The sequence below is a fragment of the Escherichia sp. B1147 genome (assembly GCF_001660175.1).
Lineage (GTDB): Bacteria > Pseudomonadota > Gammaproteobacteria > Enterobacterales > Enterobacteriaceae > Escherichia > Escherichia whittamii.
Genome location: NZ_LFHY01000015.1, coordinates 230,687 through 288,357, shown reverse-complemented (window position 1 = coordinate 288,357; position 57,671 = coordinate 230,687). Strand labels below are relative to the sequence as shown.

The 57,671-nt window shown below is 51.1% G+C and carries 56 protein-coding genes and 1 pseudogene (2 of these 57 running past the window's edge); 18 read left to right on the top strand and 39 right to left on the bottom strand.

Annotated features, from left to right (window positions below):
* The 6 genes in view from lptF to A9180_RS16350 are tightly spaced (at most 46 nt apart) and all read right to left on the bottom strand, a layout consistent with a single transcriptional unit that may run on beyond the window.
* Positions 1-1,040 carry the 5' portion of an LPS export ABC transporter permease LptF gene (gene lptF, locus A9180_RS16375; protein WP_064529669.1) on the bottom strand. The gene continues 31 nt to the left of window position 1, outside the view, so only the first 1,040 of its 1,071 coding nucleotides appear in the window; the start codon lies at positions 1,038-1,040; its stop codon lies beyond the left edge, outside the window.
* A gap of 30 nt (positions 1,041-1,070) precedes the next feature.
* Positions 1,071-1,628 carry a YtfJ family protein gene (locus tag A9180_RS16370; protein ID WP_064529668.1) on the bottom strand — a complete coding sequence of 186 codons (558 nt, stop codon included), beginning with the start codon at positions 1,626-1,628 and terminating at the stop codon, positions 1,071-1,073.
* An 11-nt stretch (positions 1,629-1,639) separates the two neighbouring features.
* Positions 1,640-2,464 carry a hypothetical protein gene (locus A9180_RS16365; protein WP_064529667.1) on the bottom strand — a complete coding sequence of 275 codons (825 nt, stop codon included), beginning with the start codon at positions 2,462-2,464 and terminating at the stop codon, positions 1,640-1,642.
* Entirely contained in the window at positions 2,461-3,813 is a 1,353-nt protein-coding gene (locus A9180_RS16360) for a lipopolysaccharide biosynthesis protein (RefSeq protein WP_064529666.1), read from the bottom strand. Before A9180_RS16360 ends, A9180_RS16365 begins: the two co-directional genes overlap by 4 nt.
* Before the next feature lie 46 nt (positions 3,814-3,859).
* On the bottom strand, positions 3,860-4,618 hold the full coding sequence (locus A9180_RS16355) for a hypothetical protein (RefSeq protein ID WP_064529665.1): 759 nt from the start codon (positions 4,616-4,618) through the stop codon (positions 3,860-3,862).
* 31 nt (positions 4,619-4,649) lie between these two features.
* Positions 4,650-5,363 (bottom strand): dTMP kinase, encoded by a 714-nt coding sequence (locus A9180_RS16350; protein WP_074399600.1) that lies wholly within the window; start codon positions 5,361-5,363, stop codon positions 4,650-4,652.
* Between the two features lie 173 nt (positions 5,364-5,536).
* On the opposite strand from A9180_RS16350, the gene A9180_RS16345 reads away from it, so the two are divergent.
* A complete protein-coding gene (locus tag A9180_RS16345) occupies positions 5,537-6,229 on the top strand; it encodes a dTMP kinase (RefSeq protein WP_064529664.1) in 693 nt (230 codons plus the stop codon).
* Positions 6,230-6,276: 47 nt separating this feature from the next.
* Here A9180_RS16345 and pitB read toward each other — a convergent pair whose 3' ends face one another.
* Positions 6,277-7,776 carry an inorganic phosphate transporter PitB gene (gene pitB, locus A9180_RS16340; RefSeq protein ID WP_064529663.1) on the bottom strand — a complete coding sequence of 500 codons (1,500 nt, stop codon included), beginning with the start codon at positions 7,774-7,776 and terminating at the stop codon, positions 6,277-6,279.
* Positions 7,777-8,078: 302 nt separating this feature from the next.
* Positions 8,079-9,938, bottom strand: coding sequence for a bifunctional glutathionylspermidine amidase/synthase (gss, locus tag A9180_RS16335; RefSeq protein ID WP_064529662.1), 1,860 nt, complete (start codon positions 9,936-9,938; stop codon positions 8,079-8,081).
* 204 nt (positions 9,939-10,142) lie between these two features.
* Here gss and yghU point away from each other — a divergent pair, with 204 nt between their 5' ends.
* A complete protein-coding gene (gene yghU / locus A9180_RS16330; protein ID WP_064529661.1) occupies positions 10,143-11,009 on the top strand; it encodes a glutathione-dependent disulfide-bond oxidoreductase in 867 nt (288 codons plus the stop codon).
* Between the two features lie 122 nt (positions 11,010-11,131).
* Here the strand turns inward: yghU and hybG are convergent, their stop codons facing one another.
* The 10 genes from hybG to yghX all read right to left on the bottom strand — a co-directional run bounded on the left by hybG (position 11,132) and on the right by yghX (position 19,159).
* Positions 11,132-11,380, bottom strand: coding sequence for a hydrogenase maturation factor HybG (hybG, locus tag A9180_RS16325; protein ID WP_000334896.1), 249 nt, complete (start codon positions 11,378-11,380; stop codon positions 11,132-11,134).
* Positions 11,381-11,392: 12 nt separating this feature from the next.
* Positions 11,393-11,734 (bottom strand): hydrogenase maturation nickel metallochaperone HypA, encoded by a 342-nt coding sequence (gene hypA / locus A9180_RS16320; RefSeq protein ID WP_064529660.1) that lies wholly within the window; start codon positions 11,732-11,734, stop codon positions 11,393-11,395.
* Positions 11,727-12,215 (bottom strand): hydrogenase-2 assembly chaperone, encoded by a 489-nt coding sequence (gene hybE, locus A9180_RS16315; protein WP_000134014.1) that lies wholly within the window; start codon positions 12,213-12,215, stop codon positions 11,727-11,729. Before hybE ends, hypA begins: the two co-directional genes overlap by 8 nt.
* Entirely contained in the window at positions 12,208-12,702 is a 495-nt protein-coding gene (locus tag A9180_RS16310; protein ID WP_025238351.1) for a HyaD/HybD family hydrogenase maturation endopeptidase, read from the bottom strand. Before A9180_RS16310 ends, hybE begins: the two co-directional genes overlap by 8 nt.
* Positions 12,702-14,405 (bottom strand): hydrogenase 2 large subunit, encoded by a 1,704-nt coding sequence (hybC, locus tag A9180_RS16305; RefSeq protein ID WP_000083065.1) that lies wholly within the window; start codon positions 14,403-14,405, stop codon positions 12,702-12,704. The genes A9180_RS16310 and hybC overlap by 1 nt, the downstream gene beginning before the upstream one ends.
* Positions 14,402-15,580, bottom strand: a complete 1,179-nt coding sequence (hybB, locus tag A9180_RS16300; RefSeq protein WP_000017694.1) for a Ni/Fe-hydrogenase cytochrome b subunit — start codon at positions 15,578-15,580, stop codon at positions 14,402-14,404. The genes hybC and hybB overlap by 4 nt, the downstream gene beginning before the upstream one ends.
* Positions 15,570-16,556, bottom strand: coding sequence for a hydrogenase 2 operon protein HybA (gene hybA, locus A9180_RS16295; RefSeq protein ID WP_001081870.1), 987 nt, complete (start codon positions 16,554-16,556; stop codon positions 15,570-15,572). The genes hybB and hybA overlap by 11 nt, the downstream gene beginning before the upstream one ends.
* 2 nt (positions 16,557-16,558) lie before the next feature.
* Positions 16,559-17,677 (bottom strand): hydrogenase 2 small subunit, encoded by a 1,119-nt coding sequence (hybO, locus tag A9180_RS16290; RefSeq protein ID WP_000145410.1) that lies wholly within the window; start codon positions 17,675-17,677, stop codon positions 16,559-16,561.
* A gap of 188 nt (positions 17,678-17,865) precedes the next feature.
* Positions 17,866-18,153 (bottom strand): DUF2623 family protein YghW, encoded by a 288-nt coding sequence (gene yghW, locus A9180_RS16280; RefSeq protein WP_064529658.1) that lies wholly within the window; start codon positions 18,151-18,153, stop codon positions 17,866-17,868.
* Positions 18,154-18,271: 118 nt separating this feature from the next.
* Positions 18,272-19,159 carry a YghX family hydrolase gene (gene yghX / locus A9180_RS16275; RefSeq protein WP_064529657.1) on the bottom strand — a complete coding sequence of 296 codons (888 nt, stop codon included), beginning with the start codon at positions 19,157-19,159 and terminating at the stop codon, positions 18,272-18,274.
* A gap of 156 nt (positions 19,160-19,315) precedes the next feature.
* Between yghX and gpr the strand changes: the two genes are divergently transcribed.
* A complete protein-coding gene (gene gpr / locus A9180_RS16270; RefSeq protein WP_064529656.1) occupies positions 19,316-20,356 on the top strand; it encodes an L-glyceraldehyde 3-phosphate reductase in 1,041 nt (346 codons plus the stop codon).
* 39 nt (positions 20,357-20,395) lie between these two features.
* Here the strand turns inward: gpr and A9180_RS16265 are convergent, their stop codons facing one another.
* Positions 20,396-20,890: a TIGR00645 family protein gene (locus A9180_RS16265; protein ID WP_000439331.1), complete on the bottom strand. Its 495-nt coding sequence runs from the start codon at positions 20,888-20,890 to the stop codon at positions 20,396-20,398.
* 190 nt (positions 20,891-21,080) lie between these two features.
* Here A9180_RS16265 and yghA point away from each other — a divergent pair, with 190 nt between their 5' ends.
* Positions 21,081-21,965, top strand: a complete 885-nt coding sequence (gene yghA, locus A9180_RS16260) for an NADP(+)-dependent aldehyde reductase (RefSeq protein WP_064529655.1) — start codon at positions 21,081-21,083, stop codon at positions 21,963-21,965.
* Positions 21,966-22,124: 159 nt separating this feature from the next.
* On the opposite strand, the gene exbD is transcribed toward yghA, so the two are convergent.
* Together exbD and exbB are read right to left on the bottom strand one after the other, a co-directional pair.
* Positions 22,125-22,550 (bottom strand): TonB system transport protein ExbD, encoded by a 426-nt coding sequence (exbD, locus tag A9180_RS16250; RefSeq protein ID WP_064529654.1) that lies wholly within the window; start codon positions 22,548-22,550, stop codon positions 22,125-22,127.
* Positions 22,551-22,556: 6 nt separating this feature from the next.
* Positions 22,557-23,291 (bottom strand): tol-pal system-associated acyl-CoA thioesterase, encoded by a 735-nt coding sequence (gene exbB, locus A9180_RS16245; RefSeq protein ID WP_064529653.1) that lies wholly within the window; start codon positions 23,289-23,291, stop codon positions 22,557-22,559.
* Between the two features lie 251 nt (positions 23,292-23,542).
* Between exbB and metC the strand changes: the two genes are divergently transcribed.
* Entirely contained in the window at positions 23,543-24,730 is a 1,188-nt protein-coding gene (metC, locus tag A9180_RS16235) for a cystathionine beta-lyase (RefSeq protein ID WP_064529652.1), read from the top strand.
* 138 nt (positions 24,731-24,868) lie between these two features.
* The gene (gene yghB, locus A9180_RS16230) at positions 24,869-25,528 is read left to right on the top strand and encodes a DedA family general envelope maintenance protein YghB (protein ID WP_064529651.1); all 660 of its coding nucleotides are present in this window, start codon (positions 24,869-24,871) and stop codon (positions 25,526-25,528) included.
* Positions 25,529-25,567: 39 nt separating this feature from the next.
* Here the strand turns inward: yghB and yqhC are convergent, their stop codons facing one another.
* Positions 25,568-26,467 (bottom strand): DNA-binding transcriptional regulator YqhC, encoded by a 900-nt coding sequence (yqhC, locus tag A9180_RS16225; protein WP_064529650.1) that lies wholly within the window; start codon positions 26,465-26,467, stop codon positions 25,568-25,570.
* 193 nt (positions 26,468-26,660) lie between these two features.
* Between yqhC and yqhD the strand changes: the two genes are divergently transcribed.
* The 5 genes from yqhD to yqhH all read left to right on the top strand — a co-directional run bounded on the left by yqhD (position 26,661) and on the right by yqhH (position 30,475).
* Entirely contained in the window at positions 26,661-27,824 is a 1,164-nt protein-coding gene (yqhD, locus tag A9180_RS16215; protein WP_016159784.1) for an alcohol dehydrogenase, read from the top strand.
* A 103-nt stretch (positions 27,825-27,927) separates the two neighbouring features.
* On the top strand, positions 27,928-28,755 hold the full coding sequence (gene dkgA / locus A9180_RS16210; protein WP_064529648.1) for a 2,5-didehydrogluconate reductase DkgA: 828 nt from the start codon (positions 27,928-27,930) through the stop codon (positions 28,753-28,755).
* 199 nt (positions 28,756-28,954) lie between these two features.
* Positions 28,955-29,881, top strand: coding sequence for a YbjP/YqhG family protein (locus A9180_RS16205; protein ID WP_064529647.1), 927 nt, complete (start codon positions 28,955-28,957; stop codon positions 29,879-29,881).
* A 26-nt stretch (positions 29,882-29,907) separates the two neighbouring features.
* Entirely contained in the window at positions 29,908-30,135 is a 228-nt protein-coding gene (locus A9180_RS16200; protein WP_064529646.1) for an LPP leucine zipper domain-containing protein, read from the top strand.
* A gap of 82 nt (positions 30,136-30,217) precedes the next feature.
* Positions 30,218-30,475, top strand: a complete 258-nt coding sequence (gene yqhH, locus A9180_RS16195) for a lipoprotein YqhH (RefSeq protein ID WP_064529645.1) — start codon at positions 30,218-30,220, stop codon at positions 30,473-30,475.
* 41 nt (positions 30,476-30,516) lie between these two features.
* Here the strand turns inward: yqhH and A9180_RS16190 are convergent, their stop codons facing one another.
* From A9180_RS16190 to ygiW, 7 genes and pseudogenes are all read right to left on the bottom strand, one after another.
* The gene (locus A9180_RS16190) at positions 30,517-32,736 is read right to left on the bottom strand and encodes a YgiQ family radical SAM protein (RefSeq protein WP_064529644.1); all 2,220 of its coding nucleotides are present in this window, start codon (positions 32,734-32,736) and stop codon (positions 30,517-30,519) included.
* 541 nt (positions 32,737-33,277) lie between these two features.
* Positions 33,278-34,690 carry a cell division protein FtsP gene (gene ftsP / locus A9180_RS16180; RefSeq protein WP_064529642.1) on the bottom strand — a complete coding sequence of 471 codons (1,413 nt, stop codon included), beginning with the start codon at positions 34,688-34,690 and terminating at the stop codon, positions 33,278-33,280.
* A gap of 73 nt (positions 34,691-34,763) precedes the next feature.
* Positions 34,764-35,501 (bottom strand): 1-acylglycerol-3-phosphate O-acyltransferase, encoded by a 738-nt coding sequence (gene plsC, locus A9180_RS16175; RefSeq protein WP_000965725.1) that lies wholly within the window; start codon positions 35,499-35,501, stop codon positions 34,764-34,766.
* A 233-nt stretch (positions 35,502-35,734) separates the two neighbouring features.
* Entirely contained in the window at positions 35,735-37,984 is a 2,250-nt protein-coding gene (parC, locus tag A9180_RS16170; protein ID WP_064529641.1) for a DNA topoisomerase IV subunit A, read from the bottom strand.
* Between the two features lie 137 nt (positions 37,985-38,121).
* Positions 38,122-39,729, bottom strand: a pseudogene (locus A9180_RS16165) (ABC transporter substrate-binding protein).
* Between the two features lie 107 nt (positions 39,730-39,836).
* Positions 39,837-40,319, bottom strand: a complete 483-nt coding sequence (locus A9180_RS16160; RefSeq protein ID WP_064529640.1) for a GyrI-like domain-containing protein — start codon at positions 40,317-40,319, stop codon at positions 39,837-39,839.
* 51 nt (positions 40,320-40,370) lie between these two features.
* Positions 40,371-40,763, bottom strand: a complete 393-nt coding sequence (gene ygiW / locus A9180_RS16155; protein ID WP_064529639.1) for an OB fold stress tolerance protein YgiW — start codon at positions 40,761-40,763, stop codon at positions 40,371-40,373.
* A gap of 151 nt (positions 40,764-40,914) precedes the next feature.
* Between ygiW and qseB the strand changes: the two genes are divergently transcribed.
* The 4 genes from qseB (at position 40,915) to A9180_RS16135 (ending at position 43,956) form a co-directional block, all read left to right on the top strand.
* Positions 40,915-41,574, top strand: a complete 660-nt coding sequence (qseB, locus tag A9180_RS16150) for a quorum sensing response regulator transcription factor QseB (protein ID WP_064529638.1) — start codon at positions 40,915-40,917, stop codon at positions 41,572-41,574.
* On the top strand, positions 41,571-42,920 hold the full coding sequence (qseC, locus tag A9180_RS16145) for a quorum sensing histidine kinase QseC (RefSeq protein ID WP_064529637.1): 1,350 nt from the start codon (positions 41,571-41,573) through the stop codon (positions 42,918-42,920). Before qseB ends, qseC begins: the two co-directional genes overlap by 4 nt.
* Positions 42,921-43,029: 109 nt before the next feature.
* Positions 43,030-43,611, top strand: coding sequence for an NADPH:quinone oxidoreductase MdaB (gene mdaB / locus A9180_RS16140; RefSeq protein WP_000065430.1), 582 nt, complete (start codon positions 43,030-43,032; stop codon positions 43,609-43,611).
* Between the two features lie 30 nt (positions 43,612-43,641).
* Positions 43,642-43,956: a putative quinol monooxygenase gene (locus A9180_RS16135; protein WP_064529636.1), complete on the top strand. Its 315-nt coding sequence runs from the start codon at positions 43,642-43,644 to the stop codon at positions 43,954-43,956.
* Between the two features lie 44 nt (positions 43,957-44,000).
* Here the strand turns inward: A9180_RS16135 and A9180_RS16130 are convergent, their stop codons facing one another.
* Genes A9180_RS16130 through A9180_RS16110 form a run of 5 tightly spaced genes read right to left on the bottom strand, consistent with a single transcriptional unit; the run spans position 44,001 to position 48,678 of the window.
* A complete protein-coding gene (locus A9180_RS16130; protein ID WP_064529635.1) occupies positions 44,001-44,888 on the bottom strand; it encodes a MurR/RpiR family transcriptional regulator in 888 nt (295 codons plus the stop codon).
* Positions 44,885-45,832, bottom strand: coding sequence for an iron-siderophore ABC transporter substrate-binding protein (locus A9180_RS16125; protein ID WP_064529634.1), 948 nt, complete (start codon positions 45,830-45,832; stop codon positions 44,885-44,887). Before A9180_RS16125 ends, A9180_RS16130 begins: the two co-directional genes overlap by 4 nt.
* Before the next feature lie 10 nt (positions 45,833-45,842).
* The gene (locus A9180_RS16120; RefSeq protein ID WP_064529865.1) at positions 45,843-46,880 is read right to left on the bottom strand and encodes a FecCD family ABC transporter permease; all 1,038 of its coding nucleotides are present in this window, start codon (positions 46,878-46,880) and stop codon (positions 45,843-45,845) included.
* Positions 46,881-46,888: 8 nt separating this feature from the next.
* Positions 46,889-47,872 carry a FecCD family ABC transporter permease gene (locus A9180_RS16115; protein ID WP_064529633.1) on the bottom strand — a complete coding sequence of 328 codons (984 nt, stop codon included), beginning with the start codon at positions 47,870-47,872 and terminating at the stop codon, positions 46,889-46,891.
* A complete protein-coding gene (locus A9180_RS16110; protein WP_064529632.1) occupies positions 47,869-48,678 on the bottom strand; it encodes an ABC transporter ATP-binding protein in 810 nt (269 codons plus the stop codon). The genes A9180_RS16115 and A9180_RS16110 overlap by 4 nt, the downstream gene beginning before the upstream one ends.
* 373 nt (positions 48,679-49,051) lie before the next feature.
* Between A9180_RS16110 and A9180_RS16105 the strand changes: the two genes are divergently transcribed.
* Positions 49,052-51,193, top strand: a complete 2,142-nt coding sequence (locus A9180_RS16105; protein ID WP_064529631.1) for a TonB-dependent siderophore receptor — start codon at positions 49,052-49,054, stop codon at positions 51,191-51,193.
* Between the two features lie 63 nt (positions 51,194-51,256).
* On the opposite strand, the gene parE is transcribed toward A9180_RS16105, so the two are convergent.
* From parE to nudF, 5 genes are read right to left on the bottom strand one after another with little or no spacing between them, the layout of a single operon-like run.
* Positions 51,257-53,149, bottom strand: coding sequence for a DNA topoisomerase IV subunit B (gene parE / locus A9180_RS16100; RefSeq protein ID WP_064529630.1), 1,893 nt, complete (start codon positions 53,147-53,149; stop codon positions 51,257-51,259).
* Between the two features lie 28 nt (positions 53,150-53,177).
* Positions 53,178-53,759, bottom strand: coding sequence for an esterase YqiA (gene yqiA / locus A9180_RS16095; RefSeq protein ID WP_000105733.1), 582 nt, complete (start codon positions 53,757-53,759; stop codon positions 53,178-53,180).
* A complete protein-coding gene (gene cpdA, locus A9180_RS16090) occupies positions 53,759-54,586 on the bottom strand; it encodes a 3',5'-cyclic-AMP phosphodiesterase (protein WP_064529629.1) in 828 nt (275 codons plus the stop codon). Before cpdA ends, yqiA begins: the two co-directional genes overlap by 1 nt.
* Positions 54,587-54,610: 24 nt before the next feature.
* Positions 54,611-55,033: a DUF1249 family protein gene (locus A9180_RS16085; RefSeq protein ID WP_000833390.1), complete on the bottom strand. Its 423-nt coding sequence runs from the start codon at positions 55,031-55,033 to the stop codon at positions 54,611-54,613.
* Positions 55,034-55,663 (bottom strand): ADP-ribose diphosphatase, encoded by a 630-nt coding sequence (nudF, locus tag A9180_RS16080; RefSeq protein ID WP_064529628.1) that lies wholly within the window; start codon positions 55,661-55,663, stop codon positions 55,034-55,036.
* A gap of 204 nt (positions 55,664-55,867) precedes the next feature.
* Between nudF and tolC the strand changes: the two genes are divergently transcribed.
* Positions 55,868-57,349, top strand: coding sequence for an outer membrane channel protein TolC (gene tolC / locus A9180_RS16075; RefSeq protein ID WP_064529627.1), 1,482 nt, complete (start codon positions 55,868-55,870; stop codon positions 57,347-57,349).
* A gap of 147 nt (positions 57,350-57,496) precedes the next feature.
* On the top strand, positions 57,497-57,671 hold the beginning of the coding sequence (locus tag A9180_RS16065; RefSeq protein ID WP_000831534.1) for a DUF1190 family protein. 497 nt of this gene lie beyond the right edge of the window; only the first 175 of its 672 coding nucleotides appear in the window; its start codon is at positions 57,497-57,499; its stop codon lies off the right edge, out of view.

Sequence of the window (57,671 nt, the reverse complement as noted above, 5' to 3'; positions counted from 1 at the left end):
TCGCGGGCGATGAGCAGCAGCAAGCCGATCAACATCACGCCGGGTATCAACCACAATCCTGGAATAAGAGGGATCGCGCCGTTAGCCACCAGCGTACGGCAAACATCGCCGCCATAAAAAATAGCAATAAACAGCAACGTCAGTGGCAGTAACGTAGAAAATCGCCCCTGGCGCGGTTTTACCCGACTTAAAGAGATGGCTAACAGAGCCATCAATAACGCAGTCAGTCCACGGCTTTGTCGCCATTGCAGTTCGGCATGATCGGCAGGAAAGACTGAGCGCGCCAGTTCCGCGACCGATTTCGCTTTGCGTTTGACGTTGGGGCTTTGATCCAGCGGATTCAGATGTAATTGCAGATTACGGTAGATCTGTTCGTTGTCGTCACGGCCCTGATGATCGAGAAGATAAGCGGTCCCGTTATGCAACATAACGGTAGGTTTCTCGGGTGATGAGTCAACCACATCAACCGAACGGGCGCGGAAAATGCGGGTTCGATTGGCGGTAGAGGTGTAAATCAGCGCGTCAGTCAGGCGATTATTGTCTTGATCCACCGTCTGCGAAAGGATCATTCGCCCGTTATCGTTAGTATTAAATTTCTTTGCCCGCAATTGGCGAACATCCAGCTCCGACTGCGACTGTTGCTCCAGTTGATAAATCTGCGCATAAGCCCAGGGACGGCCATACATCGACAGAAGGGTGACAAAAATACTTAACGGTATCGCCAGATAAAGAACGGCTTTGTACAAACGTGTCGGACTGGCGCCCGCCGCAGAGATAGCGGTAATTTCCGAGTCGGTATACATCTGCCCAAGCGTCACGCCAACCGACACATACAGGCCAACAGGTAACAACATCTCCAGTGCAATCAGCACCTTGTAGAAAACGATATCCAGCACAACATCAAGAGCTAACGTCCCATTTGCCGCTTCAGTCAGATAACGCTGTGCGGAGTAGCTGGCGAAAATAAAGATCAGAAAACCGACGATAATCAGCACCAGACGGCGCGTACCACGCATGATGTAGTGTTCAACCAGCTTCATCTCACTAACGCCTTCAATCCTTTGAGTTTTTTATTCATTGATCAGCTTCTGCGCCAGCGCAATAACATGATCAACCTCTTCTGGCGTCAGGCTGCCATCCTTCGTCCACTGAATTTGCCCGTATTTATTCAGCACCAGAATGGTTGAACTCTGTTCCGGCAGTTGCCAGGCAGCGCGCCCCAGACCGCTGCCGTCGATTACGAATTGCGCCCACGGATAGCGACGTTTATTTTTTTCAATTTTACCAGTCACAAAATAGCCGGCGCCGAAGATGGCATCATCGGTGTTCACAATGGTGGTGGGCTGAAAACGCTCCTGAGGAAAGTTTGCTGCTTCTACTGCTTTGATTAACAGTGAGTTCTTCTTCTTCGCTGACTTTCGCCCGGCGATATACTGAATAATGCGGACTTTTCCCTTCAGTTGCGTGCTGTTCCACTTTTGATAGTAAACCTCGTCATTTTTGAGCAGTAATTCGCCACCATCCTGAATATAAACAGGTGTAACCGGTTTTCCGATGACGAAATTGTGCGCAGTAGCACCGAACGGGAAGAGTAAAAATATCAGCGCAGTAAGCAGACGAGAGGGCATCATTACTCCGGTTATAGCGGAAAACGCGAAATCAGCAGTTCTAAGCGCTGACGAATATCGCTGTCGAGTGCCACCGGCGCATCATACGATTGGCGATTTTCCAAATCATCCGCCACCATGTCGTCGTGCTTATCCCCCATCAGGCCATTAATGGCCGCCAGGAAGCGGGAAATCTGTAACGCCTCTGTATTTTCGGGATCAATCGATCTTAGAGTGTCGTAATAAGAAACCTGCTGACTGATGATTTTTCGCACATCATGAAATTCCCTGCCGGTCAGTTGCGGTTTAGCAATAATCGCTTTCAGGATGTGCATTTGCTTCTGGCGATAAGCGATAAAACCGTTAACGCTTTCTAACTGGCTATGGCGTAATGAATAGTTCACTAATGACCAGACCGGCGAGCTTAAATAAATCCGTAACAGGTTGCCGTAATACGACACAATATTTTTCTTACCGTTGCGGAATCCGTCCTGAAAACGCCCCAGAAAAACGGTCGTTTTGCCAAATAAAAAACCAGCCTGATGCTTCTTTAAATACAGCCGTTGCGCAAAACGCAAATGCTTATAGCGAGCACGCATGTATTTATACTGTTTGCGTTCTTCGTCGGTAAGAGAGTCACCTTTAGCTTGCTTCAGGGTCAGGTTGAGTAACGCCTTGCGATTGACTCCGTCCAACCAGAATCTCAGGCATAATGCATAATTATCATGAATAATTTCCGATGAACAACGTAGTGCGATCGTTGGCGGTAAGCTAACTTGAACGTCAACAACATCATCTTCTTCGACCGCGACAAATAAACGCTCACTGACCTCAAGTGGAAAATATTTTTTCATCATTGGGATTTTTCTCCCACTACGTTATAGGCCAATAAATGGCGTTGAAAGAACGCCTTTAATGTCGGAATTAACGAGAGCACCACATCCAGACATTGCCCACCGAAGTAAGCAAATGCTGCCCCCAGCACGCCAAACATATGGCAGAACATAAACAGCAACACGATATAGCCGATAGAGGCGATGGTTTGCGCCACAAGAAAGGCACGCTGTTTCCCCGCCATTAGTAATAATGACTCCTGCGGGAAGCCCAGCATCGAAATAACAATCGCGCCAAGCATCACCTGGATCAGGTCATACGCTTCGAGATACTTAACACCAAACACCAGTGAAATAAGTGGCTTGCCAACGATTAATACGACCAGCGCCACCAGAATGCCAATCCCGCCAGCCAGCAATCCAGACTTCACGCCAAGAAGCCACGGTCTGGTGGTTCGTGGATCTAAGCGCATGACTTCAGGGTAAAAACTCTTACCCAACAAACTGGCAGGCGTCCCGGCGGCATCGAAGAATGTCATGGCGATTTTAAATAACCCGGCAGCAGCTGGCCCTAATACGATCCCCACCAGCACCGTGCTACATGAATTACGTGCCGACCAAATGGAATGGGCAATGTTGGTTGACCAGACAAAACTCCACGCGCCTTTGATGTGCCGGGCAGACTCAAACAGATTCAATTTGAAGGCGTTATGGATATTTCTGCGGTGTAATTCGCGCGCAGCAAACCACCAGTACATGGTGCCGCCAACCAGATTCGATGCGTACCAGGCGATAACAAATCCGGCAAAGCCAAGGTTAAAATACCAGGCGATTACGCTGCCCGCTGCACGCAGAAAAGGTTTCGTCGCCTGCTGTACAGCAATTAAGTCGAAGCGATCAACCGCACGCAAAATGCCGGTCGGCGTGGAGGAAGCCATTGAAGGAATGAGCGTGCAATAGAGCGCCGCCAGCCAAAAGCTTTGGTCATCCAGACCTAATGAATGGGAAAGGAATGGCAGTAAGGCAATGCCGCCGACAATCGCCACCGCGCCGCTGACGATATCCAGTGAGAAGGAAAATGAGACGACATTGCGGAATTGCTGGGGATTATTGTTGGTTAATGCAGGCGTTCCATATTGCACCACCAACTGCCATGTCTGAAACTTAATAAAATCACTAATCGACTTGGCATAAGACTGTATGACGACAAGCACGCCAAACATCGCTGGCGTCATCCCTTTACCGGCGCACGAAAGCGCCAGTAAGCCCAGCAAGGCGCTCACGACATTGCTGGAACCTAACCAGGCACTGTTACGAATAATGGTGCGAAAGGCTCCATCTGCAAACCAATGTTTGATGTTAAAACCTGCCAATTCAGCCTGACCTTATCGTTGAAAAATTAAAAATATCCCGTCAGCCTTAAGTCAAGCTTCGGCGATCAGAAACGATGGCAACCAGAGAAACCGCTTTCTGTGCCTGTTCCAGCACTTCGCTGTAGGGCGCTCTGGAATCAATCTCTAAAATTTTTGTGCCGTTATAGCCAATCTTCGACATGACGCCGATTTTGTCCTGCAACTCGGCATAGTCATGGTCAGGCTTGCGGGAGATGGCAGTATCAATATCAATCCCCAAACGAATGATTAATTCAGGGCGATACTGCGCCATTTGTTGGTATAACTGTCGCTCGCGCTGCGCCAGAAATTGGTTGATTTTCCCGGTTGCACGTTCGACGCCAATCCCCGGTCCGTCATAATAAAAGCCGGAAATTTCCGCCTGCGGAAAGCGATCGCTGACCACCAGAACACCGCTTTGCGCCAGTCGCTGGACCTTACGCAGATTCGCCATTCGCCGCAGTGAAAAGCAGTACATAATCACCGCCGCCCAGAGCGCCGGAGAGCGAGTTTTCATGCTTTGGGTTTTCGAGGATTTTGCCGCCAGTCGCCGCTCCAGCCAGACACCAACCAACGGCAATCGTTTGATTTTGTCGCCGTCTTCGCCGGAGAGCAGCCCCAGATATCGCCGCTCGGTTTGCCAGTGCTGTTGTAATGATTTCACCAGATCGGTGGTTAGCGTGGATTTACCGGTGCCATCACACCCGACCACAGCAATTAGCCCCGGAATGTAGCTGGGCTGCGGTGCAGTGGTGCTGTTAACAGCTTGCGTTTGTAGTGCATCCATTCTTTAAATCATCCCCTATCCATTTTGGTGATCAGGAAAGTGCGGCGTGAATTGCGCGTAGTGACGCTTGCAGGATTTCATCGGCTGGTTGCCGACCATCCAGTTCAAGGATCCTGGCGCCGTTGAACGTCAGTTGCGGCGTAACGGCGATTTTTTCCTGTAACGCCACCAGTTGATGGTCAGGTTTACGTGAAAACGCGGTTTGTTCATCAATGCCAAGACGAATCAACAATACGGGCAAATAAGACGCCATCCATTGGTACAGCTTCATCTCGCGCTGCCTTAACATTTTTACCCAACCATTACCGCCTTTAGTTTTAGCCAGTTGCGGGCCATCAAAACGAAAGCCAGGGACTTCAACCTGTGGGTAGCGGTCGGTAATCAACAATAAACCGTGCTGGCTTTTTCTCAGCATTTTGTGAAACTTGTACGCCCGCCAGCAGGAAAGCAAATAGATAACCAGCGCGGTAATATTGCCGGGCGGCGTTGAGGGCTTTTCATGCACATGAGCTGCCTTACCCCGCAGATAACGCCCAAAAGGGGCGCCAATTATAGGGAGCTGTGAAATCCATTCGCCAATTCGCCCGGAAGATTGCCCAAGATAAATTTGTTCTGTTGGCATTATTGCTGCCAGTTCATTCACCAGGCTTGCCGTGAGGGTCGATTTACCTGAACCATCACATCCCACAATGGCAATAACACGCACTGGTATGGAATTAATTATTGACATATTACGTTGATTCACGAAAAACCCGGCAGCAAATAATGTATTGAATATTACGTGGTCCGTGCTCAGAATATCCGTTCAACCTTATTGTGACAATGGTTAATTGTGGTATTGACCTGAATTACGCTTTCATAAAAACATATTAACCAGATAAATATTTTGGATGGATATTTAAATTTAAGGATATATTCATGCAGTCAATAACACCTCCATTAATAGCCGTTATTGGTAGTGATGGTTCAGGCAAGTCAACGGTGTGTGAACATCTCATTACCGTTGTCGAAAAATATGGTGCCGCAGAAAGAGTTCATCTCGGAAAACAAGCCGGAAATGTCGGTCGTGCAGTGGTAAAACTGCCCTTAATGGGAAAATCGCTTAATAAAACTATTGAACGCAATAAAGTAAAAACAGCGAAAAAATTACCGGGGCCAGTTCCGGCGTTGGTGATTACAGCGTTCGTCGCCCGTCGCTTGCTACGCTTTCGTCATATGCTTGCCTGTCGTCGTCGCGGGTTAATTGTTTTAACCGACCGTTATCCGCAGGACCAAATTCCTGGCGCTTATGATGGCACGGTGTTCCCGCCTAACGTTGAAGGTGGTCGTTTTGTCTCATGGCTGGCAAGTCAGGAACGTAAAGCATTTCACTGGATGGCGAGCCATAAGCCTGATCTGGTCATCAAACTCAATGTCTCTCTGGACGTGGCCTGCGCGCGTAAGCCTGACCACAAAAGGGAATCGCTGGAAAGGAAGATTGCCATAACGCCACAGTTAACCTTTGGCGGTGCGCAACTGGTTGATATCGATGCCAATCAGCCACTGGAACAAGTGCTGGTTGATGCAGAAAAAGCGATTACGGATTTTATGACGGCGCGAGGTTATCGCTAGTCAGAAGTGATAATGCCCGATCGCAGGACCGGGCATTATCAGGAAGGTTAAATAAGCTGCAATGCAATCCAGTACAGACTACCAGACAGAAAAATCGCCGCCGGTAAGGTAAACACCCACGCCATCAGGATACTGGTTACCGTTTTACGCTGTAACCCACCGCCATCCACCACCATCGTCCCCGCCACCGCAGAAGAGAGTACGTGAGTTGTGGAAACAGGCATACCGATGTAGCTGGCAAGACCAATTGATACCGCCGCCGTCATCTGCGCCGCCATCCCTTGCGCATAAGTCATGCCGCGCTTACCAATTTTCTCACCGATGGTCATCGCTACACGACGCCAGCCAATCATGGTGCCAATACCGAGCGCTAAAGCCACCGCCATGATTATCCACACTGGAGCATATTCAATGGTGCTTAACATATCGCTGCGCAGTTTTTTCAGCAGGTTCTGGTCCTCTTTGCTGACGCCAGGCAGTTTCGCCAGCTTCGCAGAGGTATCAGAGATACAAAGCATAATCCGGCGTAGCTGACTGCGTTGACTCACGTTTAACGGTTCGTAGCTTTCCATATTGCCCGGCAGCATCGTTTTAACACGCGCAATCGCATCAAAGGTATTTGCCGGATGACAATGGAACTCCGTCACTTGCGTACCATCAATCGATGCCGCAGGCAATGGAGGTTCCATCGCAATCAACTTTTGCGGCAGTTCAGGATGCTGTAGCAGATAGTGTTCGAAGTTGGTGACAGCATCGCGGGTACGTGTAATTTCATAGCCAGACGCGTTCATATTGACGACGAAACCAGCAGGGGCAATCCCCACCAGTACCAGCATCACCAGGCCGATCCCTTTCTGTCCGTCGTTCGCACCATGTGAAAACGCCACACCCGCCGCGGAAACAATCAGCGCAATACGCGTCCAGAATGGCGGCTTACGTTTGCCTTTTTTCTTTTTGCGATCTTCAGGAATACGGTGAATACGGTCACGCTTTTTCGTCCCGCTCCAGAAACGGCGCAGCAGGAAAATCAGCCCTCCTGCAATGACAAGACCAACGATAGGGGAGACAATCAGCGAGGAGAAAATCTTGGTCACTTCACGCAGGTTTAACGCATCCATCACCGATGAACCGGTTAACAGCGCATTGGTTAAACCGATGCCGATAATCGCGCCAATCAAAGTGTGCGAACTGGAGGCTGGTAAACCAAAGAACCACGTTCCCAGGTTCCAGATAATCGCCGCCAGCAGCATGGAAAAGACCATCGCCAGACCGTGAGTTGACCCCATATTCAGCAACAAATCGGTTGGCAACATATGGACGATGGCATAAGCGACACTGAGTCCGCCTAATAACACGCCAAAAAAGTTAAAAAATGCCGCCATCACTACGGCAAGCTGTGGCTGCATGGCACGAGTATAAATAACGGTTGCTACCGCATTCGCCGTGTCATGAAAACCATTGATTGCTTCATAGAACAACACAAATGCCAGAGCAAGTAATAACAAAAGCCCCGTGTATACATCAAGGCCAACAAATAAATTTAGCATATATTAGATTACGCCATTTTGAATTTACGAACGGACGCATTATCAGTGACTTTAACAGCGTGGGCAAAGTGAAATATCATCTTTTAGCGATAAAAAGAGTGATATTGCTTTAGTATCAGATAATAAGTTGTCATTCAAAATTTTAAGAAATAATTAATGGCGAATCATTTCAATCATTAATACATTCACATTGTGAATTTATTAACTTTATGTATTACAATATTCAATATTTCGAGTGTTCTATGAACGATTTTCCGTGCTGATTATTTTTGATAATCAGCACGGGTTCGCGAAAAAGTCTATTACTCTTTCAGCACAATTAAAGGTTCAATATCACTCTCTTTTTTGATGACCAGTGATTCATCGCCGCGCAAACAAGTTCCACCGTAGTTGCCGCCCACGGTGAAGGTACATACCTGAATGTATTTACCGTCCACTTTTGGCAGACACCACAGTTGCTGGTAGATATTTTTCTGCTCGGCAAATTTACCACTGGTTTGGTCGAGCACCTCTTCATGATGGCTGACCAGGTCGATATTGCTACCACAGCGCCCGGCAATCGGTTTCACTGCGTAACCGGTTTTCACCAGTTCATCATTAACAGTGAAATCGGTATCCAGCAGATAACGATGATGCGGGAACAGCGACCAGAGAATTGGCAGAATCGCTTTGTTGCCAGGGATCACCGTCCAAAGCGGTTCAAAGACCAGCACTTCCGGGCGTAGCAGAACGTCGATCAGGCGCACTTCATTTTGCGGGTGACCAGTGCGAATCGGGACCGCAGCAAATTCACGGTCACTGACTTCACGAATCTGATCAAACGCCGTTTCCCACGCCCAGGTCTTCCACACGCAGTTAACCAGTCGCCCTTCCCCATCAATCAGTTGCCCGGCAGCATCCCAGCCCAGTTCATCTAACCCGCGCAAGATATGCGTTTCAAAACCTGCCTGTTGCAGCGCCTGCTCCATAAACTGAGCGTGATAGTTCTCCTCAATATCTTTGTCCTGCATGATATGGACAAACGGACGAGCACGACTGTGTTTCCACGCGCCAGCCAGTTCGTTAATCAGCCCTTCCGCCGGATTGAAGCCGTTACCTTTATAGCCCTGCTCCGCCCAACGTTCGAGGATTAAGCCTGCTTCAGTATGACAGGAGGCGGAATCGGCGTTGTATTCGTAGACCTTCAGGCCACGTTCATCCATACAGAAATCCATACGACCGGTGATCATATGGTGGCGACGGCGCTGCCAGGAGAGGCGCAAACGCGGCCAGAGAATTTTCGGAATGTCGAACAGCGCCAGCAGGTTGTCATCTTTCAGCACTTTATCGGTGGCGTGGAGATACATCAGGTGCAGCTCGTTGGTGGCTTTAACCAGTTCCTGTTCAGCGCTCTCCGTAATGGTGTAGTAATGATACGGATCCTGATTGATCACCTGACCGTTCGCCTGCACGTAGGCGTTTTGCAGCGGATCTTTTTCATCCAGCCATTTACCGTCAAACTGGCCTTTGTTTTCCAGTCGTGCTCCGCTGATCTTCAACAAATCGCCTGCAATTTCCGGCTGTGGCAAGCTGTATTCGGTATCTTCCGTCTGGATCATCCAGCCCAGAATGGTGGTGTCATCGAAAGTGTCTTTGAGGGTATAGCAGCCGTTTTCTACCACCATTTCCAGCTCGCGCGTCCACTGTTGCCCTTGTGGCAACGGGGAATGAATCACGTTCTGTTCCGCAATACGGACTTTGTTGCCGTGCAATTGCGTAATGATAGCGACATGGCCGGTGTCTTTAAATTCACCACCTTTATCCCAGATAAGAAGCGCACCCGCAACCGGTGCACGCGGCGAGCCGTTAGGAAATGCCTGCAATGGCAGAATATTGTCATTAACCACTTCACGCAGGAAGCGCAGCGAGAAAATCTCCCACGCCATGCCCACGTCAGTGAAGACCACGCCGTAGTTCAGAAAGAGAAAACGGCGAGCAAATTCAACGCATTGCCATTTGTGGCCCATATATTCGTCGTCGATATAGCTACGAAATACGGCATCATCTCCGTATTCCTGCGGATCGAGAGAACTGTAATCTGAAGAGTAGATTGCTACCCCACCGGGGGCGTAGCCCAATAACGTCCCGAACGGGGCATCCTGGCTGGTCGTTCCTTTGCTCATCACTTTACCTTTAACAATACAACCTAAGCAGTTGGCGTAATTGTTGTGCTCTGATTACCTGCTCAGGGACATTAACCGGACAGAGGTTAGACTTATCATACACCTCAACGCAGCGGCTGGCGCAAAGGGTTAAAAAATTCACATTCTGTATAGCAAGTGACCTGCTACACTGCTTCAACACTACCACTCAGAAGGCAACTCACTATGACAGACAATACTTATCAGCCCGCGAAAGTCTGGACGTGGGATAAATCCGCTGGCGGCGCGTTCGCCAATATCAATCGCCCGGTTTCTGGTCCGACGCATGAGAAAACGCTGCCCGTTGGCAAGCACCCGTTGCAACTTTATTCACTAGGAACGCCGAACGGTCAGAAAGTCACGATTATGCTTGAGGAGCTGCTGGCGCTGGGCGTTACCGGTGCAGAGTACGACGCCTGGCTAATTCGTATTGGCGATGGCGATCAATTCTCCAGCGGTTTTGTGGAAGTGAACCCGAACTCGAAAATTCCAGCTCTGCGCGATCATACACATAACCCGCCGATCCGCGTTTTTGAGTCAGGATCGATTCTGCTTTATCTGGCCGAAAAATTTGGCTATTTCCTGCCGCAGGATCTGGCGAAGCGAACTGAAACGCTGAACTGGTTGTTCTGGTTACAGGGCGCGGCGCCATTCCTCGGCGGTGGTTTTGGTCACTTTTACCATTACGCGCCAGTGAAAATTGAGTACGTCATTAACCGCTTTACCATGGAAGCCAAGCGTCTGCTCGACGTGCTGGATAAGCAACTGGCGCAGCATAAGTTTGTTGCGGGCGATGAGTACACCATTGCTGATATGGCAATCTGGCCGTGGTTTGGCAACGTGGTGTTAGGCAGCGTGTATGATGCCGCAGAGTTTCTTGATGCGGGTAGTTATAAGCACGTGCAACGCTGGGCGAAAGAAGTGGGCGAACGTCCGGCAGTGAAGCGTGGGCGTATTGTTAACCGCACCAACGGGCCGCTGAACGAGCAGTTGCATGAGCGCCATGACGCCAGTGATTTCGAGACAAATACGGAAGATAAGCGTCAGGGGTAAGGGTTGGTGCATATCGCAGCAAGCCATCCAGGCTGGATAAGGCGTTCACGCCGCATCCGGTAATCAAGCACAATGCCTGATGCGACGCTGCCGCGTCTTATCAGGCCTACGAAAGCTACCCATCACGCGCTGGTAATGTCGTAATCCATTTGGCGCAGTGCGTCTAATGTGGCTTTGGCTTCATCTTCGTCGATGATGCTCATGGCAAATCCGACGTGCACCAGCACCCATTGGCCCAGCAGATCGGCAGGGTTACCTTCGCAAATCAGCGCGATATTCACGTCGCGCTTGATACCACATACTTCAACCTGCGCAAGTTGGTGAATATCTTCACCGACAGCCAGCACCTGGCCTGGAACGCCAATACACATTGTTAACTCCGGTTATTCAACTTCAATACTTTTGACGATCAGCGAATCGCCGGTATCGATACGCAGCCGCTCGCTGTGACAGAGCGGGCATTGCGTATCGTGCTGATGAATCTCCACCACCTGGCTACAATCCCAGCACCAGGCCTGGGCGGGTTTATAGACGATATGTAAATCGCACCCTTGCGCCACCGTTCCCTGGCAGACGATTTCAAAACTAAAACGGACGGCGCTCTCCTCAACGCAGGAGAGCGCGCCAATTTCCAGCCACACGGCGGTGACTCGCTTAACATCGTGCTGCTCCGCCTGCTGTTGGATAATTTCAACGGCGCTCTGGCAAAGCGACAACTCATGCATTTTCGCCACTCCTGCGGCCAAACAGCAGGGCGCGACGCCCTGCATGTGGCACATCCGGATTGGTGACCGGCAGCGAAAGGATCATTCGCGCGCAGTCATCCGTCAGGCGTTGGCCCTCTTCAATCGACATGCTGTGCGAAAGCGGTGACATCAGCGAGCAGGAGAGGTATTGCGAAACACCGTCCAGTTCGCCAACGGTAAAGGTCATGGTGCCGTACGGCAGTTGCAGACCGATTTTTTCACTCACTTTGCGCAGCGGCCAGAGTTGATCCGGGCCGGGGAAGATAACTGCACTCAGCATCCACGGGGTGATTACACACCCCGTCCACTGACCTTCGAACAGCGTAAAGTCGGAAACATACACCGGCATTGAAGGATGCAGAAAAGAGAGATCGTGCATCGAACGCCGGGCAATTTCTTCAAACGCTGCCTGTACTTGCGCCTTCGGGGAGGTCTGGAAACCTGCTATCTCCTCAGTCATGAGCTACCTCCCGTGGGATGGCTTCCACGCCTGATTCGCGCAGCGCAGCCAGAACCTGCTCAAGCGCAGGTTCAATCATTGCTTCAACCGTCGGCGTTAAGCCGATGTGAGGCTCCAGCGATTCCGGGATCACGCCGACCAGAGTCAGCTTTTTCGGAAACTCACCGGTGAAGCGCAGGGCCGACAAGACGTCGGCCAGGCCAAGCTGATGCGGAGAGATTTTGTTGGTAAACAACGCCGGAACTTCTTCATCCCGTAGGATCATCATCGTTCCCGGCGCGTTCTTTTTCGACACAATGGCATCGGCGATAATCAGATGATCGCGATTTGCCATGTCGCCAAGCAGCTCCATTCCCGCCGTGCCGCCATCAAGGATTTCAACATAATCCGGCAGAATGTATCGTTGCTCTAACGCTTCGACAATCCGCACACCGATGGCTTCATCGGTCAGCAAAATATTGCCGACCCCTAAGACTAAAATACGCATTACAGAACCTTCACTGAAACCACTTCGTTGCCGTCAGCATCCACTACGTGTACCGCACAGGCCATGCACGGGTCGAAGGAGTGAATGGTACGCACCACTTCCAGCGGTTTATTCGGATCGGCAACCGGCGTGCCCACCAGCGACTGCTCGTAAGGACCGACGTCATCATTGAAGTTACGCGGGCCGGAGTTCCAGGTTGACGGAACGACCGCCTGGTAGTTGCTGATAATACCATCTTTAATAACCATCCAGTGGGAGAGCATACCGCGCGGCGCTTCGAGGAAGCCAACGCCTTTGAACTCGCCCGTTGCTGGAATGTTCGGCTTCACAAAGGTGGTATGATCGCCTTTGCCGATATTGGTGATCAGTGCACTGTATTGATTTTGCAGGATATCCTGCAATTCGCAGCAGTGAACGGTACGACCAATAATACGGCCCAGCGTGGAGTGAAGTTGTGCCACTTCCAGCGTGTTGCCAGTCAGTTTCTGATAAATCGCAACGATTTCATTCAGTTTGTTCTGAGTAGATTCGCGACCAGCAGCCAGTTTCACCAACATATTAGCCAGCGGCCCCACTTCTACCGTTTTACCGTAGAAAGTCGGCGATTTCACCCAGGAGTATTTACCGTCGTCAGACCAACCGTCGTAAGCCGGAATGGTCGTACCTTCCCACGGTGCCTGCGGCGCTTCGTCTTTATACCAGGAGTGCTTCGCGCTTTCCTGAATCCCTTTGATCAGGTATTCATCGGAATGGGAAGTGATTGGACGATATGAGGACAGATCCGCATTCTCAATGTAGCCGCCCGGGAACAGGAAGCTGCCGTTTTTGCTGTCGGTCGGGAATTCCGGCACGCTCAGGTAGTTCACTGCACCTTTGCCGCGAGTCAGCCATTCCGGGTAGAACGCGGCGATAACCGCAGTATCAACCTTGTAAACCTGCTCAACAAAGTCGCTCAGTTTGTCGATGAAGGACTTGATGTACATCAGGCGTTCGAGGTTCAGTACGCCCAGACCGTCAAGGTTGATCGGGTTCGCAACGCCGCCTACCGCCAGGTTCTGAATGTGCGGCGTTTTACCGCCCAGCAGCGCCACGACGCGGTTAGCGTCACGCTGGCACTCCAGCGCCTGCAGGTAGTGCGCAACCGCAATCAGGTTCACTTCCGGCGGCAGTTTCATCGCCGGGTGACCCCAGTAGCCATTGGCAAAAATACCCAACTGACCGCTGGCAACCAGATCTTTGATCTTATTCTGAACTTTGGTGAACTCTTCCGGACTGTTCAGGTGCCAGGTCGAAACGCCTTTCAGCATTTCGGAGGCTTTGGTTGGATCCGCTTGCAGTGCAGAAGTGATATCCACCCAGTCCAGCGCCGAAAGCTGATAGAAATGAACGATATGGTCATGCGTGGTGTGCGCAGCCAGAATAATGTTACGAATGTACTGGGCGTTTACCGGAACGTCGATATTCAGCGCGCTCTCTGCCGCACGGACGGAAGACAGCGCGTGAGTGGTGGTACATACACCACAGATACGTTGCACAATCATCCATGCATCGCGCGGATCGCGGTTTTTCACGATCTCTTCCATGCCGCGCCACATGGTACCGGAAGCCCATGCTTTCGAAACGACGCCATTTTCGATTTCGCAATCGATGCGTAAATGCCCTTCAATTCGGGTTACCGGATCAATAGTAATTCTCTGGCTCATGCTTTGCTCGCCTCATGACGATTATGATCGTTTTGTTTTAAAGGAGGAAGTATCGGCAGTAGACGAATGAGTACGATGTAAGCGCAAATCTCAATAGCCACAAAACCAATAGAAATCAACAGTTCTTCCCAGGTCGGGAAGTAGGCGTAACCGCCGCCCGGGTTGAATGCCACCAGCGAATAGGTCAGACGCCAGGTTGCACAACCTAACAGTGCGCTCAGTGCTGACAGGAACAGCATGCGGGAATCATTACGCAGTTTCGCCACACGCAGAACAACCAGCGGGAAGAGCATCAGCAGGACTTCAATCCAGAACATGACGGAGTAGAAGTCACCGGCAAACGCTAACGACAGCTTGTCGCGATAGATAAGTTCGCCAAAGCGCAGCACGATGAAAATCGCCAGCAGCACGCTGATGGTATTCGTCAGCTTGACGAACAGGCTCTTTTCATCCGGACCATTGCCACGTAGACCCGCCTGCACCAGCGAACCTTCAAAGATGACAATCGAGAAGCCCATGATGAACGCCGTCAACAACGAGAACAGCGGCAACATTTCATAGCTCTGCCACAGCGGATGCACTTTGTAGCCCGCTGAGATCATCAGCGACCCCATTGAAGACTGGTGCATGGTCGGCAACAGCGCGCCGAGGGCGATGATGAAGAACATCACCTTGTTCAGACGTTTGAGCGAAACCTTCCAGCCCAGGCGTTCAAACAGTGCCGGAGCAAACTCCAGTGCCATCACGCCGATGTAGATGGTCATACAGACCGCCGTCTCGAACAGTACCGAGTTCACGTTGAAGTGACCCGGAATGTAGAAGTACGGCAGGTTCCAGTAACGACCAACGTCGATGGTGATCGACAACCCCCCCAGTGAGTAACCGAACAGACTCGCCAACAGCGCCGGACGCACCAGCGGATGGTATTGCCCACGGTTAAAGACGTACACCGCCCACGCCAGCGCCCAGCCGCCACAGGCGAAGCCGGTGCCGATCAACAGGTCAAACGCGATCCACACGCCCCACGGGAAACCGCCGTTCAGGTCGGAGACAGAACCCAGACCGAACACCAGACGTTTCACAATCAGGAGCATACAGATGACTATTAACGGTCCAAAAATCATGACCGGTTTACTGATGATTTTGCCGCCCAGCGGTTGTGGATCATGACTCATGATCGTCTCCTCCGTCGTGATGGTCGTTTTTGGTGTTGCGACGAACCAGCACGGTTAAGCCCGCCAGCACAGCCAGTGGTAGCATCATGCCTTTATACAGGGTGTGTTGAATATTTTCTGAACGCGCGCCAGTTGAAAGATCGTCCAGCTTCGGCAAGTCGAGATTTTCATAAGGAACACCCGTCAGTACCAGAACCTGAGTACCGCCGCCCTCTTTCTCGCCGTACAGATGCGGATAATATTTCGGCACCGTGTGCAGGTAAGTGTCGCCAGATTTCAGCGTCTGACGCGGATAGTGATATTCGCTACCAGGCTTCAGTGCCAGACGTTTTTTCGCCTCAGCCATCAGCTCTTCACGCGTACCAAAAATCACCGCCCCCGCCGGACACACTTCTACGCAACCTGGCAGACCGCCTTTATCGAGGCGTTCCACGCCTTTCTGGTTGCACAGCTCACATTTATGCAGCGCACCAAACGGGTTGTTGTAGTCGTACTTCGGTACGTTGTACGGACAGGCAACCATGCAGTAACGGCAGCCGGTGCACACGTCTTTGTCGTAATGGACAATACCGGTTTTCGGATCTTTTTTCAGTGCAGAAACCGGGCACACGGAGACACAGTTCGGATCGACGCAGTGCATACACTGTTTCTTAATGTACGCGTAGCCGTTCTCCTCCTGGTCTTTGTTGACGCCAGTGCCGCTGGTCCACACCTGAATGATGTTATTGGTATACGGCGACAGTTTGTCGTTGTTCGACCAGGTCTGTTCCCCTTGTGGGTTACGTTCAGGGAAGTTGATATCCTGACACTTAGTGACGCAAGCCTGGCAGCCTACGCACAAGGTCGAGTCGTACAACATACCCAGCGATCCCGGAATTGGCGGGCGGTTTTCAGCAGCCGCATGGCTGACAGACGGCAGCGCGCCCGTCAGCAATGCCCCGCAGGAGGCTGCTTTAATAAAATTACGTCTGTTCACGGTTATTCTCCCCGTGAGTCAGCGTTATCTTTCTTTTGCTGACGACCCAGTTCACGCACCGCCATCACGCTGACACCGGCAACCAGCCCAACCACGCCGCCGAGCAAACCGATAGCGCCCGCAGAGACGTTGCCGCCTTCTTTAGCGTTGACGTCCGGTTTTTGTGAACGCGGCGTTTGGTTTTCGACGTTGGCAAGCTGATGGATGCCTTTATGGAAGCCGATACCTTCTTCGTTACAGCCGTAGCACGGGTGACCAATTGCCACCGGCCACACGCCGCCAACGTCGCAGAATTGCAGCGTTGAGCAGTTGCCGTAAGTTTCTGGCCCTTTACAGCCGAGGTGGTACAGGCACCAGCCTTCGCGGTGGCCTTCATCGCCGAACTCTTTCGCAAAACGACCAGCATCGAAGTGTGGGCGACGTTCACAGTGTTCGTGAATCAGACGACCATAGGCGAAGGTCGGACGGTTTTTGTCATCCAGCTTCGGTGGTTTGCCGTAAGTAATGATGTGCGCAACGGTCGCGAGGAAGTTGTGCGGGTTCGGCGGGCAGCCAGGAATATTGATGACGGTTTTGCCTGGCAGAACTTCTTGCAGGCTGACCGCGCCGGTTGGGTTAACCCCAGCCGCGGCGACACCGCCCCACGCGGAGCAGGAACCGATAGCGATAATTGCTGCTGCGCCTTCAGCCGCTTTGCGGATGTGGTCCACAATCGGCTCACCGGCAACCATGCAATAAATACCGTTATCTTTTAATGGGATGGAACCATCCACAACCAACACATACTGCCCTTTGTATTTCTCGAGCGCGTTATGTTTGTTCTCTTCAACCTGATGGCCGAAGGCGGCAGAGAGCACTTCGTGATACTCCAGAGAGATAGTCTCCAGCACGAGGTTTTCTACCGTAGGATGCGTTGCACGAAGCAGAGATTCCGTGCAACCGGTGCACTCCTGCGCGCCAATCCAGATAACCGGCGGGCGCTGCGGGTTAGTGACCGATTCGGCCATCTCTGCGGCGGCTTTGCTACTTAACCCCATGGTGGCGGCTAATGCTGCACAAAGCTTCATGAAATCACGACGATTAATGCCGTGAGAATGGATGAGGGTGTTATCTCCAGTCATTTATAGTTATTCCGTTGCGAAGACCTGGCATATATTTTGCGTCAATCGCAAAATCAATAATGCGATCGATGCGCCATTTACCACACATTTATTATGGTTATCATCGCAATGATACTGCGGCGGGGCGCTAAAACGAAGGGAATAAGCATTAGTGTAATTAATTAAAGCAAGATAATACGTATGTTTGATCAATTTTCGAGGCGATAACCGGCCATAAAAAAACGCAACGTAGAACAGGAATTATTCTCACGAAAGAAATCCATTACCATCTCTTTATCCAGCCCATAACGGCGCGTCAGAATACCCGCTTCCCAGGCGCAAAGCTGGCGATCACCGGTCTTTTCATACATCCGGTGCGAGTAGCCTAATACAAAACCACGTTTATAATCGGCGCAAAATTTAGTCACATTAACCGCACTGTCGGCATGCGTGGCTTTTAATCCCGCCATTAAACCTTTACCGAAATGGTTATTCATCGTTTACCTCAATCGTTATATATAAACATATATAGCGATATTTTAGGCAAACTCCGACTTTAACGCACGCTATTTTTTCCTGCTCATGTAGGACGTTATCCTTTAAGGGATAAACACATCAGGAAAGATATTTATCGAACCATGTCAGCGTCCTTTGCCAGGCAAGATCGGCGGCTGATTTGTCATAACGTGGCGTGGAGTCATTATGGAATCCGTGGTTAACCCCCGGATAAATATACGCTTCATAGACTTTGTTATTGGCCTTCAACGCCGCCTCATAAGCAGGCCAGCCTTCGTTGATTCGCGTGTCCAGTTCAGCATAGTGGAGCAGTAAAGGCGCTTCGATCTTCGCCACATCGGCGGTGGGTGCCTGGCGACCATAAAATGGCACCGCGCAGGCCAGTTCCGGATATGCCACCGCTGCTGCGTTCGAGACGCCACCACCATAGCAAAATCCGGTTATGCCAACTTTGCCCGAGGCCTGGGGATAGTGTTGCATAAACTCAATTGCGGCAAAGAAATCATTCATCAGTTTGGTTGGGTCAATCTGCTGTTGCAGCTCGCGGCCTTTATCATCATTTCCCGGGTAACCACCAACGGAACTTAAACCGTCGGGGGCCAAAGCAATGTATCCCGCTTTAGCTACCCGCCGTGCTACATCTTCGATATACGGATTCAGCCCACGATTTTCATGCACTACCACCACAGCGGGTGTTTTGTCGCTCATTTTCGCAGGCTTCACCAGATAACCACGTACCTCGCCGTGACCATTTGGCGAAGGATATGTAATGTACTCAGCGACAATCTCCGGGTCGGTAAACTCCACCTGGGTCGCCCACGCGTAATTTGGCTTGAGCAACTCAAACAACGCTAACGCCGTCATCCCGCCCACCGCGTACTTCGCCGCCAGGTTGAGGAACTCACGTTTCGATATTTTCCCATGAGCGTAATAGTCGTAGTAATCCAGCAACTCCTGCGGTAAATCTTTGGCGGTCAAACGCGGCATCGCTTTACTCCTCAGCTGGTGTTTTTTTAAGCAAAGCATAAGCGTGTGTTTTTGCCCAGTTTTTCGTCACTCTGTGAGCGATGCTACGGGATACGTTCTGGTAAATCGCTAGACTGGAAACATTGTTTCGAAATTGAACGATGGAAAGGAGATGTCATGGTCTGGTTAGCGAATCCCGAACGTTACGAGCAGATGCAGTACCGCTATTGCGGAAAAAGCGGTTTACGCCTGCCCGCCCTGTCGCTCGGTTTGTGGCACAATTTCGGTCACGTCAACGCGCTGGAAACACAGCGTGCAATCCTGCGTAAAGCCTTTGATTTGGGTATTACTCACTTCGACTTAGCCAACAACTACGGGCCGCCTCCAGGAAGCGCAGAAGAGAACTTTGGTCGTCTGCTGCGAGAGGATTTTGCAGCTTATCGCGATGAACTGATTATCTCTACCAAAGCCGGATACGATATGTGGCCCGGCCCATACGGCTCTGGCGGTTCACGTAAATACCTGCTCGCCAGCCTCGACCAAAGCCTGAAGCGTATGGGGCTTGAGTATGTCGATATCTTTTACTCGCACCGCGTCGATGAAAATACGCCGATGGAAGAAACCGCCTCTGCGCTGGCCCATGCGGTGCAAAGCGGCAAGGCGCTGTATGTCGGGATCTCCTCGTACTCGTCTGAGCGGACGCAAAAAATGGTCGAGTTGCTGCGCGAGTGGAAAATTCCGTTGTTAATTCATCAACCTTCATACAATCTGCTCAACCGCTGGGTAGATAAAAGCGGTCTGCTGGATACTCTGGAAAATAACGGTGTAGGCTGCATCGCTTTCACCCCACTGGCCCAGGGATTGCTGACTGGAAAATATCTCAACGGTATTCCAGAGGATTCACGGATGCATCGCGAAGGTCATAAAGTTCGTGGCCTGACGCCAAAAATGCTCACCGAAGCGAACCTCACCAGCCTGAGGCTATTGAATGAAATGGCACAGCAGCGCGGTCAGTCTATGGCGCAAATGGCGTTAAGCTGGTTGCTGAAAGATGATCGAGTGACTTCGGTATTGATTGGCGCCAGCCGTCCGGAGCAACTGAAGGAGAACGTGCAGGCATTGAATAATCTGGCGTTTAGTGCCGAAGAACTGGCGCAGATTGACCAGCATATCGCCGATGGCGAGCTAAACCTGTGGCAGGCGTCTTCCGATAAATAACAAATTCATACCGGGCGCGAGAACCGCGCCCGCATAAGATCAGTGATTATGACGAGTCAGTCGGTCAAGATAGCCCATCACAAATGCAGAAAGCACAAACGTCAGATGGATAATGACGTACCACATCAGTTTGTTATCCGGGACATTTTTCGCATCCATAAAGACGCGCAGTAAGTGAATGGAAGAGATTGCCACAATCGACGCTGCCACTTTGTTTTTTAGCGACGTTGCGTCCATTTTCCCCAGCCAGTTCAGCTTCTCTTTATTCTCGGAGATATCCAGCTGCGAGACGAAATTCTCATAACCGGAAAACATCACCATCACCAGCAAACCGCCAACCAGCGTCATATCCACCAGCGACAGCAACACGAGGATCAAATCTGACTCCGCCATCGAGAAGATATTCGGCAGGACGTGAATAATCTCCTGAAAGAACTTCAGCGCCAGGGCAACCAGCGCCAGCGAAAGGCCAAAGTACACGGGGGCAAGCAGCCAGCGAGAAGCATACATTGCATTTTCAAGAAAACGTTCCATACATTCCTGTCGTGTAGTTAAAACGGGCAACAGTATATCGCAATTGAGTAAACAGCACGCAACAGCAAATCAACATATACGTTAAACCTTTGTCGCATAATTCTGAGGTTTAGGGATCTTCCTGGTTCCCTAATCAACGCATTGAGAGCATCTACCCTTAAAGGACGTTGAACCTGAAGGGAGAAAAGCGATGTCTCATTTAAAAGACCCGACCACACAGTATTACTCTGGTGAATATCCCAAACAGAAACAACCAACGCCCGGCATCCAGGCGAAGATGACGCCCGTGCCAGATTGCGGCGAGAAAACCTATGTTGGTAGCGGTCGCCTGAAAGATCGTAAAGCACTGGTGACAGGGGGCGATTCCGGAATCGGTCGCGCTGCCGCCATCGCTTACGCGCGTGAAGGCGCTGACGTGGCAATTAGTTATCTTCCGGCGGAGGAAGAAGATGCCCAGGATGTGAAAAAGATTATTGAAGAGTGCGGACGCAAAGTGTTTCTGCTGCCGGGCGATTTAAGCGATGAGAAATTTGCCCGTTCGCTGGTTCACGAAGCACATAACGCGTTAGGCGGGCTGGATATTATGGCGCTGGTCGCAGGTAAACAGGTTGCCATTCCTGATATTGCAGATCTCACCAGCGAGCAGTTTCAAAAAACTTTTGCTATTAACGTTTTCGCACTGTTCTGGCTAACCCAGGAAGCAATTCCCCTGCTGCCGAAAGGCTCAAGTATCATCACCACTTCGTCAATCCAGGCGTACCAGCCAAGCCCGCATTTGCTGGACTATGCTGCAACCAAGGCGGCGATTCTGAACTACAGCCGTGGTCTGGCGAAGCAGGTCGCAGAGAAAGGCATTAGGGTGAATATTGTCGCACCAGGCCCTATCTGGACGGCACTGCAAATTTCCGGCGGACAGACGCAGGATAAGATCCCACAGTTTGGTCAGAAAACGCCGATGAAACGTGCGGGGCAGCCGGCGGAACTGGCTCCGGTGTATGTTTATCTGGCAAGTCAGGAGTCGAGCTACGTCACCGCAGAAGTGCACGGCGTGTGCGGCGGCGAACATTTAGGCTAAAAAAATGCCCGGTTGTAAAAGTAACCGGGCGTCATTGTGCATTTAACTCTTGCCAGATGCGGTGTAAACGCCTTATCCGGCCTACATGCCCCTGCAAACTCAACATGTTGCAATAGACTTTGTAGGCCTGATAAGCGTAGCGCATCAGGCAATTTTGCTTTACTTCGCTCTGGCAGTTTCTTCGCCGACCAGACCAATCTTCAGGTAACCTGCCTGATGCAGCTTATCCATTACCTTCATCAACATCTCGTAGTCGACGGTCTTATCTGCACGGAAGAAGATGGTGGTGTCTTTCTTACCTTCAGTTAACGCATTCAGCGCCGTAACCATCGTTTCATCGGTGACCGGATCGTTACCGATAAACATTGAGTTGTCCGCCTTCACTGACAGGTAAACCGGTTTTTCCGGGCGTGGCTGCGGCGTGCTGGTAGAAGCAGGCAAGTTCACCTTCACATCTACCGTCGCTAACGGTGCCGCCACCATAAAGATAATCAGCAGAACCAACATCACGTCGATAAACGGCGTCACGTTGATATCATGCATTTCGCCGTTATCATCGAGGTTTTCGTTAAGATGCATTGCCATCGGACATTATCCTGCGCGTAATTTTTGTGCAACACGAACCGGATGCGCAGCGGCGCTGGCTTCCAGATCCAGGTCACGGCTTTGCAGCAACAATACTTGCGCAGCGACATCACCCAGCATCGCTTTAAAGCCGCCAATTTGACGTGCAAATACGTTATAGATAACGACCGCCGGAATCGCTGCCACCAGACCGATTGCTGTTGCCAGCAGTGCTTCTGCGATACCCGGCGCAACGACTGCCAGGTTGGTAGTCTGCGTTTGCGCAATACCGATAAAGCTGTTCATGATGCCCCAGACCGTACCAAACAGACCAACGAACGGCGAAATCGCGCCGATGGTTGCAAGGTAGCCGTTACCGCGGCCCATTTGACGACCTACTGCGGCGACCCGACGCTCAAGGCGGAAACTGGTACGCTCTTTAATACCTTCGTTATCGTCGCTGCCTTCTGACAGTTCCAGCTCATTTTGCGCTTCATTGAGCAAATGCAGGCTTAAGCTTTTGCTGCCAAAATCAGCGGCGATATTGTTGGCCTGGTTTAAGGAGCGGGCTTCAGCCAGCAGTTGCTGTTCGCGCTTCAGGCGACGCTTCTGGTTGAAGAACTCTACGCTCTTACTGAAGAAGATTGCCCAGGTGACTACGGAGGCCAGAATCAGCCCAATCATCACGCACTTAACGACAATGTCGGCGTGCTGATACATACCCCAGACGGAAAGGTCCGTCTGCATTAAATTATTACCCACTGTGTATCTCCAGGACGCAAGTCACAAAATCTGCGCATAATAATATCAAAACGACGTCGAATTGATAGTCGTTCTCATTACTATTTGCATACTGCCGCACCTTTGCTTTCTTTTCTTTGCGTTTACGCAGTAAAAAAGTCACCAGCACGCCATTTGCGAAAATTTTCTGTTTTATGCCAATTCTTCAGGATGCACCCGTGGATATTCATGCTAGTTTAGACATCCAGACGTATAAAAACAGGAATCCCGACATGGCAGACAAACAACTTGATACTCAACTGGTCAATGCAGGACGCAGCAAAAAATACACTCTCGGCGCGGTAAATAGCGTGATTCAGCGCGCCTCTTCGCTGGTCTTTGACAGCGTGGAAGCCAAAAAACATGCGACGCGCAATCGCGCCAATGGTGAGTTGTTCTATGGACGGCGCGGAACGCTAACGCACTTTTCATTACAAGAAGCGATGTGTGAACTGGAAGGTGGCGCAGGTTGCGTGCTGTTTCCTTGCGGGGCGGCAGCGGTTGCCAATTCCATTCTTGCTTTTGTCGAACAGGGCGATCATGTGTTGATGACCAATACCGCCTACGAGCCGAGCCAAGATTTCTGTAGCAAAATCCTCAGCAAGTTGGGCGTAACGACATCATGGTTTGATCCGCTGATTGGCGCAGATATCGTTAAACATCTGCAACCAAACACCAAAGTCGTATTTCTGGAATCACCTGGCTCCATCACTATGGAAGTACATGATGTTCCAGCGATTGTTGCCGCCGTACGCAGTGTCGTTCCGGACGCCATCATTATGATCGATAACACCTGGGCCGCCGGAGTGCTGTTCAAAGCTCTTGATTTTGGTATCGATGTTTCCATTCAGGCCGCCACCAAATATCTGGTAGGGCATTCGGATGCAATGATCGGTACTGCGGTGTGCAATGCCCGTTGCTGGGAGCAACTACGGGAAAATGCCTATTTGATGGGGCAGATGGTCGACGCCGATACCGCCTATATGACCAGCCGTGGTCTGCGTACACTGGGCGTGCGTCTGCGCCAACATCATGAAAGCAGCCTGAAAGTAGCTGAATGGCTGGCCGTACATCCGCAGGTTGAGCGGGTTAACCACCCTGCTTTGCCAGGCAGTAAAGGCCATGAATTCTGGAAACGAGACTTTACAGGCAGCAGCGGACTATTTTCTTTTGTGCTCAAGAAAAGACTCAACGATGAAGAACTGGCGAACTATCTGGATAACTTCAGTTTATTCAGCATGGCCTTCTCATGGGGCGGGTATGAATCCTTAATCCTCGCGAACCAGCCAGAGCATCTCGCCGCCATCCGCCCGCAAGGTAAGATCGATTTTAGCGGCACCTTGATCCGCCTGCATATTGGTCTGGAAAATGTCGACGATCTGATTGCCGATATGGACGCAGGCTTCGCGCGAATTGTGTAACGTTGCCAGTTTGGACAATTTTGCAGACATTTAATTGTGAATAGTCTTAAATTGTTGCGTCCGGGATCAAGGCGTCCCGGACGATTCAGGAGTACAATAGTCAAATTAAGGCTTAAACGCTGTTCCACAGGAAAGTCCATGGCTGTTATTCAAGATATCATCGCTGCGCTCTGGCAACATGACTTTGCCGCGCTGGCGGACCCTCATATTGTTAGCGTTGTTTACTTTGTCATGTTTGCCACGCTGTTTTTAGAAAACGGACTGTTGCCCGCCTCATTTTTGCCTGGCGACAGTTTGTTGATTCTGGCTGGCGCATTGATTGCCCAGGGGGTTATGGATTTTCTGCCAACAATCACGATTCTGACTGCCGCAGCCAGCCTGGGTTGTTGGTTAAGTTATATTCAGGGGCGTTGGCTAGGTAATACCAAAACAGTGAAAGGCTGGCTGGCACAGCTTCCGGCCAAATATCACCAGCGCGCCACCTGTATGTTTGACCGCCACGGTCTGCTGGCGCTGCTGGCTGGACGTTTTCTCGCCTTTGTCCGCACGCTGCTGCCAACCATGGCGGGGATTTCCGGACTGCCAAACCGCCGCTTCCAGTTTTTCAACTGGTTAAGCGGGTTGCTATGGGTCAGCGTGGTAACCAGTTTTGGCTATGCCTTAAGCATGATCCCGTTTGTAAAACGCCATGAAGATCAGGTGATGACGTTCCTGATGATCCTGCCGATTGCCCTGTTAACCGCTGGCTTGCTAGGCACGCTTTTCGTGGTGATTAAAAAAAAGTACTCTAGTGCCTGACGATTTCCTCAGTTCCCGGTGGCCATGCCGGGAACGTATTTAACTCCCCTGCATCGCCCGCATTCTGGCTGCATCTTCTCCCGGCGTCACACCGAAATAACGTTTAAACTCACGGCTAAATTGCGACGCGCTTTCATAGCCCACGCGCATCGCCGCCGCGCTGGCCTTCATGCCGTCGTGGATTATCATCATCCGCGCCTTATGCAGACGGTAATTCTTCAGATACTGCAACGGCGAAGTGCTGGTGACAGACTTAAAATTATGGTGGAACGCCGAAACGCTCATATTGGCTTCTGCTGCCAGTTGCTCAACGCTCAGGTTTTCGGTGTATTTATTCTCAATTCGTTTCAGCACGCGGCTAATCAGGCTGAAATGCGTCTGGCGACTGACCAGCGCCAGTAGCGCGCCGCCACAAGGCCCCGTCAGCACATAGTAAAGAATTTCGCGGATAATCTGTTTACCGAGAATGCGCGCATCCAGCGGTCGTTCCATCACATCCAGTAACCGCTCTGCCGCGCATAAAATCTCTTCGGACAATGTGGCGGAATTAATGCCGCTGGCAGCCATCGATGGCTGGAAATGTTCATCTTCACCAATGTCCATCAACAGCTCTTGTAACTGCAAAATATCAACATTGAGACGCACTCCCGCCAGCGGCACCTCTGGCGTGGCATAGGTTTCGCACTCAAACGGCAACGGCACCGTCAGCAGCAGGTACTCATTGGCGTCATAGCGAAACACGCGTTCATTGATATAACCGATTTTATGCCCGGAAAAGAGAATTATGATGCCAGGCTCATACATCACTGGCGTACGCGCACCGGGGTTCTCGCCATACAATAAGCGCACATCAGGCAACATATCTGACAAACTATTTTCTTTATTTTTCAGTCTATTAATTTTATCCGTCAGTAGGCGGCATATCTCTTCACGTTTCATATCGCGTAGTTTATTAGGAATAATGCGGCAATTTGATTGTGCGCAATTTTGTACCATTTCTCCAGCACTCTGGAGAAATAGGCAAGACATTGGCAGGAATGAGCATTGAGAGCCACGGCGCTGGCGACCACAATAAAAAACATCAGGCAGACCGATCTCTGCCCTCATATTGGCCCAGCAAAGGGAGCAAGTAATGAACAACTTTAATCTGCACACCCCAACCCGCATTCTGTTTGGTAAAGGCGCAATCGCTGGTTTACGCGAACAAATTCCTCACGATGCTCGCGTATTGATTACCTACGGCGGCGGCAGCGTGAAAAAAACCGGCGTTCTCGATCAAGTTCTGGATGCGCTGAAAGGTATGGACGTGCTGGAGTTTGGTGGTATTGAGCCAAACCCGGCTTATGAAACGCTGATGAACGCCGTGAAACTGGTTCGCGAACAGAAAGTGACTTTCCTGCTGGCGGTTGGCGGCGGTTCCGTACTGGACGGCACCAAATTTATCGCCGCAGCGGCAAATTATCCTGAAAACGTCGATCCGTGGCACATTCTGCAAACTGGCGGCAAAGAGATTAAAAGCGCTATCCCGATGGGCTGTGTGCTGACGCTGCCAGCAACCGGTTCTGAATCTAACGCGGGTGCGGTGATTTCCCGTAAAACCACTGGCGACAAACAGGCGTTCCATTCTGCCCATGTTCAGCCGGTATTTGCCGTACTCGATCCGGTTTATACCTACACCCTGCCGCCGCGCCAGGTGGCTAACGGCGTAGTGGACGCCTTTGTGCACACCGTGGAACAGTATGTGACCAAACCGGTTGATGCCAAAATTCAGGACCGCTTCGCCGAAGGCATTTTGCTGACGCTTCTCGAAGATGGTCCGAAGGCCCTGAAAGAGCCAGAAAACTACGATGTTCGCGCCAACGTCATGTGGGCAGCGACCCAGGCACTGAACGGTTTGATCGGCGCTGGCGTACCGCAGGACTGGGCAACGCATATGCTGGGCCACGAACTGACTGCTATGCACGGTCTGGATCACGCACAAACGCTGGCTATCGTTCTGCCTGCCCTGTGGAATGAAAAACGCGACACCAAGCGCGCGAAACTGCTGCAATACGCTGAACGCGTCTGGAACATCACCGAAGGTTCCGACGACGAGCGCATTGACGCCGCGATTGCCGCTACCCGTAACTTCTTCGAGCAATTGGGCGTGCCGACCCGCCTCTCCGACTACGGTCTGGACGGCAGCTCCATCCCGGCATTGCTGAAGAAACTGGAAGAACACGGCATGACCCAACTGGGCGAAAATCATGACATTACGCTGGATGTCAGCCGCCGCATCTACGAAGCCGCCCGTTAAGCTTTTTACGCCTCAAACTTTCGTTTTCGGGCATTTCGTCCAGACTTAAGTTCACAACATCTCACCGGAGCCTGCTCCGGTGAGTTCATGTAAGGAGGAACGTATGACTAATCCAACCGTTATTAAGCTACAGGACGGCAATGTCATGCCCCAGCTGGGACTGGGCGTCTGGCAAGCAAGTAATGAGGAAGTTATCACCGCTATTCAAAAAGCATTAGAAGTGGGTTATCGTTCGATTGATACCGCCGCAGCCTACAAGAACGAAGAAGGTGTCGGCAAAGCCCTGAAAAATTCTGCACTTAACAGAGAAGAGCTGTTCATCACCACTAAACTGTGGAACGACAACCACAAGCGCCCCCGCGAAGCCCTGCTCGACAGTCTGAAAAAACTCCAGCTTGATTATATCGACCTCTACTTAATGCACTGGCCCGTTCCCGCAATCGACCATTATGTCGAAGCATGGAAAGGAATGATTGAGCTGCAAAAAGAGGGATTAATCAAAAGTATCGGCGTCTGCAATTTCCAGATCCACCATCTTCAGCGTCTGATTGATGAAACTGGCGTGGCGCCTGTTATTAACCAGATAGAACTTCACCCGCTGATGCAGCAACGTCAGTTGCATGCCTGGAACGCCACACACAAAATCCAGACTGAATCCTGGAGCCCGTTAGCCCAGGGCGGGAAAGGCGTATTCGATCAGAATATCATTCGCTACCTGGCGGATAAATACGGCAAAACGCCAGCGCAGATTGTTATCCGCTGGCATCTGGATAATGGTCTGGTCGTAATCCCGAAATCGGTCACCCCTTCACGCATTGCTGAAAACTTCGATGTCTGGGATTTCCGTCTCGACAAAGACGAACTTGGTGACATTGCGAAACTCGACCAGGGTAAACGCCTCGGCCCCGATCCCGACCAGTTCAGCGGCTAACGCACAAATTCTCCCGGTAGCGGTAATGTTCCGCTACCGGACTTTTCAGAAATCATTTATTCCCCTCGCCTCCCGCCCGTTGTTACTCTCCCCTGTTCAGGAACGCCAATTATAAGGACATCATCATGCGGAGCTGGAAGCTCTTAAAGGAACAACTCATCTACACCAGGGATAAACGCGACGGAGAGGTGAAAAACAGATGAAAATAATGGTTCTGTTTTTGACTGCCTTTTTAAGTTTTACCGTTCAGGCGCAATCCCCCTCGCTGACCGCTGAACAAACAGTCAGGCAGATTTATCAATACTATACCGGTGGAGCTGGCGTTCCTTATTTCGGTGAAAACAGTGAGCAGGCAATAACATCAACGCGAATGCAAAAGGCGCTAACCCTGAATGACAATCTCACGCTGCCGGGTAATATTGGCTGGCTGGATTACGATCCGGTTTGCGATTGTCAGGATTACGGTGATCTGGTGTTAGAAAGTGTCGCGGTTACTCAAACGGATGCCGATCACGTGGATGCCCTTGTGCGCTTTCGTCCCTATAAAGACGATAAAGAAAAGACCACGCAAACACTGAAGATGGTGGCAGAAAATGGTCGTTGGGTGATTGATGATATTGTCAGCAATCATGGCAGCGTCTGGCAGTCAGTTAATGGTGAGAATGAAAAAATATTGGCGGTACTGGCATCACTACAAAAAGAGCAGCCTGAAGCCTTTGTCGCCGAGTTGTTTGACCATATCACTCATTATAGCTGGCCCTGGACGTGGGTTGTTTCCAACACCTATCGCCAGGCTATTAATGCCTTCTATAAAACCACCTTCAAGACTGGCAGCAACTCCGATGAGGATATGCAATTAGAGCGGCAATTTATCTACGACAACCCAATCTGTTTTGGCGAAGAGTCATTATTTTCACGCGTTGATGAAATTCGTGTGCTGGAGAAAACTGCCGACTCCGCCCGTATTTCTGTTCGTTTTGCATTGACCAATGGCAACAGCGAAGAACAAGAACTCGTTTTACAGCGTCGTGAAGGTAAATGGGAAATCGCCGATTTTATCCGCCCAGGCAGCGGAAGCTTACTTAAACAGATTGAAGCGAAGACTGCCGCCAGATTAGCTGAATAATTAATACCAGATAAAGGAAACTGGAAATGAATAATCAACTGTTACTCCTTTTTCTAATGTTAATACTCACAGGCTGCGTCAATAATGAAAAAATCAGTCATGTAGAAAATGATATTCATCTGATAAATATAAAAATCGATCAACTCCAACAGGATATCGACGCGTTACGTCAGGAAATTCCGGTAGCGAAAGAAGCGGCAGAAAATGCCAATACACGGTTGGATGATGCCGGAAGATGGCCGGACGGAATTTGAGCACACCCGCCACGCTGGTAATACGCGGCTAAACGTCAAGCAACTATTAATCAGAACAATGAAAAACAGGGAGAAATAAATAATGAAAAAGACTTTCAGCGTGGGAACACTAATTCTGGTAACCGGCTTATTAAGCGGATGTGTCAATGAGCAAAAGGTCAATCAGCTGGCGAACAATGTTCAAACATTAAATGCCAAAATCGCCCGACTTGAGCAGGATATGAAAGCATTACGCCCACTAATCTACGCCGCCAAATCCGAAGCTAACAGAGCCAATACGCGTCTTGATGCGCAGGACTATTTTGATTGCCTGCGCTGCTTGCGTATGTATGCAGAATGATAAAAATATCCCCGGCAGCACTCAGTTACCGGGGATATTTTTTAACGTCCGACCGCCGCTTTAGGCCGTTTCTTCGCACCAGCATTTACCGGGCGAGATTGCGTAGAGGGCGCTTTTTTTGCCGTCGCAGGCGTCTGGCGCTGAGTCGCCATCGGCGTATGTTTGGTCAATGCCGGGCGGGTATTGCGGTTCTGACGACGCGCTTCGCGCATCTCTTCAATGGTTGGCGCAGGCACTAAGCAATCGCGACGGCTGCCAATCAGATGCTTTTTACCCATTGCTTCCAGCGCCTGACGGATTAACGGCCAGTTTGCCGGATCGTGGTAACGCAACAACGCTTTATGCAAACGACGCTGCTTGTCGCCCTTCGGTACGAAGACGTCTTCGCTCTTATAACCAATCTTCGCCAGCGGGTTTTTCCCGGTGTAATACATGGTGGTGGAGTTAGCCAGCGGTGACGGATAGAAGTTCTGTACCTGGTCGAGACGGAAGCGATGCTTTTTCAGCCACAGCGCCAGGTTAACCATATCTTCATCACGCGTACCGGGGTGCGCAGAGATGAAATACGGGATCAAATACTGCTCTTTACCTGCCTGTTTCGAGTAGGTGTCGAACAGCTCTTTAAAGCGGTCATAGCTGCCCATGCCCGGCTTCATCATCTTCGACAACGGCCCTTCTTCGGTGTGTTCCGGGGCAATTTTCAGATAACCACCGACGTGATGGGTCGCCAGCTCTTTGATATAGCGCGGATCTTCCACGGCGATGTCATAACGCACGCCTGAGGCGATCAGGATCTTCTTGATGCCTTTGAGATCGCGAGCGCGGCGATAGAGGTTGATCGTCGGTTCGTGGTTCGTGTCCATATGCGGACAAATATCCGGGTAAACGCACGATAAGCGGCGGCAGGTCTGCTCGGCGCGCGGTGATTTACAGCGCAACATATACATGTTGGCCGTTGGGCCGCCGAGATCGGAAATCACGCCCGTAAAACCAGGAACAGTGTCGCGGATCGCTTCGATCTCATTAATGATCGAATCTTCCGAACGGCTCTGAATAATACGCCCTTCGTGCTCGGTAATAGAACAGAAAGAGCAGCCGCCAAAGCAGCCACGCATAATATTGACCGAGAAACGGATCATCTCGTAAGCCGGAATACGGGCATTACCGTAAGCCGGATGCGGGACACGCTTGTACGGCAGCGCAAAGACGCTATCCATCTCTTCGGTAGAAAGCGGTATTGCAGGTGGGTTGATCCACACATAGCGGTCGCCGTGTTTTTGCATCAACGCACGGGCGCAGCCTGGGTTGGTTTCGTGGTGCAGAATACGCGAAGCATGAGCGTACAGCACTTTATCGCCCTTCACTTTCTCGAAAGAAGGCAGCAACACGTAGGTTTTTTCCCACGGTTTCGGGCGTGGCGGCTGCACGGTAACAGCTTTGGCTTCTTGTTTTTTCGGTGCCACCGGTTTGTTATCAGCGCACGGCAGGTCTTCACCATACGGATGCGGGATCGGGTCTATTTTCCCTGGGGTATCGAGACGGGTCGAATCCACGCCGCTCCAGCCAGGCAACGCTTCTTTCACGATAATCGCAGTATTACGTACATCGCGGATTTCACTAATCGGCTCGCCCATCGCCAGACGATGCGCCACTTCCACCAGCGGACGCTCACCGTTACCGAACATCAGCATGTCGGCCTTGGAATCCACCAGCACCGAACGGCGCACGGTATCAGACCAGTAATCATAATGCGCGGTACGGCGCAGGCTGGCTTCGATTCCACCAAGGATCACCGGCACATCTTTCCACGCCTCTTTACAACGCTGGGTATAAACCAGGGTGGCGCGATCCGGGCGCTTACCTGCGACGTTATCCGGCGTGTAAGCGTCGTCATGACGCAAACGGCGATCGGCAGTGTAACGGTTGATCATCGAGTCCATGTTGCCTGCGGTAACGCCGAAAAACAGATTCGGTTTACCCAGACGCATAAAATCGTCTTTGCTGCTCCAGTCCGGCTGGGCGATGATCCCAACGCGAAAGCCCTGCGCTTCCAGCATACGACCGCAAATCGCCATCCCGAAACTCGGGTGATCGACATACGCGTCGCCTGTAACCAAAATGATGTCGCAGCTATCCCAGCCAAGTTGATCCATCTCTTCACGAGACATCGGCAAAAACGGTGCCGGTCCAAAACAGGCGGCCCAGTACTGCGGCCAGGAGAACAGGTCGCGATCCGGTTGGATCAGGGAGATAGAGCTCATTTTGCATCCAGAAATGGTAAAAAAATAATCAAAGGCCGGGGATTATAAGCTGGAACGAAAGAGAAATCGAAAAGTTAATGCGATGTTTTCATCGGATGATGCCACTCCCGGTTGGTTTACGGCTTTGCACACCGCGAGGATTGCAGATGGCGTAATCGATTCGCCGGTAATACTGACGTTTTCGCCTGGAGGCTTTGTTCAACCGCAGAACAGAATTGTATCTGGCTCATTCCGGCAGACAAAAAAATTGCCGAGGTGATGCATAAAACTGGCTGAAAAAAGACAAAAACATAAACTAACCGTGAGTTAATCCAGTAAAGCAATAAGGTTGCAATACAAAGAATAATAAACTGGGGCGCAACACCCCATAGCAGAACGCGACGAATCCCCTTAGATTCAACAGCGCACGCCGTTATGATTAACAACGCCAGTCCATACCCCATCCAAAGAAGGGGAAGTACCAAAATAATCATCCATCCCAGGCCATCCATGATTCATCCTTGTATCGCCCCACTTCGCTGTGGGGCGATGAATTGGTCCATTACGGCACTGGATTGACCAACAGTTGCCCTATCGAGCCACGGTCCGCCATTTCCAGCGTCTGGCTATTAAAGTAGAACGGAAAGTGCGCCCAGGAAGGCTGACCGAAATAGACAAGCAACTCAACTTGTCCGTCGACCCAAACGGTATCTTTCCAGCCTCTGTCTTCCGGGAACGGCATTGCGCCGTTAACGTTGCGGATCTGGAACATCACGCCTTCAATATGGAACGCTTGCGGTTCATCTGCTCGCACGATCCAGCGCTCCCACGTTCCTTGCTGCGCGGTGACATCAATACGGTTGACGTCCCACAACTTCCCATTGATACCTGGATCGTCACCCAGGCTAATATCACGACTACGAATCGGCGAACCGGCCATAATTTCAGTCGGCAACAAGCGCATTGGCAGGCTGTCAGTGACCAGCGGCAGTAGCCCAGTCGGACGCAACGTTAGCACCAGCGTAGAAACCAGAATGCTGGATGGCTCAAAGAAGCCACGAATACGATCAACGATACTCGCCGCTTCACCACAGGTGATAGACACTTCATCACCGTTGCTCATATCCACCAGAATCTCACGACGCTCGCCCGGCGCCAGGGAAAGTTGTTTTACCGACACTGGCGCAGGCAGGAATCCCTGATCGCCTGAAATCACATGCAATGGACGTCCGTCGCTCATCTGCAATTGATAACGACGGGAGTTCGACGCATTCAACAAACGCAGGCGCACCCAGCCACGCGAGACTTCAACGTACGGGCTTTGCACACCGTTAACCAGTAGCGTATCGCCAACAAAGCCACCGCTTCCTGGTTCGTTATATTCTGGTGTGCCAAAGTTATCCAGGCGTTTATCCTGAATAATGACCGGAAAATCATCGACACCATAATGGTTAGGAATGGGCAGTGACTTGCTGACTTCATCTTCCACCAGCCACATTCCGGCAAGGCCATTGTAGACTTGTTGAGCAGTGCGGTTCGGCGTATTAGCGTGATACCACAAGGTCGCAGCGTTCTGGCGGATTGGCAACACGGGCGCCCAGTCAGCATTAGGCGACATCATGCGCGCCGGGCCCCCCATCAGCGGACCTGGTACCTGTAACCCGGCAACCGTCATTGAGACATTTTCCGTTAGTCGGTTGCTGTAAATAAGCTTAACATCGTCGCCCTTCCAGACACGGATTGTCGGCCCAAGGTAACGACCATTGATACCCCAAACCGACGCACGCGTCCCTGGCGTAAATGACCAGTGCGCGCGCTGTACTGTCATAAACAGCGGTTGCCCACGGCGAGATTCAAGCAGCGGCGGAACGGGCAACGGTTGCTGTTGCCCGGCTGCGCTTGCCTTCAGGGGGACAGCGCCTGCACAGAGTGCAATCCCCGATGCCTGAATGAACTGACGCCGACTGAGTGACATATTTGCTCCATGTAAAACTGGCTAAAGTAAAACTGTGCAGGAAAACGTTCCCGCAAAAATCCAGATTGCCGACTTAAACTTTTCCGGCAGCTTCGCGCTCTGCGACTTCTTTATCGAGCTCGGCGATTTTTTGTTCCATTATCGAACGACAATGGGCAGCCAGCTCGCGAACCTGATCTTTACCATATTGACTGACGTCAATCGGCGGCAGCATTTCTACGATCACTAAACCATTATTCAGTCGATTGAGATTAATCTTATTCGAAGTCGTGGAAACACACACGGGAATAATCGGCACACCTGCCGCAATCGCCGCATGAAATGCCCCGGTTTTAAACGGCAGCAGGCCGCGACCACGGCTACGCGTACCTTCCGGGAACATCCAGATGGAAATACGGCGTTTTTTAAAGTGATTCACCACTTCCGCAATGGTACCGTGCGCCTTAGTACGGTTGTTTCTGTCGATCAATAAGTTACCGGTTAACCAGTACAACTGCCCAAAGAAGGGGATCCACAGCAAACTCTTTTTACCCACAGTGACCGTCGGCGGCTGCACGATGTTTGATGCCGTCACCATGTCATAGTTGTTCTGATGGTTAGCAATATAGATAGCATTACCGTAGCTTTCAGCGTCAGCAGGTTTGCGACATTCGACCTTCAGGCCGTACAGCGGCGCAAGACGACCAAACATATGCCCGAAGGTGGCCACATGCTTCGGATTACGCGGGCTGAAAAGGCAGTAAATGGAGCCGAATACACAGACTAAGATGCTGTAAATAACGGTAATAATAAGACGAAAGATATATAGCATAACACCCTCTGAAGATCTGAGAGACTGGCATTGTACGTCACCTGAAATCAGGTTAGGGCATTGTTAAAAGCCGCTCTCCGGAAAAGCGTATTGTTAATCGCAACGCATGAATAAACAACGGTTTCAAGGGAATTTTTATTGTTTACACGGACTAAATGCAGTACCGGATGACGACTTCAACGTTTCATCCGGCTTACCTTAGTGGCAGGAGAAGGTGCGCCCTCTCCTGCATTTTACTCTTCGCTGTCAGCACGCCGCGGGGAGTCAATCTCGACACGGTCGATACGCTGCAAACCACGCATCAATGTGCCGCGACGGCCACGCTCACCGGTCACCTTCAGCAGCTCTTCCGGACGCAGTTTGATTTTGCGTTTCCCAACATGAATCGTCAGCGTACTTTGTGGAGGCAGTACATACAGATGAGCAAGGCCATCCTCGCCCCGGGCGGCTTCTGCCGACGGAATGTTGATGATCTTGTTGCCTTTACCCTTCGACAGTTGCGGAAGCTCACTGACCGGGAACATCAGCATACGTCCAGCCAGAGTAATCGCCAGCAACATATCGGAAGGATCCTGAATCACCACTGGCGGCATAACATGCGCGTTTTCTGGCAGAGTAATCAGTGCCTTACCTGCACGGTTACGCGCCACCAGATCGTTAAAGGTACAGACGAATCCGTAACCTGCATCGGACGCCATCAACAGTTTCTGATCGTCGCTTTCCATTAGCATGTGATCAACGGTAGCGCCTGGCGGCAACGTCAGTTTACCGGTGAGTGGTTCGCCCTGACCACGCGCTGAGGGCAGCGTAATGGGGTCGATGGCGTAGCTGCGTCCGGTAGAGTCAACAAACACCACTGGCTGGTTACTCTTGCCTTTCACCGCAGCTTTAAAGCTGTCACCCGCTTTGTAGTTCAGACCAGGGGCGTCGATATCATGACCTTTGGCGCTACGCACCCAGCCCATCTGCGACAACACAATGGTAACCGGCTCAGACGGCAGCATGTCGTGCTCGCTCATCGCTTTCGCTTCTTCGCGTTCCTGCAGCGGCGAACGGCGATCGTCGCCATACGCTTGTGCGTCGGCCTGTAGCTCTTTCTTCAGCAGGTTATTCATTTTACGCTCGGAAGCCAGAATGCCCTGCAACTGGTCGCGCTCTTTTTCCAGCTCGTTCTGCTCACCACGAATCTTCATCTCTTCCAGTTTGGCGAGATGACGCAGTTTCAGTTCGAGGATCGCTTCCGCCTGAGTTTCTGTAATGCCAAAGCGCGACATCAGCGCCGGTTTCGGTTCATCTTCATTACGAATGATCTCAATCACTTCGTCGATGTTGAGAAACGCCACCAGCAAACCTTCCAGAATATGCAGGCGCTTGAGGACTTTCTCCAGACGATAGTTCAGACGGCGGCGCACGGTATCGCGGCGGAACACCAGCCATTCAGAGAGGATTTCCCGCAGGTTTTTCACCGCCGGACGACCATCCAGACCGATCATATTGAGGTTAATGCGATAGCTCTTTTCCAGATCGGTGGTAGCGAAGAGGTGGTTCATCACCTGATCCATATCCACGCGGTTGGAACGCGGCACAATCACCAGACGGGTTGGGTTCTCGTGGTCAGATTCATCGCGTAGATCGTCAACCATCGGCAGCTTCTTGTTGCGCATTTGCGCAGCAATCTGCTCCAGCACGCGCGCGCCAGAAACCTGATGCGGTAGTGCGCTGATAACCACTGCGCCATCTTCTTTTTTCCACACCGCACGCATACGCACAGAACCGCGACCGTTTTCGTAGATTTTGCGGATCTCGGCGCGGGAAGTGATGATTTCCGCTTCGGTCGGGTAGTCCGGCCCCTGCACGATATCCAGTAACTGGTCGAGCGTGGTATTGGGCTGCTCAATTAAGGCGATTGCCGCCTGCGCGACTTCACGCAGGTTGTGCGGCGGAATATCCGTCGCCATGCCGACGGCAATGCCGGTGGTGCCGTTAAGTAAAATATTCGGCAAGCGGGCAGGAAGCATTTTCGGCTCTTGCAACGTGCCATCGAAGTTTGGCACCCAATCCGCCGTTCCTTGCCCCAGTTCACTTAATAAAAGCTCGGAATATTTCGACAGGCGGGATTCGGTGTAACGCATTGCCGCGAACGATTTCGGATCGTCCGGCGCCCCCCAGTTCCCCTGCCCGTCCACCAGCGGATAACGGTAAGAGAATGGCTGCGCCATCAGCACCATCGCTTCATAGCAGGCGCTGTCGCCATGCGGATGGTATTTACCCAGTACGTCACCGACGGTACGAGCCGATTTTTTAAATTTGGCGGTAGAATTCAGGCCCAGTTCTGACATCGCATACACAATGCGGCGCTGAACGGGTTTCAGACCATCACCAATAAACGGCAACGCACGGTCCATGATCACGTACATGGAGTAGTTTAAGTAGGCGTTCTCCGTAAACTCATGCAGCGCAAGGCGCTCTGCCATATCGCTCATTAATTCTGATTCCTCAACTTATTCGCCAGCCTTCAAAGGGGCAATATTGCTGGAGATACTACATTATCTGCCGCGTCGAGTCACAGGAGATCAGCGTCATTAGCGCCGCCGGACGTGCTCCGACGGCGATAAAGGCATCAATGTGCCTTGATATACAACTCTTTGCTGTAGACATAATCCTGAGGATTATGCAGCGGGAAACCGCCAACGTAGGGTTTAAGCAGTTTGATCAGCGGTTGATAGTAGATGGGAATGAGCGGTGCCTGCTGGTTAATAATGGCCTCGGCCTGTTGATACAGCGCATTACGTTTTCCCGCATCGGTGGTTTGCACGGCCTGATTCAATAACGCGTCATACTGTGCGTTTTTCCAATGACCGACGTTCTCTTCACTATCGCTTTTAAGCGTGTTCAGAAAGGTGGATGCATCATTATACGTCGCATCCCACGACTGCCGCGACAACATGAAATCACCGCTACGTCGGGCATCGAGATACGTTTTCCATTCCATCGTTCGCAACGTCACCTGTGCGCCAAGCTATTTTTTCCATTCGGAAGACAAGGCTATCGCCGTTTTCTCATGCAGATCGTATTTGTTGTAGAACAGTTCAAAGCGTAGCGGGTGAGAGGCGTCGTATCCCGCCTGTTTCAGCAAGGCTTTTGCCGTCGCCACGCGCTCACTCATTGGCTGTTGCAGTTCATCGAACGTCGGTGCGTTAAAGCCTTCAACCTCTGGCGGCGTCAACGTGGCTGCAGGCGTTCGCTGCCCAAGTACCTTTTGCGCGATTAACTGTCTGTCGACCGTCAGATATAACGCCCGCCGCACACGCACGTCGTCAAACGGCGTTTTCTGCGTATTGAAGTTATAATATTCGCTGTTCAGACGCGGGATAATCTGCAACTCGCCTGGCAACGATTTTTCGATAGCCGGAATTTGCTTCGCCGGAACCCAGGTCAGATCGACCTCTCCCGCGCGATAGCGGTTATAACCGGTGACCGCATTATCCAGCGCCAGATACTCGACCTGCTGCAAAACGGTATGCTCTGCATCGCGATACTTAGAATTTTTGCGAGCAGTAATCTTTTCGTTAACTACCCATTTATCAAGCACAAAGGCACCGTTGTAAACCATATGTTCTGGCTTACTCCAGCTATCGCCATATTTCGCTATTACATGATGTGGAACAGGAAACAACGTCGGCCAGGCTAACATTGTCGTAAACCACGGCACGGGCTGCTCAAGCGTGACTTCAAGGGTGCGTTCATCCGTCGCTTTCACGCCTAACGATGAGACATCCGCTTTTCCCGCCGCGATAGCCGCTGCATTTTTAATATGCGCCTGCGCCAGATAGCCAGCAAAAGGACTTGCTGTTTTGGGGTCAGCCGCGCGCTGCCAGCCGAGGACAAAATCCTGCGCTGTCAGAGGCTGACCATCAGACCACTGTAGGCCGTTGCGTAAATGGAAAACATAGCGTTTGCCGCCATCAGACACTTCCCAGGACTCGGCCTGAGCGGGTTGCACTTTGCCTTCGCTGTCCATCCATACCAGACCTTCAAACAGATCCAGCACAATCTGCGCGGCAGTATTCTCCTCAACCTTTTGCGGGTCGAGTGTGCCTGGATCGCTATGATTGTTGTAACGAAAGACTTGTTGCGAAGAGAGCGGAGTATTGGCGGGAACGTCAGCGGCGTAGAGAGGAGTCGCACTTACCAGGCTGACCAGCCATAATAAATTTCGCGTATACATGGTATTCCTTACCGGAGAAATTATAAGCCCGACAACAATACGCCTGTGGCATTGTTAGCTCAAACTTATCGCGAGTGATTTAGTTCACACTCCGGAAAAGATCCCCTTCACATTAACGGCACATAAACATCCGTTTTCAATTGCTGCTCTGCTATCCCTTCGCCCAGGTTGGTGTAATGAAACAGAATCGGAGCGTTACGTATTTTCTCGCCGCTTTCAGGAAGCCAGCTGCGAATGATTGTCCAGATGGTGTGAGATATGTTATCCAGGTCGCCAACATGGCGGGCTACGGCATAACGTCCCGACGTAAGTTCACCATTACTCACCCCATAACGATTCTCCGGAATCGGTTCGTTAACGCTGCCACAAATATCAAAGCGAAACGCATCTGGCGCGGTGGTGGCAGGATCGTCCCAGGCGACGCCAAAAGTCTGGCTTTGGTTAACAGGAGAAAGCCCCGTCTCTTTGCGCCACATGATAAATTTTGCCACGCTGTAGTTGAGCAACTCAGGGCTACAGCGATGTGGCAACATCGCCACAGGGATTGATGGGAAATCGATAATGTTTACATCCAGTGTCAGGTTTGTCATTTTGCCTCCCTGCGAAATTATTCCCGGGAACGCGTCCCGGGAGCGGTAAAATTACGGGTTCACTTTGCTGATCTGTTTAACGTCAATTTCAACAGAGTTCCAGTCTTTATCCACTTCGCCCTGAATCTCAACCGTATCTTTCGGCGTAACTGTCACACCGTTCCAGCGTTTGTGGTCGATATCTACATTGATGGTGCCGCTGGCATCTTTGAACAGGTACAGATCGTCAGAGATGCGCTCAACGATATTGCCGCGCAGAGTTACCCAGGTGTCGTCACGCAGAGATTTCGCGTTTTCTACGTTAGTGACACTGCCGTTCGGCCCCTGGAATCCACCAGTCTGACTTTGTGTTGCCGATGGGCCAGAAAAACCACCCTGCTCTGCTGCCATTACCGGTGCGCTGCACAGAGCCATTACTGCAATTACTGCTGCTAATTTTTTCATGTTTGTTACTCCCTTTAATGTCTGTTTCCGGGCATTAAACAAGATAGTCCTTAACAACTTCTTAAGGAAAAAAAAGAAAATTTAGGGCTGTACAGAGCACGTTACAACACGGTTTACTTGCAACAAATACAGTTATCGCAGGGATGAAAAGATGCGAATTTTACTGATAGAAGATGACATGCTGATTGGCGATGGCATCAAAACAGGTCTGAGTAAGATGGGTTTTAGCGTCGACTGGTTTACGGAAGGTCGTCAGGGAAAAGAGGCGCTTTATAGCGCGCCTTATGACGCGGTGATCCTTGATTTAACCTTACCGGGAATGGATGGTCGCGATATTTTACGCGAGTGGCGGGGTAAAGGTCAGCGTGAACCGGTACTGATTCTCACCGCACGCGACGCTCTGGCCGAACGCGTGGAAGGTTTGCGCCTGGGCGCGGACGATTATCTATGCAAACCTTTTGCGTTGATAGAAGTCGCAGCCAGGCTGGAGGCTCTGATGCGCCGAACCAACGGCCAGGCCAGCAACGAGCTGCGCCACGGTAACGTAATGCTCGACCCCGGCAAACGGATCGCCACGCTGGCAGGTGAATCCTTAACGTTAAAGCCAAAAGAGTTTGCCCTACTAGAACTCTTAATGCGCAACGCCGGTCGGGTACTGCCGCGCAAACTGATTGAAGAAAAACTGTATACCTGGGACGAAGAGGTCACCAGCAATGCCGTCGAAGTGCATGTACATCACCTGCGGCGCAAACTCGGCAGTGACTTTATTCGTACCGTTCACGGTATAGGCTACACATTAGGTGAAAAATGAAATTTACCCAACGCCTTAGTCTGCGAGTCAGACTGACGCTGATCTTTTTGATTCTGGCCTCGGTGACCTGGCTGCTTTCCAGTTTTGTCGCCTGGAAGCAAACAACGGATAACGTCGATGAGTTGTTCGATACCCAGTTAATGCTGTTTGCCAAACGGTTAAGTACGCTCGATCTCAACGAAATCAATGCGGCAGATCGTATGGCAAGAACGCCGAAGAAATTCAAACACGGTCATGTAGATGATGATGCACTGACCTTTGCCGTCTTTACCCACGATGGAAAAATGGTGCTCAACGATGGCGACAATGGAGAAGATATTCCCTATAGCTATCAACGTGAAGGTTTTGCTGACGGGCAACTGATAGGTGATAAAGATCAATGGCGTTTTATCTGGATGACATCACCTGATGGTAAATATCGCATCGCTGTCGGTCAGGAATGGGAATACCGTGAAGACATGGCGCTGGCGATTGTTACCGGACAGCTCATTCCGTGGCTTGTCGCGCTACCGATTATGTTAATCATCATGATGGTACTGCTGGGCCGTGAACTCTCACCACTGAACAAACTGGCGCTGGCGCTACGTATGCGCGATCCCGACTCGGAAAAACCGCTCGACACCACCGGTGTGCCGAGCGAAGTGCGTCCGCTGGTTGAGTCGCTGAATCAACTTTTCGAACGTACACATGCGATGATGGTTCGTGAGCGACGCTTTACCTCCGATGCCGCTCACGAACTGCGTAGCCCGTTAACCGCGCTGAAAGTACAAACCGAAGTCGCGCAGCTTTCTGACGACGATCCACAGGCACGAAAAAAAGCCCTGATGCAATTACATTCCGGGATCGATCGCGCCACACGCCTGGTTGACCAACTGCTCACTTTGTCGCGGCTGGATTCGCTGGATAATCTTCAGGACGTCGCGGAAATCCCACTTGAAGATCTCCTGCAATCGTCGGTAATGGATATTTACCACACGGCGCAGCAGGCGAAAATTGACGTGCGGCTGACGCTCAATGCCCAAGGCATCAAACGCACCGGACAACCGCTATTGTTAAGTCTACTGGTACGAAATCTGCTGGATAACGCTGTGCGCTACAGTCCACAAGGCAGCGTGGTGGACGTCACGCTGAATGCCGATAATTTCACCGTAAGGGATAACGGCCCCGGAGTAACGCCAGAGGCACTGGCGCGAATTGGTGAACGCTTCTATCGCCCACCGGGACAAACCGCCACCGGCAGCGGGCTTGGGCTGTCGATTGTCCAGCGAATCGCCAGGTTGCATGGTATGAATGTTGTGTTTGGGAATGCAAAACAAGGTGGATTTGAGGCGAAAGTGAGCTGGTAGTGGTGATATTGTTGCTAAATTCGCAAAAGACTTTGCACATTTTGCTAATTTCACCGTGCCGCTCTGTGACGTACTATAGTCGACAAACTTCTCACCTTGAGGATAAAAAATGAGCAATATCCTGATTATCAACGGCGCGAAGAAATTCGCCCACTCCAATGGTCAACTGAACGACACCCTGACCGAAGTCGCGGATGGCACGCTGCGCGACCTCGGGCATGATGTCCGCATCGTTCGCGCCGACAGCGACTACGATGTCAAAGCCGAAGTACAAAACTTTCTCTGGGCTGATGTGGTTATCTGGCAGATGCCTGGCTGGTGGATGGGCGCGCCGTGGACGGTGAAAAAATACATTGATGATGTGTTCACCGAAGGTCACGGCACGCTGTATGCCAGCGATGGTCGTACTCGTAAAGACCCGTCGAAAAAATACGGTTCCGGCGGCCTGGTACAGGGCAAAAAATATATGCTTTCCCTGACCTGGAACGCCCCAATGGAAGCCTTCACCGAAAAAGACCAGTTCTTCCACGGCGTTGGCGTTGACGGCGTGTATCTGCCATTCCATAAAGCAAACCAATTCCTCGGTATGGAACCGCTGCCGACATTTATCGCTAATGACGTGATAAAAATGCCTGATGTACCCCGCTATACTGAAGAATATCGCAAGCATCTTGTAGAGATTTTTGGTTAACTAGGGCTCTGGCTTTAGAAGGAGTTAACCATGATTACAGTAATCGCAGAAATCCGTACTCGTCCTGGTCAGCATCACCGTCAGGCGGTATTGGAGCAGTTTGCTAAAATCGTTCCAACAGTTCTGAAGGAAGAAGGTTGCCACGGCTACGCGCCAATGGTGGATTGCGCTGCTGGCGTGAGTTTCCAGTCTATGGCACCGGACTCTATCGTGATGATTGAGCAGTGGGAAAGCATTGCCCATCTTGAAGCGCATTTGCAGACGCCGCACATGAAAGCGTACAGCGAAGCCGTAAAAGGCGATGTGCTGGAGATGAATATTCGTATCCTGCAACCGGGGCTTTGATGTTTCTGAAGAGAGGCCGGTGTTGCTACCGGCCTCAGGTCAGATTAGCCATTTTTTCTTCCCGTTTTCAAACCCCGATGGAAATCGTTAATTCGCTTAATGGTTTTAACCGCACGCTGCGGCACTGCGGAAGCCACCGACCAGACAATCATTTCCAGGCACAACAATACCGTACCATGTAGCGGCGTTTTCCCCTTTTCATCCCCGCGCGGAACATGAATCACGATACTGGCGTCTTTGCTAAAACGCGAATCCAGCGCGTTTGTCAGCAAAATAACAGGGATCCCCAGCCGTCTCGCTTCACGCAGCGTTGTCAGCCCTTCCCGGTGCGCAGATTTTTGCGCCATCATGATCAGAACATCGCCACGTTGAAGCGCGATCAGTTGCTCGGCAAGGCCAATACCAGTACGGTTTAGCGCCGTGGCGGGTAAGCCAATGCGATTGAATAACCGTGCGGTATAGTCCGCCAGGATACCCGAAGCGCCAATGCCAAAAATAACAACTTGCCGCGCCTGCACCAGCATGGCTACCGCTTGTGCAAGCGCGTGGCGGTTTTCAGGCTCTGACAGGACATTACAGGTGTACAAATGCCCTTCAAGAACAAAATCGATTGCGGTGTTAACATCGCTCGTCAAGTTACTCACCGTCGTAGACATCTTTTCGCTGGAACTAAGGGCAGGACCAAGCCACTGTTCCAGTGTGCGTTTCAGATCGCGCAGCCCGGCAAACCCCAGGGCCTGGATAGCCCGAATCACTGTGGCATCGGAAGTGTTCAATGTGGCTGCAATTTCCATCGCCGTTTGCTCCAGTACCACTTCACGATGTTCATTAATGTAGCTGGCGACGGCTCTTAACCCCGGAGTTAACTGACTGGCGCGAGTGCGGAAACGCTCACCAAAAATATCAACACGCGTTTTGTCTTTCTGGATCATTTGGCCTCCGGTAAAGGTCGCCCCGCAATTTGTGATTGTATCTGCGCAGCCATCAACCCAAGGGATGCAAAGGAGTTAGAAATCGCCTCTTCACGAGAAATCAGCACATAGCGCCCGGAACGACAGGCCGTAAGAAACTGGCACCATCCCGGCATCACTTTTTCCATCGCTGCCAGCTCGTCCTGAGGCTTACCACCAGTGTCACCACGCCAGGTTGCAAAAACAAAATCGGCATCCAGTTCAGGCAAACGCTCCGCGCTTACATCCATTCGCCCACCTTCAGGAATGCTCTCAATCAGCGGTGGAAAACGAAAACCAGCATCGCGTAATACCCGCCCCAGCGAATGATAGCTATGCATCACATTAATTTTTCCCTGGTTTGCCTGAATCACCGATACCGTTATTTTTTGGCTGTCCAGCGTCGCCTTCAGCGCATCGATTTGTGCCTGATAGCGGCGTTCAAGTATCGCCAGCTGCGCCTGTGTTCCTGTAAGTTCTGCCAGCTTGCGGTAGATTTCTGGCGCCCCCCCTTTGAGATGATCAATGCTCACCGTGGGCGCAATTTTTTCCAGTTGTTCAATGGGCGTATTACGGGTCGGTTCTGTGATGATCAGGTCAGGCTTTGCCGCCACAATCGCTTCAATATCAATATCGGCTGTTCCAATGAAGGCTATTGATGAATTATCGAAGTCGACACCTGTCAGTAACGCACCGGATCGAATGAAATGGCTACCGTCAGGGCGTGTACGTCCGTGGCTGGCGACCGGGGGAACACCAAGTTCAATCAAAGGAATAGTGATATCAAGGTCGTGTAAAGAGACAATTCTCTTTGGATGTGCAGGCACTGTGACTTTGCGCCCTAAATCATCGGTAAACACCTGAACAGGCTCTGTTGCACGAGCAAAAAATGCCAACAGTATCAGCAGAGAAAAAAATAAACGCATATAACTCCCGTTAAAAACTGTTCCTGCGCTGCCAGAGCAGTAGCAAAAAAAATGGTCCACCAATCAGTGAGATAACGATTCCCGCAGGGAGTTGCAAAGGCAAAAAAGCCAAACGCCCAATGCTATCCGCCAGGATGACTAACAACGCCCCCGATACGGCGCTCCCCAGCAATAATGTCGTATGCCCGCCACGCAGAATAAAACGTGATATATGGGGTGCTATCAGCCCGACAAAGCCGATGTTGCCAACACAAGAAACGCAGACGGCTGTCAGGATTATTGGTGCGGCTACACGTAACAACGCCAGGCGAGAACTATTCACGCCTAACCCGGTTGCAACATGATGACCCAGCAGAGCGATATCCGCAGTCCGGGCTGTGAACAGCAATAAAAGAGCGGCTGGCAACATCCAACAGGCTGAAATACCGACTAACATCCAGTTAGCTGCATGCAGGCTTCCCGATAACCACATCAATGCAGTTTGTACATCACGAACATCTGCAGTGGTCATAAATACACCGATTCCGGCAGCGAAAAACCAGGACACGCCAATGCCAATCAGAACAAATCGCGGGCGGGAAATATCGCGCGCGCAAAAAATCACGATTAAAGCCACCAACAAGCCACCAGCAAGACCCGCCACGGGACGCCAGAACATTCCCAGCATTGGAAACTGAAAAATCAGCCACAGCACAGCCACGCTACATCCTTCTTTGACGCCGATTAAACCCGGGTCGGCAAGGCCGTTACGCGCAATGGATTGCATTGCGGCCCCTGCCATACCTAACATGGCCCCGCATAGCAATGCCATGATGACTCTCGGCAAGCGGATATCCTGCACAATATAACGTGCGTCGGTGCTTACGTTTTCTGGAGCAAACAACGCACGTCCTACTTCCGATGCCGGGACGGAGAAAGAACCATGCATCAGACCGAATATCAGTATTCCAACCGCAAACAGAGACAGTCCACTAAGCAACAGCAGATTTTTAGGGCGAATCAGTGTCGAAAACTTACCAACACGTAGTGGGCGTAGCCCGACGTTCATTATCTGACTCATTTGAACATCCTCGTCGCCATAATGACAAAAACGGGCGCGCCAACTAACGCCGTCATGACACCAGTCGCCAGCTCATGGGGCGTGAAAAGCGTTCGGGCGATAATATCTGCCAGTAATAACAAAAGGGCGCCGACACAAGCTGAAAGAGGTAGCAGAACGCGCAGATCCGCTGATGCCAGACGCCGGACAATCTGTGGTACCAGCAGGCCGACAAAACCAATGGGGCCAGCAATCGATACGGCAGCACCGCAGAGCAACGCAATCGCAATCAGAGTGAATGTTCGTGTGCGTAGTACCGAAACACCCAGCCCCTGTGCCATGCGATCGCCCAGTGCCAACATGTTAAGAGAGGGCGCAAGGTAAAGGGCTAATACAAATCCCCCCAAAGAAAACCAGGCGGACGTTCCAAGCGTCGCCCAATCCTGCCCCGCTAAATCCCCCGCTAACCATGTCCGCATCGCCAGCAGCGTTTGTTCGTCAAGAATCAGGATTGCAGCCGTTATTGAGGAAACGAACGCTGATAACGCCACGCCGCATAAGGTAACTTTCATTGGCGTTAACCCTGAACGCCCTGCGGAAGAGAGCAGCAATATCAACAGGAACAATAACGCGCCTCCCGCAGATGCCAGCAGTGGGCGCCCAACAGGAAATGCCAGTCCAAGCGCGCTGGCGGCAACGACAGCCAGGGCGGCTCCGGCATTTAAGCCTAAAATATGTGGCTCGCCCAATGGGTTACGAATGACAGCCTGCAACAAAGCACCAGCAACACCAAGAGAAGCACCAGTCAGCAATGCTGCCGCTAAACGCGGCAAACGCAGTCTTACAATTACGTTGTGATCGAAGTTTTGCGGTTCAAAATGAAGAAATGCCTGCAACACCGTTTGTGGTGCAATAAATCGGGCACCAATCCCGGGATATACCACGCATCCCACCAGCAGTAAGGCGAGAAAAAAAACAGTAACCAGCCCCGTGCGCATCATACTTTTTCTACACCACGAAACGGCATGAAAAACGGTTTTCCCGTCAGAGGATTTATTGATGCGTGAACATCAACGTCAAAGACAGCTTTTACCAGTTCAGGCGTGCAATGTTCCCCCTCATTCAACACACGCACCACTTTCCCCTGGCGTAAAAATATCAACGTATCACCATAATTCACGGCAAAATTCAGATCATGCAACACCACGACGACAGTGCGCCCGTGATGACGCGTTAAATCATGTAATAACTCAAGAATTTCAACCTGATAACGTAAATCAAGCCAGGTTGTGGGTTCATCCAGCAGGATATAAGGCGTCTTTTGCGCCAACACCATCGCAATCCAGCAGCGCTGGCGCTGCCCACCAGAGAGTTTTTCAACCGGTAAATGTGCAAACTCCTGCGTACCGGTTAATTTCAGGGCCTCTTCTACCGCCTGCTCGTCGGCGTCGCTCCATTGGCGTATGAAATTCTGCCAGGGAAAGCGCCCACGCGACACCAGTTCATAAACGGTTAAGCCCTCCGGCAATAATGGCGACTGCGGTAAGATCCCAAGTCTACGGGATAACGCTTTCGTTGGTTGCTCGTGAATCGCTTTGCCATCAAGCAATATTGAGCCACCCATCGGTTGCAAGATACGCGCAATGGTACTGAGCAACGTCGATTTTCCACAGCCGTTTGCCCCAACCAGAACGGTCATTTTTTCTGTGGGAACGGAGAAAGAAACACCATCAACAATGATTTTCTTGTGATACCCGGCAGAAACATTGTCGAGGATCAGCCCCTGCCCTTTTGCGTTATGTGTCACGTGTACGCCAACTTAATCAAAGACAAACAAAAATAAAACTCATTCTCCTTTGAGAGTTTGACGCCACAAAATGTAGTAGTCAAGAAGTTAAAAGCCACACAGTAACAAGGTAAATAACAGGTAAAATATTTTTAAAACTAAAAATAAAAACATTAAATATTAATAAGTTAAAAGCGACAAGAATGCATTAAACCTTCGTAAAAACACATGTAGCATTTTTTTGTCATTTCTCATTTACTACTACATAGCCACATGTTTGAATGATTCTCAATTACATATCCGATGGTGAAATAACAAACGGATAGTGCTTAGTGAGCAACAAGAAACAATTTTCACTCGCGACAATCCGCGAGTTTTTGGGATAACAGACTAAATGGCTAAGTTCACACCTTCATTCTCAGGAGTCAAAGGTCGGGCACTCTTTTCACTGCTCTTTGCGGCACCGATGATTCATGCAACCGACACTGTAACGACCAAAGATGGCGAAACCATCACTGTTACCGCGGATGCAAATACCGCAACTGAGGCGACCGATGGTTATCAACCTCTGAGCACCTCCACGGCGACATTAACCGATATGCCGATGCTGGATATTCCGCAGGTGGTCAATACCGTTAGCGATCAAGTACTGGAAAATCAGAATGCGACGACGCTGGATGAGGCGCTTTATAACGTCAGTAACGTGGTGCAAACCAATACATTAGGCGGGACTCAGGACGCTTTTGTACGTCGTGGATTCGGCGCTAACCGGGATGGTTCTATCATGACCAACGGCCTGCGAACTGTACTTCCTCGCAGCTTCAACGCCGCAACAGAACGTGTGGAAGTGCTAAAAGGTCCGGCCTCCACGCTGTATGGCATTCTCGATCCTGGTGGGTTGATTAACGTCGTGACAAAGCGCCCGGAAAAAACGTTCCATGGTTCTGTCTCAGCCACGTCCTCCAGTTTTGGCGGAGGCACAGGGCAACTGGATATCACTGGCCCCATTGAAGGCACTCAGCTGGCTTACCGCCTGACGGGGGAAGTGCAGGATGAAGATTACTGGCGGAATTTCGGTAAAGAGCGCAGTACATTTATTGCCCCATCACTCACCTGGTTTGGTGATAATGCAACAGTAACCATGCTCTATTCACATCGGGATTATAAAACGCCGTTCGATCGCGGAACGATTTTCGACCTTACGACGAAACAGCCCGTAAACGTTGATCGAAAAATACGTTTCGACGAACCGTTTAACATTACCGATGGTCAGTCCGATCTGGCGCAACTCAACGCAGAATATCATCTCAATAGCCAGTGGACAGCGCGCTTTGATTACAGCTACAGCCAGGATAAATACAGCGATAATCAGGCTCGTGTTACCGCGTATGATGCAACGACAGGAACGCTGACACGGCGTGTTGATGCAACTCAGGGCTCTACCCAGCGTATGCATGCTACTCGTGCGGATCTGCAAGGGAATGTTGATATTGCTGGATTCTATAATGAGATTCTGGGTGGGGTGTCATATGAATATTATGATCTTCTGCGTACAGATATGATTCGCTGTAAAAACGCTAAAGATTTCAATATTTACAGCCCTGTTTATGGCAACACCAGCAAATGCACAACGGTTTCGGCGTCGGACAGTGATCAGACGATCAAACAGGAGAGCTACTCAGCTTATGCACAGGATGCGCTCTATCTGACCGATAACTGGATTGCCGTCGCCGGGATCCGCTATCAGTATTACACGCAGTATGCGGGTAAAGGCCGTCCTTTTAATGTCAATACTGACAGCCGCGATGAACAATGGACTCCCAAACTGGGGCTGGTCTATAAACTGACGCCATCGGTATCCTTGTTTGCCAATTATTCGCAAACATTTATGCCGCAATCGTCAATTGCCAGCTACATTGGCGATCTTCCACCAGAATCATCTAATGCTTACGAAGTCGGGGCAAAATTCGAGCTGTTCAATGGTATAACCGCAGATATTGCGCTGTTTGATATCCATAAACGTAACGTGTTGTATACCGAAAGTATTGGTGACGAAACCATCGCCAAAACGGCAGGCCGCGTTCGTTCAAGAGGGGTTGAAGTCGACCTTGCGGGAGCATTAACTGAAAATATTAATATTATTGCCAGCTACGGCTATACCGATGCTAAGGTTCTGGATGATCCTGATTATGCAGGAAAACCATTGCCGAATGTTCCTCGTCATACCGGTTCGCTATTCCTGACCTATGACATTCATAACATGCCTGGCAATAACACACTGACGTTTGGCGGTGGCGGACATGGCGTAAGCCGTCGTTCGGCAACCAATGGGGCTGACTATTATCTGCCAGGCTATTTCGTTGCCGATGCCTTCGCCGCATACAAAATGAAATTGCAGTATCCGGTCACTCTGCAATTAAACGTCAAAAACCTGTTTGATAAAACGTATTACACCTCTTCCATCGCCACCAATAATCTGGGTAATCAGATTGGCGATCCGCGTGAAGTGCAATTCACGGTGAAAATGGAGTTTTGATAAAAAAAGCCCGGTATACGCTTGTATGCCGGGCTATGTTTTATTCTCCTGGCTGGAGGATTATCAGACTTCAATCTCCGCCATGTCGCCTTTCTCTTGCAACCAGTTACGGCGGTCTTCCGAACGTTTCTTCGCCAGCAGCATATCCATCATCGCGTCAGTACGCTGATCATCTTCATCATCGATGGTTAATTGCACCAGGCGGCGAGTATTCGGGTCGAGCGTGGTTTCACGAAGTTGCAGCGGGTTCATTTCACCCAGACCTTTAAAACGCTGGACATTTGGCTTGCCTTTCTTGCGTTTTAATTGCTCGAGCACGCCCTCTTTCTCTTCTTCCGTCAAGGCGTAATAGACCTCTTTGCCCAGGTCAATGCGGTAGAGCGGTGGCAGAGCTACGTAGACGTGACCGTGTTTCACCAGCGTGCGGAAATGTTTTACAAACAGCGCACAGAGCAGCGTAGCAATGTGCAAACCATCGGAGTCAGCATCCGCCAGGATACAGATCTTGCCGTAACGCAGTTGGCTAAGATCGTCGCTGTCAGGATCGATACCGATCGCCACCGAAATATCATGCACTTCCTGCGAAGCCAGCACTTCGTCGGAAGAAACTTCCCAGGTGTTAAGGATCTTACCTTTCAGCGGCATGATCGCCTGATACTCACGATCGCGCGCCTGCTTGGCGGATCCGCCTGCAGAGTCCCCTTCCACGAGGAACAGTTCGGTACGGTTAAGGTCCTGCGCGGTACAGTCGGCCAGTTTGCCAGGCAGAGCCGGACCGCTGGTCAGCTTTTTACGCACCACTTTTTTGGCCGCACGCAGACGGCGCTGGGCGCTGGAAATCGCCATCTCCGCCAGCAGTTCAGCCGCCTGAACGTTCTGGTTCAGCCACAAGGTGAAAGCATCTTTCACCACGCCAGAAACGAATGCCGCGCACTGACGTGAAGAGAGACGCTCTTTCGTCTGCCCGGCAAACTGCGGATCCTGCATTTTTACCGACAGCACATATGCGCAGCGATCCCAGATATCTTCCGCCGACAGCTTCACGCCGCGCGGCAGAATGTTGCGGTATTCGCAGAACTCGCGCATCGCATCCAGCAGGCCCTGACGCAAACCGTTAACGTGTGTACCGCCCTGCATCGTTGGGATCAGGTTGACGTAACTTTCGGTCAGCAGTTCGCCACCTTCCGGCAGCCACAATAGCGCCCAGTCCACCGCTTCGGTATCACCAGAAAAATTACCGATAAACGGTTTTTCCGGCAACGTCGGCAGGCCATTTACCGCTTCCGCAAGGTAATCGTTCAGACCGTCCTGATAGCACCAGCGTTGTTCGGTATTGTTGATCTCATCTTTAAAAGTGATCTCAACGCCAGGACACAAGACCGCTTTGGCTTTCAGCACATGCGTCAGGCGTGAAACAGAGAAACGCGGGCTGTCGAAGAAGGTTTCATCCGGCCAGAAGTGTACGCTGGTGCCAGTGTTGCGTTTACCGCAAGTACCGACAACCTGCAAATCCTGCACCTTTTCGCCATTTTCAAAGGCGATGTTATAAATCTGACCATCGCGGCGCACGTTAACTTCTACGCGCTTCGACAGGGCGTTAACCACCGAGATCCCCACGCCGTGCAGACCGCCAGAGAACTGGTAGTTTTTGTTAGAGAATTTACCGCCCGCGTGCAAACGGCAAAGAATCAGTTCGACCGCCGGAACACCTTCTTCCGGGTGAATATCCACCGGCATTCCGCGACCATCGTCAATCACTTCCAGCGACTGGTCAGCATGTAAAATTACATCCACGCGCTTTGCGTGACCGGCCAGTGCTTCATCGACACTGTTATCAATAACTTCTTGCCCCAAATGGTTAGGGCGAGTGGTATCAGTATACATCCCCGGACGGCGGCGAACCGGCTCAAGCCCGGTGAGTACCTCAATGGCATCAGCGTTGTAAGTTTGCGTCATGGTTTAAGTTAGTAATTCGAGTTGATCGTCAGAGATGGTGCAGACCAAGAAAATCGACGATCGGGTTGAAATAATCTTCGAAGCCCGTGAATGCGTGGTTGCCGCCTTCTATTACGGTCTGGCGGCAGGAGGCGTAGTACGCCACCGCCTGGCGGTAATCCAGCACTTCATCTCCCGTCTGTTGCAGCAGCCAGATCAAATCCGGTGCTTCCAGCGGGTCAATCTGCATGACTTTGAGATCGTAAATATGGCGAGACTCTAGCACATATTGCTGCCCGGTGTAGGGGTTCTCGTTCTGACCGAGATAGTCTGTTAGCAGTTCAAACGGGCGCACCGCCGGGTTTACCACCACAGCCGGCAGCATAAAACATTGCGACAACCAGGTGGCGTAGTACCCGCCCAGTGACGAACCAACAATCCCCAGCGAATCACCGCCATGTTCCAGCACAATGGATTCAAGCAGTTCTGCCGCATCGGAAGGATACGGCGGTAACTGCGGAATAATCATCTCAACGTCAGGGTGATGTTCCGCCAGCCAGTTTTTCAACAAGCTCGCTTTCGCAGAACGCGGCGAACTATTGAAACCGTGTAAATAAAGAAGCGTCGACATCAGTAACCTTCTGAAGCGGTATCTGGTTGGAAACGGGAGTCTGCCAGGCGGTGTACTTCTGTGGTCAGCGAGCCATCGGCATGAAGTTCCAGCGTACGCCAACCGGGCGCGATGGTATCCAGCGTGAAGTTGGAGCAGTGCGGCTTAAACTGCACGCAGGTCGATGGCGTTGCCAGCAGGCGACGACCGTTCCAGTCGAGATCCAGTTCCTGATGGATATGGCCGCATAACAGATATTTGACGTGCGGAAACTTCACCAGCACGTTATCCAGTTCACCTGCGTTACGCAGACTGTGTTGGTCAAGCCAGCTACAACCCGCAGGCAGCGGATGATGGTGCAGTAGCAGCAAGGTATGGCGCTCTGGTGCATCGGCCAGTTTACGTTCCAGCCACTCGAGCTGAAACTCACTCAACTCGCCGTGTGGCACGCCAAACACCTGGCTGTCCAGCAACAGGATTTGCCACTGCTCACCGATAAACACGCGTTTCGCGGAAGATATACCCGCATCCTGTAACGCACTGTACATCGCAGGCTGGAAGTCATGGTTGCCCGGCAGCCAGACGCAGGGCGCACGAAAGCTTGCGATGCCTTCAGCGAAGTGCTGATAGGCCGCAGCCGTTTGATCCTGCGCTAAATCACCTGTCGCAACAATCAGGTCAAATTCGTGCTGGTGTGGGCGAATCGCCTCCAGCACCGCCTGGTAGCTCTCCCAGGTGTTCACACCTAACAGGGCTTCGTGCTTTTGCGCAAACAGGTGAGTATCGGTAATTTGTAAAATCCTGACTCTGGACTCACCAGCCAGAGGAAGGGTTAACAGGCTTTCCAAATGGTGTCCTTAGGTTTCACGACGCTAATAAACCGGAATCGCCATCGCTCCATGTGCTAAACAGTATCGCAACCAGTCCGCTAAAAACTGATTAATTTGATGCTTTTCGTCGCGTTGATGCAACTTTTTATTAGGATAATCATACCGCGCTTTGAAGCGAAAAATCTGCTGACTTGAACACACTTCAGCCACCATTGCATCATGATATAGACGCACCGTCATCGACGGAAGGCTCCAGTAACTGATCGCTGGCGCAATCTGTTCAATAGTCACCAGGGTAGTGTATCGGGTCGATTCCACAATCGTTAGCCGATATTGTGCGTTTGCCACCTGATAGCTTACAGTTTCACCGGGTGCGTCATTGCGCGGTAACAAACGGCGCAATTGTGAAAAGTTCATCTCGCACAGGCGCATCATTTCAGGAAAGTCAGGTGTGTAACGCTTCATTTATGCCCACTCATTTTTTAACGCTTGATGATGCAGTTGCAGCCATTGCAAAGCGATGACCGACGCTGCGTTGTCGATTTTCCCCTCTTCTACCCATTGGTATGCCTGTTCCCGACTTACCACATGAACGCGAATATCTTCGTTTTCATCTGCCAGACCGTGAATACCGCTTGCGGTCGTGGCGTCCACTTCGCCCACCATAATTGACGAACGCTCGCTGGTGCCGCCCGGGCTTGCCAGGAAACTTAACACCGGTTTAGTCCGTTTCACTTTTAGTCCCGCCTCTTCAATCGCTTCGCGACGGACAACATCTTCCACGCTCTCACCGTCTTCAATCATCCCGGCAACCATTTCCAGTAGCCAGGGCGTTTCGCTGGTGTCATACGCGGCAATTCGTATCTGCTCAATCAGTACAACTTCATCGCGCACTGGGTCAAAGGGTAGCAAGACTGCGGCGTGACCGCGTTCAAAAATTTCCCGTCGGACCTCATGACTCATTTGCCCGTTGAATAAACGATGACGAAATCTGTAAAGATCTAATGAAAAAAAGCCGCGATAAAGTGTTTCTCGTGCAATAATTTCTACATCGTTTTTGCCAAATGTAACGGGCAGGTTGTCTGGCTTAAGCATGGCTAATGTCCTGGCACTAATAGTGAATAAAATGTGAATTTCAGCGACGTTTGACTGCCGTTTGAGCAGTCATGTGTTAAATTGAGGCACATTAACGCCCTATGGCACGTAACGCCAACCTTTTGCGGTAGCGGCTTCTGCTAGAATCCGCAATAATTTTACAGTTTGATCGCGCTAAATACTGCTTCACCACAAGGAATGCAAATGAAGAAATTGCTCCCCATTCTTATCGGCCTGAGCCTTTCTGGGTTCAGTTCGTTGAGCCAGGCCGAGAACCTGATGCAAGTTTATCAGCAAGCACGCCTTAGTAACCCGGAATTGCGTAAGTCTGCCGCCGATCGTGATGCTGCCTTTGAAAAAATTAATGAAGCACGCAGTCCATTACTGCCACAGCTAGGTTTAGGTGCAGATTACACCTATAGCAACGGCTACCGCGACGCGAACGGCATCAACTCTAACGCAACCAGTGCGTCCCTGCAGCTGACCCAGTCCATTTTCGATATGTCGAAATGGCGCGCGCTGACCTTGCAGGAAAAAGCTGCCGGTATTCAGGACGTCACTTACCAGACCGATCAACAAACTTTGATCCTCAACACCGCGACCGCTTATTTCAACGTGTTGAATGCCATTGACGTGCTTTCTTATACTCAGGCACAAAAAGAGGCAATCTACCGTCAGTTAGATCAAACCACCCAACGCTTTAACGTGGGCCTGGTGGCGATCACCGACGTGCAGAACGCCCGCGCACAGTACGATACCGTGCTGGCGAACGAAGTGACCGCACGTAATAACCTCGATAACGCGGTAGAGCAGCTGCGTCAGATAACCGGTAACTACTATCCGGAACTGGCTGCGCTGAATGTCGAAAACTTCAAGACCGACAAACCACAGCCGGTTAACGCCCTGCTGAAAGAAGCCGAAAAACGCAACCTGTCCCTGTTACAGGCACGTTTGAGCCAGGACCTGGCGCGCGAGCAAATTCGCCAGGCGCAGGATGGTCACTTACCGACGCTGGATTTAACGGCTTCTACCGGGATTTCTGATACCTCCTACAGCGGTTCGAAAACCCGTGGTGCCAACAGCGCCCAGTATGACGACAGCAATATGGGCCAGAACAAAGTAGGTCTGAGCTTCTCGCTGCCGATTTATCAGGGCGGAATGGTTAACTCGCAGGTGAAACAGGCACAGTACAACTTCGTGGGTGCCAGCGAGCAACTGGAAAGCGCACACCGTAGCGTTGTGCAGACCGTGCGTTCCTCCTTCAACAACATTAATGCTTCTATCAGCAGCATTAACGCCTACAAACAAGCCGTGGTTTCCGCCCAAAGCTCTTTAGACGCGATGGAAGCGGGCTACTCGGTTGGTACGCGTACCATTGTTGATGTGTTGGACGCCACCACTACGCTGTACAACGCCAAGCAGGAACTGGCGAATGCACGTTATAACTACCTGATTAACCAGTTGAATATTAAGTCAGCTCTGGGTACGTTGAACGAGCAGGATTTGCTGGCGTTGAACAACGCACTAAGCAAGCCGGTTTCCACTAATCCGGAAAACGTCGCACCGCAGACGCCAGAACAAAATGCTATCGCTGATGGCTATGCACCAGATAGCCCGGCGCCAGCCGTTCAGCAAGCGTCCGCACGCACTACCACCAGTAACGGTCATAACCCTTTCCGTAACTGACGACGACGACGGGGCTTCGGCCCCGTCTGAACGTAAGGCAACGTAAAGATACGGGTTATCTGCCGCATTCTTCCCCCTTCTCGCTTCAATTTCGACCAGCCATCCTCTATTCTGATGGGTATTTACCACTGGTCCCGGAAGACAAAAATGAAACGGACAAAATCCATACGCCACGCATCGTTCCGCAAAAACTGGAGCGCACGCCACCTGACACCTGTTGCTCTCGCTGTTGCTACTGTTTTTATGCTGGCAGGCTGTGAAAAGAGTGATGAGACAGTATCTCTGTATCAAAATGCGGACGATTGTTCAGCCGCAAACCCAG

Bases quoted from the DNA above. Each gene is read 5' to 3' on its own strand.
- A9180_RS16370 (WP_064529668.1), bottom strand. From the start codon at position 1,628: ATGCCCTCTCGTCTGCTTACTGCGCTGATATTTTTACTCTTCCCGTTC.
- A9180_RS16365 (WP_064529667.1), bottom strand. From the start codon at position 2,464: ATGATGAAAAAATATTTTCCACTTGAGGTCAGTGAGCGTTTATTTGTC.
- A9180_RS16355 (WP_064529665.1), bottom strand. From the start codon at position 4,618: ATGGATGCACTACAAACGCAAGCTGTTAACAGCACCACTGCACCGCAG.
- A9180_RS16345 (WP_064529664.1), top strand. From the start codon at position 5,537: ATGCAGTCAATAACACCTCCATTAATAGCCGTTATTGGTAGTGATGGT.
- pitB (WP_064529663.1), bottom strand. From the start codon at position 7,776: ATGCTAAATTTATTTGTTGGCCTTGATGTATACACGGGGCTTTTGTTA.
- gss (WP_064529662.1), bottom strand. From the start codon at position 9,938: ATGAGCAAAGGAACGACCAGCCAGGATGCCCCGTTCGGGACGTTATTG.
- yghU (WP_064529661.1), top strand. From the start codon at position 10,143: ATGACAGACAATACTTATCAGCCCGCGAAAGTCTGGACGTGGGATAAA.
- hybG (WP_000334896.1), bottom strand. From the start codon at position 11,380: ATGTGTATTGGCGTTCCAGGCCAGGTGCTGGCTGTCGGTGAAGATATT.
- hypA (WP_064529660.1), bottom strand. From the start codon at position 11,734: ATGCATGAGTTGTCGCTTTGCCAGAGCGCCGTTGAAATTATCCAACAG.
- hybE (WP_000134014.1), bottom strand. From the start codon at position 12,215: ATGACTGAGGAGATAGCAGGTTTCCAGACCTCCCCGAAGGCGCAAGTA.
- A9180_RS16310 (WP_025238351.1), bottom strand. From the start codon at position 12,702: ATGCGTATTTTAGTCTTAGGGGTCGGCAATATTTTGCTGACCGATGAA.
- hybC (WP_000083065.1), bottom strand. From the start codon at position 14,405: ATGAGCCAGAGAATTACTATTGATCCGGTAACCCGAATTGAAGGGCAT.
- hybB (WP_000017694.1), bottom strand. From the start codon at position 15,580: ATGAGTCATGATCCACAACCGCTGGGCGGCAAAATCATCAGTAAACCG.
- hybO (WP_000145410.1), bottom strand. From the start codon at position 17,677: ATGACTGGAGATAACACCCTCATCCATTCTCACGGCATTAATCGTCGT.
- yghW (WP_064529658.1), bottom strand. From the start codon at position 18,153: ATGAATAACCATTTCGGTAAAGGTTTAATGGCGGGATTAAAAGCCACG.
- yghX (WP_064529657.1), bottom strand. From the start codon at position 19,159: ATGCCGCGTTTGACCGCCAAAGATTTACCGCAGGAGTTGCTGGATTAC.
- gpr (WP_064529656.1), top strand. From the start codon at position 19,316: ATGGTCTGGTTAGCGAATCCCGAACGTTACGAGCAGATGCAGTACCGC.
- A9180_RS16265 (WP_000439331.1), bottom strand. From the start codon at position 20,890: ATGGAACGTTTTCTTGAAAATGCAATGTATGCTTCTCGCTGGCTGCTT.
- yghA (WP_064529655.1), top strand. From the start codon at position 21,081: ATGTCTCATTTAAAAGACCCGACCACACAGTATTACTCTGGTGAATAT.
- exbD (WP_064529654.1), bottom strand. From the start codon at position 22,550: ATGGCAATGCATCTTAACGAAAACCTCGATGATAACGGCGAAATGCAT.
- metC (WP_064529652.1), top strand. From the start codon at position 23,543: ATGGCAGACAAACAACTTGATACTCAACTGGTCAATGCAGGACGCAGC.
- yghB (WP_064529651.1), top strand. From the start codon at position 24,869: ATGGCTGTTATTCAAGATATCATCGCTGCGCTCTGGCAACATGACTTT.
- yqhC (WP_064529650.1), bottom strand. From the start codon at position 26,467: ATGAAACGTGAAGAGATATGCCGCCTACTGACGGATAAAATTAATAGA.
- yqhD (WP_016159784.1), top strand. From the start codon at position 26,661: ATGAACAACTTTAATCTGCACACCCCAACCCGCATTCTGTTTGGTAAA.
- dkgA (WP_064529648.1), top strand. From the start codon at position 27,928: ATGACTAATCCAACCGTTATTAAGCTACAGGACGGCAATGTCATGCCC.
- A9180_RS16205 (WP_064529647.1), top strand. From the start codon at position 28,955: ATGAAAATAATGGTTCTGTTTTTGACTGCCTTTTTAAGTTTTACCGTT.
- A9180_RS16200 (WP_064529646.1), top strand. From the start codon at position 29,908: ATGAATAATCAACTGTTACTCCTTTTTCTAATGTTAATACTCACAGGC.
- yqhH (WP_064529645.1), top strand. From the start codon at position 30,218: ATGAAAAAGACTTTCAGCGTGGGAACACTAATTCTGGTAACCGGCTTA.
- A9180_RS16190 (WP_064529644.1), bottom strand. From the start codon at position 32,736: ATGAGCTCTATCTCCCTGATCCAACCGGATCGCGACCTGTTCTCCTGG.
- ftsP (WP_064529642.1), bottom strand. From the start codon at position 34,690: ATGTCACTCAGTCGGCGTCAGTTCATTCAGGCATCGGGGATTGCACTC.
- plsC (WP_000965725.1), bottom strand. From the start codon at position 35,501: ATGCTATATATCTTTCGTCTTATTATTACCGTTATTTACAGCATCTTA.
- parC (WP_064529641.1), bottom strand. From the start codon at position 37,984: ATGAGCGATATGGCAGAGCGCCTTGCGCTGCATGAGTTTACGGAGAAC.
- A9180_RS16160 (WP_064529640.1), bottom strand. From the start codon at position 40,319: ATGACAAACCTGACACTGGATGTAAACATTATCGATTTCCCATCAATC.
- ygiW (WP_064529639.1), bottom strand. From the start codon at position 40,763: ATGAAAAAATTAGCAGCAGTAATTGCAGTAATGGCTCTGTGCAGCGCA.
- qseB (WP_064529638.1), top strand. From the start codon at position 40,915: ATGCGAATTTTACTGATAGAAGATGACATGCTGATTGGCGATGGCATC.
- qseC (WP_064529637.1), top strand. From the start codon at position 41,571: ATGAAATTTACCCAACGCCTTAGTCTGCGAGTCAGACTGACGCTGATC.
- mdaB (WP_000065430.1), top strand. From the start codon at position 43,030: ATGAGCAATATCCTGATTATCAACGGCGCGAAGAAATTCGCCCACTCC.
- A9180_RS16135 (WP_064529636.1), top strand. From the start codon at position 43,642: ATGATTACAGTAATCGCAGAAATCCGTACTCGTCCTGGTCAGCATCAC.
- A9180_RS16130 (WP_064529635.1), bottom strand. From the start codon at position 44,888: ATGATCCAGAAAGACAAAACGCGTGTTGATATTTTTGGTGAGCGTTTC.
- A9180_RS16125 (WP_064529634.1), bottom strand. From the start codon at position 45,832: ATGCGTTTATTTTTTTCTCTGCTGATACTGTTGGCATTTTTTGCTCGT.
- A9180_RS16120 (WP_064529865.1), bottom strand. From the start codon at position 46,880: ATGAACGTCGGGCTACGCCCACTACGTGTTGGTAAGTTTTCGACACTG.
- A9180_RS16115 (WP_064529633.1), bottom strand. From the start codon at position 47,872: ATGATGCGCACGGGGCTGGTTACTGTTTTTTTTCTCGCCTTACTGCTG.
- A9180_RS16105 (WP_064529631.1), top strand. From the start codon at position 49,052: ATGGCTAAGTTCACACCTTCATTCTCAGGAGTCAAAGGTCGGGCACTC.
- parE (WP_064529630.1), bottom strand. From the start codon at position 53,149: ATGACGCAAACTTACAACGCTGATGCCATTGAGGTACTCACCGGGCTT.
- yqiA (WP_000105733.1), bottom strand. From the start codon at position 53,759: ATGTCGACGCTTCTTTATTTACACGGTTTCAATAGTTCGCCGCGTTCT.
- A9180_RS16085 (WP_000833390.1), bottom strand. From the start codon at position 55,033: ATGAAGCGTTACACACCTGACTTTCCTGAAATGATGCGCCTGTGCGAG.
- nudF (WP_064529628.1), bottom strand. From the start codon at position 55,663: ATGCTTAAGCCAGACAACCTGCCCGTTACATTTGGCAAAAACGATGTA.
- tolC (WP_064529627.1), top strand. From the start codon at position 55,868: ATGAAGAAATTGCTCCCCATTCTTATCGGCCTGAGCCTTTCTGGGTTC.